This window comes from Bradyrhizobium sp. URHD0069 (assembly GCF_000701345.1).
GTDB lineage: Bacteria > Pseudomonadota > Alphaproteobacteria > Rhizobiales > Xanthobacteraceae > Bradyrhizobium.
The window spans coordinates 112033-167553 of sequence record NZ_JNIJ01000013.1; the positions used below are offsets into that span (position 1 = coordinate 112033).

Here is a 55521-nt window from a genome sequence, read left to right on the forward strand (position 1 = left end):
CCCGCCGGAACATTCCCTTCGTCAAGTTTGGCGGGCTGAAGTTCCTTGACGCCGCGCATATCAAGGACATGCTGGCACTGTTGCGCTTCGCCGAAAATCCCCGTGACCGCGTTGCCGGCTTCCGGCTGTTGCAACTGCTACCAGGCGTCGGGCCGACCTCAGCGCAGCGCGTGCTCGACTTCATAGCGGAGGCCGCCGACCCCCTCAGCGAGGTCGCTAATGCGCCGGTGCCGCCTCGGGTTGGCGGCGAAGATTGGAGAGCCTTTGTCACGACCATTTGGGATTTGCGTGCAGGTCGTGCCGGTTGGCCCGCCGAGTTGGAGCGCGCTCGGCTCTGGTACGAGCCGCATCTGGATCGCATTCATGAAGATGCCATGGTCCGCCGTGCGGATTTGATCCAGCTCGAACAGATCGCTTCCGGCTATCCCTCCCGCGAACGGTTTCTTACCGAGCTGACGCTTGATCCACCGGATGCCACCAGCGATCAGGCCGGCATACCCTTGCTCGACGAAGACTATCTAATCCTTTCGACGATTCATTCTGCCAAAGGCCAAGAATGGAAATCGGTGTTCGTGCTCAACGTGGTCGATGGCTGTCTGCCCTCCGACCTCGGCGCCGGGACGTCTGCCGAGATCGAAGAAGAGCGGCGACTTCTATATGTGGCCATGACGCGCGCCAAAGACGATCTACATCTGATTGTGCCGCAGCGGTTCTTTACCCTCGGCCAGAACGCGCAAGGCGATCGACACGTCTACGCCTCGCGAACCCGCTTCATCCCCGAAGGCTTGCTCGGCCTGTTCGATAGGACAAGTTGGCCACCTGTTGCGGTCGGCGCTCCGGCGCGTGCGGCGAGCCAAGGGGCGCGCATCAACGTCGCTGCCCGTATGCGCGGGATGTGGCGGTGAGTAACCTCACGGGGTCACGGCTCGCAACAACGTTACGATCGTTACGGGCGTAACGCGACTGAACTGGCCGCCGAAGGTGTCGAATGCACGGCGGCGCAGACGGCAGCGGCGCACCAAGCGGCAGCAGGAACCGCAACTACAAGCACGGTCGCTATACCGCGGAGGTGGCTGCCACCCGAAGGTGGCTACGCGAGGCTCCTCATACGCTCCGCGAGCTGAACAAGTGATCCGAATGAAAACCGAACCCAAAGGAAACATTCTAAAGTGACTGATACGACCTATAATCTCAACGGCGGCTTCAAACCACGATCAAGCGTTTTGCCGATCTCAACGGACCTGACTTCTTCCCGACACCGCCCTGGGCTATCCATGCCCTCATCGAAAACGAAAAATTCAGCGGCGAAATTTGGGAATGCGCCTGCGGTGACGGGACCATGTCGCGCGTTTTGGAGAAAACTGGCCAACCTGTTCGCAGTTCTGATCTCTACGACCGTGGTTTCGGCGAGATTGGAGTAGATTTTTTGACAACTCGGTCGCGGGCAGACAACATCGTGACCAATCCGCCTTACAATTGCGCCGAGGGTTTCGTCGCGAGCGGGCTTAACAATGCAAACCGCAAATTGGCGCTCTTGCTGCGATTGGCGTTTCTCGAGGGGGCCAATCGCGCGAGGACGATCTTCATGAAAACGCCGCCGTCGCGTGTCTGGATATTCAGCGAGCGCATTACATTTTATCCCATGGGCGTGAAGCCGAAAGGTAGCGGTACGACCGCGTATGCCTGGTATGTCTGGGACAAAGACGCGACGCCTAGCTCAACCGAAGTGAAATGGTTCGAGCCCGGCTACAAAGCAAGGTTCAGCTAACACCTACATACTCTTGAGGCGTGTTCGGCGAGCGTCCGTCATGCGGCACCATGCCCTGTCATGGCCGCTCGTCGCGCTCTTGTTTCTTTCCGCGGCACGCGCTGCGCTTAATGCCCAGCACGCCTTGTGCCACGACTACGATCTAACGACGGATTGACGCCCGGTACGGCTGCGGCGTTGAGGGCTTCTTGGCGTCGCAGGCTGTAGCTTCATGGCCTGTTGGCGACGTAATTGAGACATCCCGCAATATCCGTTTTCGGTCGCTCTCAGGAGAAAAGCGGACATCGCGCGGACAACCCATTCCGGTAGCGATTGACCCGGAGCGGAATTCGCGCTGCTCGCAAATCCTACCCCTGGCCGTTGCAACTGTCGGCGCCGCTTGGCTCAGCCCGATCAGCGCCACCACAACTCCTACCACGTAAATGATGGCACCGAGGTAAATCGGACCGAGGTGGCTCACCCAGTTATAGTTGAAGTGTCCCGTCCAATGCATTGGTAATGCCACGGCCAATCCCAAGACCGGCGAGATCACGGCCGTTATCGACGCCCACCACAAGCCGTCGCGGACACCGTACCAAGCCGGGCTCCCGGGCCGCGATTGCGGTGGCCGCGATGAACGCTAGGTGAAGGTGCGTGATGTAACCCGTGATCGCCGGATTGATTCCGTTCAATTGTTGCGTCGTAACGCCGTTCGGCGTCGCGACACCGATCTCGAACCCGCTGCTCGAGAAGGCCCAAGACGGGCCGGCATACGTCGGCTACCTATCGCGTCGTTTAGCTGCTGAGCAGCGGTCGGAGCGAAGCCGATATGTGCGCCAGGGTCGGCGGCCCGCTGGCTGACGCCCAGTCGGCCTATCGCGCCCTTCTTGGCTCGAACCTGTCGGCAAAGGCCATCCATTCCGGAACCGCCACACCGTCACGGTGTCGACCGCCGGCAACGGCCGCCGCCCAGGCGCTGACGGCTCCGAGCAAGGTGGCGACCGCTACTGAAAACGCCAGGATGATCGTACTGTGACGCGCGTGAGCGATCGCCGTCTTCGAACTCACGATCGCCTGATTGACCCGCCGCTCGGCGTCGCTAGGCGAAATGCCCGTCAGCGTCTGGACCTGCTGGATCAAATAGGTCCGGTCATCGCCGTTCACTCCACTGTGGCTCGACGAAGACATGAATATCCGCCCGGCCTCGGCGCGTTCGGCGCTCATATCGGCATTGGGAGGCCTGCGTGGCTGGCGGAGGAGCCGATCGAGTTCGTAGCTCAGCAGTGGTTCGGCTGAGGTGGTGTTTCCCATTGTAAGCGATGGAGACGAGCGGTTGACCGCGGCTGCGCCCACCATAGCCGTCAGTCCGGCCCCAATGAGAACCGCGAGCGCCCAGGCCGTCAGGCCATGAAGACCATCGCGTGTTTCCGTCTCCGAATTGCGCGCCGCATCAACGCCGCCCTGAGTCCGACCTGCAATGTAGCCGCCGAGTCCGAAACTGACGATCGCCTGCAAGATCAGATAAAGGCCTGACAGAAGCGATAGGGCGACGGAGGCATCTCGCCAGGTTGGCGAGGTCGAGCTGACACCGAGGCCGATCGTGACGCCAAAGGTCACTAGAATGAAGGCAAACGCCGCGGCGACGAACGCACCTGCGACCATAGGCGTCCACCGCAGATATCGGACTTCATCAGGAAGCGTCGACGCTTCGTCCTCGACGAGCGTGGGAGCTTCGATCGTCATGGTCAAATCCCTCAGCGCAGACCGAAAAACGAAAGGATGGCCATTATCACGACGATCAGGCCAACCAGATAGATCAGCTGGTTCATTTCAATCCTCCTCCACCGGCTGATAACTGCAGCTGGTTTGGAAGGTTCCTGTTGGAACGCGATGATGCGGCGCGCAACACGCCCTTGGCCCGAAATGGCTTTCGGAAGTATGACTTTCTGCGTGATGGCGCCATTCAATATTCGGCACTGCTGGCCAGCAGGCACCAAGGAACCATGAGATCAGCTCTTGGCCCCTTTGCAGAACAATTCCGGCGGTCGTCGCGTCGGTCGCCGGATTGTGTTGCAAAAGTCGTCTGCAATGGCAGAGCGAACTTTCTAATGGCCGCTGAAGCGTTCTTTTCCGGACGCGGGGGCCACGTCAACTTGGACAGATTCGACTGGCGGCCCTCCTAATCACTTTAAGGCGTCTGTAGCCGAAACTTGCGATGAACTCGCTTTCGCGAGAATTTTGCGAGGCAGCATTTTCGAGTTTTGCAACACAATCCGCACAATCCGCGCCGTAGACCGGACCCTGGCTTGTGTGGCCCCACTGCCGAGCTGACGCGCGCAGCGGAATGCCATTAGATACGACGGGCTGCCCGTGGCGCTCGTCCTTGTCGGCGACGATGTGGGCTGCATCGAGAAGAAGCGGCTCGGGCAATCCCGATAACGCGCAGCGGCCGTTATAAGCGGCGATAACGGCAACTCGGAATGACGCCTGATGGAGTCGTTGCTTGACGGCGCGCAGGGCGTAACGCCGTTCGAGCGCGTTCTCGGATGGCTCCAGTGTTTCCTGATCGGGCACACCGAATGCGACGCGCGCCTTCAATGCCGCGGCGTCCCAGCCGGAAATGAAAACGGGAAGCATGGCCTGGTAGCGACTAGGCGCTATACCCAAGAAATAAATGATTGGTACTCGGTTCTCAAATGCCTCGCGCAGCCAGCGATTGTCGGCGGCGTTCGGGTCCTGACCCATGAAGGCGTAATCGATCGTCTCGTCGCCCTCGAAAATCTGCCGGTGCACCTCGCGCTGGTCGTCATACCAGACTTTGCCGCCCGGGCCTCGCTCGCGAAATCCGGCAGCTTCAACGAGCGGGAATGTCGACCGCCTCAGCCGCCATAGCCATCCGCCGCTGCGCTCTGCTGCCCAAACTTGATGTTCGTCAACTTCTTGGCCGCAAACGCAACCATCTTACGTCGATCCTTCAGCCTAAGATTGTGATCGCTGGGGGTAAATCTACGAAAGAGTACAATGTTCAAGCGCGTTCCATTTACCCCGGGTGATCTAACCGACCATCAATGGGGCACCGACGACATTCTCACCGGCATAACGAACAGTACAACTATAACAATCACAAATACTTTGATCGGCGATGCTGGCGGCAGCATGTTCGAGTTTTGTAAGGGTGGCAACGACACCTTCTTTGGAGGATTTTTCAACGTCATCAACACTGTTTACGGTGACGCGGTCGGCAACATGTTGGGCCACAGTAAAGGCGGCGACGACACCTTCTGGGGGGGCGGCAGTCTACCCGGTGGAGGCCCAGGCCAGTCCCCCACTAACACCTTCTATGGTGACGCGGGCGGCAACATGTCCGACCACAGTAAAGGCGGCAACGATACCTTCACCGGTGGCGCCTTTGCCGGCAATATCTTCTTCGGTGACGCGGCTGGCAGCTTGTTCGATTTTGCGCAGGGCGGTGACGACACCTTCACGGCGTCCTTTGCTTTTGCCCAAAACACCTTCTACGGCGACACTGGCAACAACATGTCCGACCACAGTAAAGGCGGCAACGATGCCTTCACGGGGGGCTCGATTTCCGGCAACACCTTCTACGGCGACGCTGGCGGCAACATGTCCGACCACAGTGCAGGCGGCAACGACACCTTCACGGGGGATACCACCCTCATGGGGGGATTGCAAAACTCCGTCAACAAATTCTACGGCGACGCTGGCGGCAACATTTCCGACTATAGTAAAGGCGGCAACGATACCTTCACCGTCGTAGCCACTTCTGGCGTATTCAACACCTTCTACGGTGATGCGGGCGGCAACATGACCGGCCATGCTGAGGGCGGAAATGACAGTTTCACGGCCAGCGGATCGGGCTCCAATAACGTCGCCGGCGACGCCCTTACGATGTCGGATCACGCTGTTGGCGGCAATGATCATCTAACCTGCGGTAACACAGGCGGCAGTGGAGAGAACATTCTCCGGGGTGACGCGGACGCCATGTCCGGCTCCACTCACGGCGGCAACGATGTTCTCACCGGCGGCAACAACAGTGGCAGTGGTCAGCTCAATAACTTCCTCTACGGCGACGCGCTGTCTTTGTCCGGCTGCAGCAAGGGCGGCCAAGATGTCCTGTATGCGGGGACCGCGGCAGCCGGCGGTACTGTCAATAACGTGATGTGGGGTGACGGATTATTGGTAGGCGGCGCTAGGGGCGACCAAGATCAGTTCGTGTTCAAGGACGCCGGCTTGATGACAGTCGGGACCCAGAACACCATCGAAGACTTCAGCCAGGGCCAACATGATCAGATCGTGTTCATCGATGTGGCGGGCGTGCAGTCATTCAACGATCTCGTCATCACCCAAAGCGCAGCTGACACCGTCATTACCGCAGGAGAGGATCAAGTTACTTTGCACAACTTCGCGGTTTCGCTCACGGAAAAGGACTTCTTATTTGCCTGAAAACAAGAGCCGTTCGGTTAGACTCTGAGGGCGAAGCCCTGGCGTTATCGTCACGGCGATCGTGGCGTATGCCACCCGCGTCGCGAGTTTCTGTCTCAATACAGGCTTCAGCCAGGTACTAGCGGAAAACGCCAAATGCGAAAAGGAGTCCGATCGTGATCACTGCGGAAAGCAGCAAGGACCCCATGCAGCCGAGCCGATTTGAAAAAAAGAAAAACAACGTGGCTCCTTGTCTGTCTTCAGCGCGCGAACCGATCGCGTGAGCCGGGTCAGCGGCGAGAGAGCCACCAGCGCCAAACCGCCATGGCCTGCCGCACTTTCTTTAGCGGTCCAGCCCCTTCATCGTCCGGACCGTTGTGCCAGTGCTCAAGGGCCTGACTGAGATCGCGCATGTCGAACTCATGATGGCAGACCGGGCATTTCATGAAATGGTCTTGCTCGGTGGTCGGCGTCCAGCCGCTCGGTCGGCCCGATGAACTCACCATGGGCTAGGCGCGGCGTCCGCATCCGATTACGCCTTTCTCGCAGGCCGCCGCTGCGGCGGATCGAATTCGACAGACTTGATGTCGATTGCGGCGCCGTCCGGTCCGAAAGCGATGTACCTGCATGATCGCCCCGTGGCGTCGGTGGCCTCGATCACGACGGGAAAATTCATCTCATCATGTTCGGTCGTCTTGAACGTCCAGCCTTGGCCGTCCTGACTGACATCGCTCAGGCGTTCTTCCGACGGAAATTGCTCGTAATCGATAATCGCTTTCATCACAGGTCTTCTCTGATGCCTTTGAAGAACGGGTGCCGCACTTTCCCCTCGGCCGACTTCGCGCGGTATTCGATCTCCGCCAGCAATGACGGTTCGACCCAGATGCCGCGATGGGCGATCTTTTTGGCATAAGGCTGTGTCTTGCGGATCAGCGGCTTAAGCCGCGCTTGAAGGTCCTTGGTTGAGGCAGCATCAAAACACTGGTCGACCTTGCCGGCGTAAACAAGGTTCTTGCCCTTGTGTCGGCCGACATAAATCCCATCGAACTTGTTTTCCTTGATGGCAAAGCCTGCGATCGGCAATGTCTCGCGCTGGGAGCAGGTCGTTTTAACCCAATCATTGCCGCGGCCGGAATAATAGCGGCTGTTGCGGACCTTGGAGACAACGCCCTCCAGTCCGATCGAACAGGCGTGCTGGTACATCTGGCGGCCGGCCATCTCGAAACTTTCGCTGAATTGGATGGCGGTCTTGGCGATCAGTTTTGTTAGCTGTGCCTTGCGCTCCATCAACGGCAGCTTCCGCAGATCGCAACCATTGAGATAAAGCAGATCGAATGCGACCATTACGATCTTGCTGGACTTTCCCTTGAGTTCATTTTGCAGCACCGAAAAATCTGTGGTGCCGTCCGTCGCCGGCACCACGACTTCGCCATCGATGATGGCCGAGCCCGCGTTGATCAAGAAGGCGTCGTTGGCGATCTTCCGAAACCGCCTTGTCCAATCGTTGCCGCGGCGAGTGAAGACCTTGACGCCCTCGTTGACGACATGAAGCTGCACGCGATACCCGTCGAACTTGACCTCGTGGACCCAACGCTCGCCGTCGGGGACTCTCTCAATCGATGACGCTAATTCGGCTTCAATGAAGCCGGGTTAGGGGGCCTTCACTCCGATCGTGGCAGGCTGTTTGCGCTGGAATGCCATGGTTCAGACCAAGCGCATCGGCAGTGGAAGCTGGACGTCGCGATAACGGCCTTCGTATCGATCGACGAAATCCTGAAGGAAAAACGGGATGTCGCGCTGCTGGAGATCGCAGCGCCGGCGTAATTCCTGCGCGACGTCGGCCGAAACGTCCTGCGACCATCCCTCGACGGTGTTGAAGCCAATAACGCGGACCGGGTCCTTATATTGGCCGGTCAAAAGGTCGGCGATGATCGTTTCGAGATCGGTGGTTTCGGCATCAGCTTCTGGCCAGACACGGCCGTTCTGGCCCAGATCGTCTAATACGAGGTACACGTTGTGATCGCCCGAATTAGGAACGATCGACTGCGTCCAGCCTGTCCTACGCATCAAAGCAACTCCACGCCACAGAACCCGGACTCAATAAAACTTGCAATAAGTCGTTCCGGCAGACGTGCCCGCGATTTCGATCGCAGGTGGTTTGTGGCTTGGCGCGGGACCGCACCGCTAAACCTAGCGGGTTGCCTTATGTTCCCTGTAGAGCTGTGGGCGGAGGTCCCGCAGCCAGTCCGTAAGATCGTTGAACAGTATGTGGCGGCCCGCTTGCCGGCCGAAAACTAATGCGTTCCGCACTGGAACGAACGCGACGCCGCAATATTTGCCGTGTTTCTTACGCAAACGAAGGACAATGAGCATGAAACTTCCAACGATCGCATTAGCATTATTCTTCGCCCTCGGCTCAACATTGGCACTCGCCCAGGGCGGAGGTGGTGCGGGTGGAGGAGGCGGTGCCGCCGCAGGTGGTGGCGCTGCTGGCGGGACTGGCGCAGGCGCTGGTCGCGGAGCTGGTTCTGGGACTGGTGCTGGTGCCGCGAGTGGAACGCACGCTCCAGGAGCGCACGCTCCAGGGGGTGCAGGCAGCGCAATGTCAGGCCCCGCTGGCGAAGGTACCAACGCAGGAGTGGGCGGCGGAGGCCCCCCGAGCACCAGCACGACCAATCCCGGCGCAAGCTCAAATCCCAAAGAGCGCCGGTAGCAGCTTGGAATGGTGCACAAAGGCGCGCTGGTCGCGAGGGCCTTCCGCATGTTGGCTAATTTCGCGACCTGCGCCCCCGCGGCATTCCCATCGCTCTGACCCTGCGTTCTTCCATTTTGGGGGCGGCTTGGCCGTGCGAAATCTTTGCCGAGAACGGCTCAGTATAACGAGCTGGCAGCGTGCTGCGGCTCGGGCGGCGATTGGACAACTGCTACATTGGGGTTCTCGCGGCGATCGCCGCGACGCCGGTCAGAACGCAGGCTAGGATCGGCCCGCAGTCGCGGCAACTTCAGTTCAGCTTCATCGAGCCTGACCTTTAGCACGCGATGGCCGACCGCCCGCTGACATGTGTAGGGGCCATCGGTGGCGAGCCCTGGATGCGCGTCTGTCGCGACCATGCCGTTCACGGACCAGCGCGGTAGGGGAATGCCGATCTTCGCGAAGCGTCCGGCGCCCAAAATGTCCGGATAGATCAGCTTCTGGATGCCTTCAGGCAGAAAGACGATCAGCCCCACCTGAAGGCGTATCAGGATGTTCCAGCGCGATGCATCGTCCTTCCACGCTATCCGCCGCTTCTTCAGCGGTGAGCCGCCAGCGCCTGCTCACCGCATAGGCGAGGAAGGCTTGCCTGCCGCCGCTGGACCTGCTCAACGCCAGGCGCTTTCGTTCTTCTGTTCGTAGTCGCTGAACGCTTTCACCAGGCCGCCAATTACCTCGGCGGACGTCTCGAACATGGCCTTCAATTGCGGCTCGTCTACCTTCTGGATGTCTTCCCGGAGGTGATCCTTGATCTCTTGCAGAGCTTTTCGCATCTTTTGGGTGTGATGACGTGGATCACGATCTGCGGCGCTTGCCATCCTGCAATCTCCTGTCCAATGTTCCCAGCCGTTCCACGGTCGGAAGACCGTGCCGGCAGCCGGTGCGTTAACAGCCCGCCTAAAGCGGAGTTCCCAGACCGAAGCGCCCGCAGAACCGACGGGAACAGGGCGCCGGCATCAGCGATAGGTGATCAGACCTGCAAAACCTTCGTCCATGTGGTCTTGATGATGGCAGTGAAAGAACGTCGGCCCGGGATCGTTGGCAATGAAGTCGATCTCTGCGGTCGAATACCGCGGCATACTGATCGTGTCCTTGATGACACCCGACATTGGTTTGTCGCCGATCTTGGTGATCTCGAAGGAATGGCGGTGGAGATGCACCGGATGTTCGTCGCCGCTGTTGTTATTCAGCAGCAGACGATAACGCTTGCCGTTGGTCACCATGAACAGCGGGTTGGTGTCGGGCCAGGATTTGCCGTTGATGGTCCAGCGGTTGTAGCCGCCACGGCCGCCCGGGACCTTCTCAAATTTCAGACCAATTGTTTCGTCAGGCGCGTCGGTGGAGGCGGCGCCGCGACTGAAGACGGTGTAGTCCCACTTCGTGTCCGGCGGGGCGGACCACGTTGGACGCCGGTTCGGTTGGCGTACTCGCCGACCACTCCCATACCCATGTTGCGGTCTTCGCTATCGGTCGAACCGAAGACCCACACCCCCGGATTATTCATTTCCACGATAACATCGGCCCGCTCGGCTACGTCCAGTTTCAGCACGTCCACGGTCGCCTGGTGCGCGACCGGATTGCCGTCGAGCGCCAAAACCTTGAAATGATGGCCCGGCAACGCGAGGGAGATACCCATGTTGCCGCTCGCGTTGAGAAGGCGAAACAGTACGCGCTCGCCTTCACGCACCCGGATCGGTTCGCCGTGCCCCTAACATTCGATCGCCCAACGTGGCCGCGTCATACATGACCTCCAAGCCGTTGTCCGGCGGCGGGCCTTTCTTGATGTCTTGCAGGCTTACCCCGTGGCCTTGCCAATGATGGGCGGCGAGCAGCACCTCGCGATCGTATGCTCCCGGATAGCCGGCGGCCGGTTCGACGATCAGGAAGCCGAACTCGCCCGAATAGGTGCTCTTGTTGAGACCGGTCATCGCCATCGCATGACTGTGATACCAGCGTGTCCTGGACGGCTTCGGAACGTAAGAATAGGTCAACGATTTCCCCGGTTCGATCATCGGCGAGCCTTCTTCCGCCGCGCCATCCTGAAGCGACGGGATCATCAAGCCGTGCCAGTGGATCAGGTTCGGGTAACCAGAGTCGTTGGTGACATCGATCGTAACCGGCCGGCCTTCCTTCAGGCGCAGCACGGGACCCGGCACCGTGCCGTTGTAAGCGGTCCTCTTGATGACTTTTCCCGGCGCGATTTCGAGCGAGTTCGGTGCGATCCTGATCGAATAATCGGCCTTTGCCGGCGAGGGCGCTTGAGCGCCGGCACGCCGGGCCGACTGCAAGGGTAGCAGCGACATCGCACCGGCTTGTGCGGTCTTCAGGAAAGTTCGCCGGCTCGGGAGCGATCGTCCCCCCCCCAAGCGCACTCGACCAAAATCGCGGTCCGTCATAGCTAACTCCGACCTGATGATCAGCGCCGTAAGACCCACGATGGTCGCGCGCGAGGCAAGACGCCCTAGCGCCGGAACACAAGGACTTGATGCTTGACTTTCGGCTTCTGTCCGGATGGAAGCCGATGCAGCAGGGCAGGGAAGCTGCTCATCAGTTGAGGGTGTCAAAACGGAGAGTTGGATGTCCGAACAACCACTGCCCCGAAGTGCCGAACCGCGGGCCGGCGCCGGATCTGCGGCCGAGGTGCTGCTGGTCTTTCTGCGCCTCGGTCTGACATGCTTCGGCGGGCCGATAGCCCATATCGGGTATTTCCGAGACGAATTCGTCGTGCGCCGCAAGTGGATCGGCGAGCGGGCCTACGCCGACCTCGTCGGTCTCTGCCAGTTCCTCCCCGGGCCGGCGAGCAGCCAGGTCGGTTTCTCGATCGGGCTGATGCGTGCAGGCTATCTCGGCGCCTTGGCGGCCTGGACCGGCTTCACCTTGCCGTCCGCGATAGCGATGATCTTGTTCGCGTATGGGGCGACAGGGCTGCACGGACCGGCCGGACAAGGATTGCTGCATGGCCTCAAACTCACGGCCGTGGCCATCGTGGCGCAAGCCGTTTGGGGCATGGCACGTTCGCTCTGTCCGGACCGCGAACGAGCCTCGATCGCGCTTGTCGCCGCGCTCATCATCCTGTTCAGCACCTCGTCGCTGGCGCAGATCGCAGCCATCGCTCTCGGCGGAGTCGCCGGCATGTGGCTCTGCCGCGGCGAGCCGTTCACGGGCTTCGGCCCGGTCACCATGCCGGTGTCGAAAACCGCGGGCGTTATCGCTTTGGCGGCTTTCTTTGTCCTTCTGGTCGGACTGCCCGCCCTGCGTATTCTGACTGGCTCCTTCGGGATCGCACTTTTCGAGGCGTTCTACCGCTCAGGCGCGCTGGTCTTCGGCGGCGGACACGTCGTGCTTCCGCTGCTGCGAGAGGCGTTCGTGACGCCCGGATGGGTGAGCGACGACGCCTTTCTGGCAGGCTACGGAGCCGCCCAGGCGGTGCCGGGACCCTTGTTCACGTTTGGCGCCTACTTGGGAGCCGTCTCCTCTCCGGAGCACAAATTGGCGGGAGCGGCGCTCGGGCTCGTCAGCATCTTCTTGCCGGGCATTCTAATACTGCTCGGGACTCTGCCGTTCTGGGCATCGTTACGTAGGCGCGCTGGCGCTCAGGCCATGATGCGAGGAGTTAACGCGGCCGTGGTCGGACTATTGGGCGCGGCGCTGTATGATCCGCTATGGACGACCACCGTCACCGATCGTTTTGATTTTGCCGTCGCTCTTGCGGGCTTCGTGCTATTCACGGTCTGGCGCGCACCACCACTGATCGTCGTCGCGATGAGCGCGGCATCCGGAGTGTTGGCAGGCATTCTGGCTGCCGGCTGAAAATCGGCCCTTCCTCCAAGGACCGTTGCGGCGACGGCGACAAACATCGCGTCCCGAGGAGTCCGCAGTCTCGCAAACCGCCCGTAAGACTGGTCCTTCGCGCGTGCCCACGCTCAATAGGCTGCGCCTGGCCGTTGTCGGCGCGGTGATGGCGCTGTCATCCGAGCCTGAGGTGAGGGCAAGCGAAGATGGACGACGAGACCTGACGCTATTGCGTCCGTATGGTCCCGTTCGAGTTGAAGTCCTTCTTCTTATCGTACCCGGAGTCGCGTAGATTTCGCATATGCATGTCGCGGTCGCTGCTGCTCACACCGCCCGGCCCGACGAACGGAGACGGACCCACACCACCAAATGCGTTTGGGTTCATCGGACGGGCAGATGGGTTTGGGTTCATCGCGGCGGCAGATACGTTTGGCTTCGTCGCGCGGCTATGATGAGTCCGTTGCGCGGCCAAAGCGACAGAAGTGGAGAGAGTGAGGATAGCAAGGCTAACAAGGATTTTGTTCATGCTCAGCTCCTCTGAACTGGAAAGAAGCGCCAGCCCCTGCCTTGAACTATAACTATTTCAGAGAGTTTTTCGTTCCAACGATGGCTTGGATGCTGAGGGCTGTTGTCGAAGGGCAACGACTGGACCCGCTGGTATCCGTGGATCGTCGAGACGGCGCGGAAGATCCGGAAAACCCAGTTCATCCTGGACGGCGAAGCAGTCGTGCTTGGCCGTCGACGGTATGGATGTCCGGAACCTTTGCCGACAACGGCTCAGTGATGACGAGCTGGCAGCGTGCTGCGGCTTGGGCGGCGATTGGGACAACTGCTACATCGGGGTGCTCGCCGCGATCGCCGCGACGCCGGTCAGAACTCAGGCGTCGATCGGCCCGCAACCGCGGCAACTCCAGTTCAGTTTCATCGCGCCCGAACTTTAGCTCAACGGCAGCGGTGCCGCTGGCATTGGGCCCCGAACAGGCGGGTTTCGGCAATGCCTTTCCGTTGCACCTACAATGTTGGGAATAGCCTGTCCCTTATATAGCGCGAGGTAGGGGTAAGTCGAATGCCGCGCGGCTTGCGCCAGACCGCCTTGTCGATCTCGTTCTTATCGCCAATTGTCAGGCGGCCGGACGCTTTCCTCGCAACAAAAATTGCATCGCTCATTTTTCTGCCTGAGCGACGATTTTTGGACGTCACTTCTTTCCAGAGCCGGATACGCCCAACCTTGAGCTTCGGTAGCTCCTCCTTGATCTCCCTGCGCAGGCAGGCCCTTGCGCTTTCGCGTGCGCGCTTCCGCCCACCAGGAAACATCCACAGCCGGTCCCGCTTGCGTCTTACCAAAAGAACCTTGCCGCGCTTTACCGCTATCAGTTTTGAGGACTTCGCCTTTCAGTGTGGTTCGTTACGAGCTACATTCCCCATCTTCATAATAGCTCCATTCTAAAGATGACATTAAGTCCATCGCAGTCCTTTTTCGTAGCTGTACGCCGGCGTGGCCGATGAATAAACGTTAGATCGTAAGCGACGAGCGGGCACGCCTCACGGCTCGTCGAGCTACATGGCGGCGCAGCGCAGGCGGAAGACGCGCCGCTGACCACGGCCACCGCGGAAATGAAATGGCTGAACGGCTTCTTGGTCGCCACCTTCGAGGGCGAGTTCTCCGACGTCACCGAAAGTTACACCGGCAAGGGCATCGTGCGCTACGCCTGGTAGTCGTCGATTTCTGCCGTTCGCACATCTCGCCGTTCAGGGGCGACGCTTTCGCGCGGGCGTGTTAGTGGCAACAACTGCGGCCGCTGACACCAGGAAATCGACGATCGCCCCGCGACTACAAGATTGCCCGCCATGTGTGGCAGACACCTAGTGCTATGGCGCCGCCAGTGCTGGGTATCAAACCTCAATCGGCCGCATAGAACGCTTCACGGATGGGGTTCGAGAGCGGGCCGGAGCCAATAATCGCCGTCTGGGTCATGACCAGGCCGACAACACGGTTTGTCGGATCGATCCAAAACTGCGTGCCATAGATGCCGCCCCACCCATAGCTGCCGGCCGGAAGACGGCTCTTGGCTGCGGCTGGATCGGTCACGATCCCAAAACCCAGCGTGAAGCCCCAACCCGGCCCGCGGAGCGTCGGCATGTTGCCGGTCGCGTTCTGCGTCATCTGCCGGACTGTCTCAGCGCGGAGCACCCGCACGCCGTCGAGTTCGCCCTCGTTTAGCAGCATCTGCAAGAACCGCGCGTAGTCACCGATGGTGCCACTCATGCCGGCGCCGCCAGAGTTATAGGCGGTCGGAGAGAAGGCGCGGTTCGGATCGAGACTGGCAGTGCCCTTGGTGGGTGGGAACGGCACTGCCTCAGGTCCCATCACAGGAACGTAGCCCGTACCGAGTGGGCCCGTGACCTGTGCGGGCCGCGTCACCTGCACGAAGCGTGAGCGGATGGTCTCGGGTACGTTGAACACAAAGCCCTGGATGCGCAGGGGCTTTGCGATGCGCTCGGTTACAAAAGCTTCCAGGCTGGCTCCCGTCGCCTTCCCGAGCACGTCAGTGGCGAGCGAGTATTCCCAGCCCGTACCAGGCTGATAGCCAAGCGGAACGGAGGCAAGACGCTGCATCGCTTCAGCCGTGGTTACCTCGGGTTGGTCTAGCCCGTCGGTCACGCGCGCTTCGCGGTATGCATCAATGAGCCGGGGATTATTGATGAAGTTATAGGAGAACCCGGCGGTATGGGTCATCAGTTCGCGGATCGTCGGGGGCCTGCTCGCAGGACCCTCGGTGCCGTCGGGCCCACGCGCCCGCAGCGTGGCGAACTCGGGCAGGAAACGGCTGACCGGATCGTCCAGGCTGATCTTGCCCTGCTCGATAAGGATCATCGCTGCGACCGCGGTGACGGCCTTCGTCATTGAGGCAAGGCGGAACATATCGTTCTCGCCGATCAGCGCGGTACTCCCGACCTCGCGAACGCCGACGCTGCGGCTGTAGACCGGGCGGCCGTTCTGGAGGATCAGCACCACAATCCCCGGGGTGCTGCGGCCTTCGACCAATCCCCGAAGGGTTTCATCGAGCTTCGCGTTGCGCGCCTCGGGCGAAAAGGCCAGCGTCACAGGGGTGGGACTGAGCGCGAACGCTACTACTGCCGCCCCAAACAGTTGGATGAAACGACGACGTGAGATGATGATGTCCCTCCCGTAGCCCGTTCTAACTGCCCATTCTCCAGCGACGCCAGATCGGAGTCAACGAGCCTAAACGGCGCGACGAAGGTAACGCTGGCTCTGGCCGATGATGGCGCGTTGAGCCGGCTGTCGATGTCGGTGTCAGAGCGGAGCGCACGCTCACCGAGTCCGGCCTTGGCATTTTCGTCGTTGTTGGACGGCTGTCGTTCGCAAACGGGCGCCTATACCAAAATCCCTTCGCCGGTACGTCTAAATACGCCAGCAAAATCAGAGCCAACATTTTCGCTTCCGAATATACGTAAAACACTTGATTTTGGTATAGGTCCATGACACAGATGGTCTTCGGCAGGGAGATCAGCATGAAGCGCGTTGCACTCTACATTCGTGTCAGCACGTCGAAGCAAGACACGGAAAATCAGCGCCGAGAATTGGAAGCGGTAGCTGATCGCTCTGGCTGGAAGATCGTCAAAGTTTACGAGGATGCTGGGATCAGCGGCGCCAAGGGCAGGGATCAACGTCCTGGGCTTGACGCCATGATGAAAGCGGTGAACGCGAAAGAGTTCGACATGGTCGCGACATGGTCAGTGGATCGGCTGGGTCGATCGCTCACCGACCTGCTCGGTATACTCCAGGGCCTCCATGAAAAGGGAGTCGGCCTGTTCCTTCACCAGCAAGGACTCGATACGACGACAAGCGCGGGCAAGGCGATGTTTCAGATGTTGGGCGTGTTTGCTGAGTTCGAGCGGGGAATTATTCGAGAGAGGGTCAATGCCGGTTTAGCGCGCGCCAGGGCGAAAGGAACGAAACTCGGCCGGCGTCGGGTTGAGCCCGCTGTTGAGGCACGAATTCGTGAACTGAAGGCCGCGGGCGACGGCATCCTCAAGATCGGCCGAAAGCTGGGCATCGGAACAAGCGTAGTACAGCGGGTTTTTAAGCAAGTTGCGTCGGAACCTGCGAACTTCCGCTGAGGAGCATCGGCCGGCGTATTTTGAAGTCGCGGTCCGGCTATGCACATTCCTCAGCGGCCGGTACGAAGCGTCGGTCTCGAGCTTCGGAACGCGTGCCATTGACGGAATGGAACGAGGCCCAAAGCCCGCGCGGGAAAGAGCTTCGACCTACGATCAGGAGAAGAAATCCTGAAAGGTGATGGGTGGATCGGCGGACCACCTCAGCGATGCTCGTAAGATCGTCGGGGGACGGCTTCGGCGTGTCCTCCGGGTGTGTGTGCCAGTCGCCGACGTAATCCAGTCCTCGAGCATGATGATCGAAGATTTCGTCCTGCTCGGACGCGCGATGCGGCCAGAAAGAAAGCCGGCCTCGTCGATCTCCTGCGCGCGGTCCGGTCGCGGTGATTATCTCCCAGTCGTTCCCCCGAACCCGCGCGAAAAGCTGACCGCCAGCTTCGCGATGAAAGAACCGTCGTTGCCGATGTGCATCGAACGTCTTGAGCGGCTGCGATCGGATGCGGACAGAGATCGTCCCGACGGAGAACGCAAAGTCCAGCCCGCTCACAGGAATGTCCAGTTGCTGCTGAAGAAGCCGCCCATCTCGCCCGGTTGTCCTCGACTTGCCACCCAGCCGGAGGCGATTGTCGCATCCGCTTCCCGAAAAGCTGCGGCATCCGAGAGCCACGAACGCCAACCCGACTTTATTTCGATGCCACGCAAGGCGTCAACCGCCAACCTGGCGACGAGAGCCTGGGCGTTGGAAAGCTCGATCGCGCCGAACGGGGTGGACGCCCCGCCGCATTCGGGCGGCGGTGGTCTACCACCCGTGACCGCGGGCAGCCGGAATTCTCCGTGCTCGTCGAAGCCGTCCGATAGTCTCGGACCGGAGGTTCGGATGAGGACGGCATGAGCGGCGAGGGCGTGCGCCTCCATCCAGCCGTACACGGCCGATGCCTTGTTCCCGGGCTGCGTCAGGGCGTGCTCGACCGACGCATCGGCCACCCAGTCGCCGGTGCAACTCACGACCAGGTCCGCCTGCTTCAACGCGTCGGGATGTTCGCGCGCGAAGGTCGCGAACGTCATCCGGTGATCCTGCACGAACCCGATCATCGGCAGGTCGGCGCGGATGGTGCTGGCCAACGCCTGCGCCTTTCCGTGGCCTACGACGCGCGCCCCAAGTTCGTGACGGCGGATGTTCTCCCATCCGAGATTTTCGGGATCGACCAAGCGGAGGTGCTCGACGCCTGCCTGCGCCAGCAGGCGGGCCACGCTTGATCCCAGGGCGCCGCAGCCCACTATGACGACCTTGGCCGCCGACATCTCCTGCTGAACGCCCTGAGGCAGGCGCGTCGACGACGCATCCAATCGGTTGGTAGCGAGACGTTCGATCAGGAAACGTTCAAAGAGCGCCTTAGCCGGCTTTTCTGCACTCTCGATACCTTCGCGCATGGCGCGCCGTTTCACCGGCTGCCCCGAAGCGTCGAGCGGCCGGTGGATCCGAACGGCGCCGTAATGTTCGCGGCCCGACAGGGCCGTACCGGCGAGGATAACGAACGCTTCCATGGGATCGTTGGCCATCAGTTGCGCCAACAGATCCGCGCCGCCTTCCGACCGCGATTGAACAAGCGTCCAGAGGTCCCCCGCGGAATCCGGATAGCGGTCTGGGGCGGGAAGGGGATCGATGGAGATGACCGCCGTCGTCTTGAGTCGCAACGGTGGTGCGCCCGTCAGGTTGGTCCAGAATCTTCCGGCATCGACCTTGTTCGCGAAGACGAAAGCCTGACCGTCCGTCCGCACCGTGCGGGCCAGCGTCGTTTTGCGCGCTCCTCCGGAGCCCGGCAGGACCTGGACGCCGAGGTTCGCTCCGTTGATCCAGGTCAGCCAATAAGCGCCGAAATCCTCCCGGAAATCGTCGTCATGTTGCTTGGTTTCGTTCTCGGTGAGGAGTTGAAATGCCTCCGCGAGCGCCGTCCGGACGGTGCGCACCGCGTCGCCCTGCACAGGCTTTGCTCCGAGACAGAGCTTGCCTCCCTTCTCCACGTGCGGCTGCGCCTGTGCCCGCGTGTAGCCGACGAGGTAGATCCGCGCGGCGCTGAAGGGAAAGTCCGCGTCGACCTGGACCTCAAGCTCCCGTCCGCGCCATCTCAACCGCCAGCCCTCGGACATGCCGGGCCGCAGCGCGTCCTTCGACACGCGACCGACAAAGTCGTCTCCGAGTTTGATGAACCAGGCATCCAGCCCCAGGCTTGCGGAGTCGGCTACGGCCGTCGCTTGAAGCGGGAGGCTCACGCGTGACGACGCTCCTTCGCGTAGCGGGTCTCGCCCTGCTTGATCACGGCGGGCCCGCTGGCCTTCTCGACCTGTGATTTCTTGGAAGGGTCGGGCTGCTTGGAGAACCAGTCGGTGAAGAACAGGCTATCCCAAGCCTTCATCGCCTCGTCGTGCGTGCAGTCAAGCTTGTCGAGCACGTCGAGATGCTTCAGGTTCTCGTCGATCTTCTCCTTGAGGAATTTCGTCTTGTCGTCGCCGGATTCCGCGATGTTTTCGTCCAGCACCGGATGCCGGATGGAATCGTTCCAGGCCAGCCGGGCGCTGATGTTCTTCATCGTTTGTCGGAACGCGTAGTCCTCGCGTCGGTCGGATTGGACGAAGTGGTCCGAGACGAGCTTCGAGATCGCGAACCCACTGGTGATCTTGCTCGACCAGCCGTAACGGCTGCGGGCGAACGCCTTGACGAGGCGGACGAGCCGTACAAACTGACCGTCGTTGCCGTTGGCCGTGGCGTCCGGCGACTTGTTCTTGTTCTCGTCCTTGAACCATGTCGTGTTGGCGAGAGGATCGGAAGTCCTCCATTTGTCGCCGGCAGCGATCTCGTACGATTTCGTCTCAGTGCCGGTGAACGGGTTCGTGGTCCGGTTCTCGCGGTAGACTGGGACGTCGACGTGGTAGCCCTCGTTCTTGTAGTAGACCCGTACACAGTTATTCCGCACGTCCGGCTGATCCGCGAAACGCTCGTCCTGCAGGGCCGCGCACACCATCTTCCTGGCGTCCGAAGCGGACTTTTCCTCGCCTTGCTCGTTCTTCAGGCTGTCGCGCGTGAAATAGATGCCGTCGTCGACGTCGTAGTCGCCACGGTCGTTTTGGATCATAGTCCGCATCGCGTAGGAGCCCTGCGTGCGCGACCCGATGGACTTCGGACTGCCGTTGCGCTCCAGACCTGACTTGAGCCGCTTGCGGTTGGCCTTCGCCTTGCTGTAGATGTCGGCGCGATCGTCGTCGGACATCCGCACTTCCACGCGCTCGAAGCCGGCTACCTGGTCATTGCAGTTTTTCACGTCGTCGCCTCCCTCTTTACGCCGGTCTTCGGCATCGCGGGAAGGCTCATCATCAAAGCCTTCACCATCTGTCCTTCCTGATTGTTCGGGTCGTCGCAGGCGCTCTTCGCGAGGTCCGCGTCGTTGCTCGCCTGCTGGATGAGCCGTTGCATGGCTATCGGGCGGGCGTCGTCGAGCGCCAGAAACTTCATCATCTGGGCAGGGACGTCTTTGTTGGGAAAACGCAACGTCCGGACCGGCCGTCCCAGTTCGGTGAATTTGTTGCCGAGGAAGCGAGCCATGTTGTCGAACGCGAATTCCTGAGCGGTGATGCTGAGGGCTGCGGCTTCGGCACCCATCTTCCAGCGCAGGATCGAGCGATGCACCTTCGACGCCAGAATGAGTTCGCCTTCCGGACGCGAACAGGTACCCAGCGAGAAGATCTCGATCGGCGCGTCCCTCGGAGCGCATGTCAAGGCGTCGATCAGCCCGACCATGATGGGGTTATTCGCCCAGAGACCGCCGTCAGCGAACACCTGGATAATGCCGTGATCGCCGTTGGGATCTTTCACGGCCGCCAACGATCGGAAGATCGGAGCGGCGCTCGAGGCCATGCACACGTCGACCAGCGGGTAGTGGTCGTCGCGCACGCCGCTCGCTGGGGTCTTCTTAAAGACCCAGGAGCGATGGCTGCTCATCGCGACTGCGGGAATGGAGAGCGAGATGCCTCGCTTGTTGAAGACGTCGAGCATCGTCGCGCCCTTCAATACGTCTGTGAGGGCCGCGCGAAGCACGGCGTCTCCCTGGCGGACGTAGCAGCCTCCGACGAACATGCGCCAGATCGCACTGAGCGTACCTTTGATCCGGTGTGGGAATATTTCGCGACCGTGATCGCGATAGAGTTTGACGATCGCGCCCATGGGGCGGCCGACTGCAAGTGCGCTGGCGACGATCGCGCCGGTGCTTGTCCCGGTGATAAGGTCGAATCCCTTGCCGAGGTCGAGGCTTTCCGCGCCGCGCGTGCGGGCGAACTGAACGACGAGGCGGTCAAGGAACGCCGCGGTGTAGATGCCGCGCATACCGCCGCCGTCCAGACTCAGCACTCGGTAGGGTTTGACGGCAGCAGGTGCCGCCGGTCCATCCTTTTCGGTATCTGCAACCACGCTTGTCACCGCGTCTTAGAGTTGATTGCAGTTGAGGATGATTTGCACGTTGCTCATTGTGATCAGCGAGCGGTCGCCGTTTCCGATTGCGAAATTATTAAAGCGCGGATCCATTGCATCTTCTCGAATCTTAAATGATTAAATAAAACTGTCGGTTGAGTAGGTGGCGGCATTGGTTCACCGCCGCAAGGGCTGGGCCAGCCGATTTTTCCGTTCGCAAATACCAGTTTTCAATTGACTCTCGACCGGCTTGACAGCTTGACGCTGATTCTGCCCTTCGCGGCGTGGGGCCGGCCCTTCCAGAACTTCAATCTCACCGTCGTGGATGTGCTCGACGACCTGGGCGAGATCGCGCATGTCGAACCATTGCCCGCACGCCGGGCATTTCATGTGGTGGTCGGCGTCGGTCCTAGCGATGCCGTTGACGTCCTGACCCGGTTTCGTCATCTACAACGCCGATGACCTCGTACTCAAAGACGACGCCTTCAGGATCGTTCACCACGAACCACTCATCGGCAAGGTCCGAGTTTGCAAACACCTTGAGATGGTCACGGTCGCCGACCTGTTTCCTTGTATCGACGTAAATCCAGACTGTTTTCATCGATCTCGCGCCAGCTTGCGGCGTCCCCAGCGGGGTTCCTTGCGAGATGGGTTAAACTCCCGAGCGTGGCCCCGGTTCAATGCTTTCATGACGCCGATCCGGGAAAACATCGTCGGGCCTCCCAATTTGACCACCAACATCAACGCCTGATCGCGGCCTGCCATTCCGGCTCTGCGGCTTCATTTTTCGGTAGCCCAGTGATGTAGGTTGCCGCGTCATGCAATGTGACAAGCGTTCGGCCGTCGGGTAACTGATCGGGTCGTCGAAAGCGCGCTGCCAGCCGCGATCGGTCACGCGGCGGCGGCCTTATCTTCTTTGTCGGCGCCGCGCGCCACGATCTTCAACGCATCATCCGGCAGCGGCCGCTGCAACGCCTTCGCCTCGTCCCACGGCGCGCGCGTGTTCGGTCACACTTCAACACCTGGGCCTCGATCGGGCCGCCGATGTTGAAACGACCCCCCGGCCTTCGAAAAGACCCACACCCAAGTTTGGAGGTCAGGCGGCGCGCTGCTGCGCGTGGCCGCGCTGAAGCCGCTCTGCAAAAGCTGTCGGCCCGATCGAGCTTAACGGGCCTCGGACGGAGCACGGCCCCGCGGACTCGGGGGCACGAGGCAGGGCCGTGCGGCCCCCATGGCGTAGGAGCGAGCCAAGCCGAGGAGACGAGCGGCGCATACCGCGCGCCACCAGCGACAGGCGCGGCGGCATGGTGTCGCGCGACGCGATGGACGAGCGCCTCGCGCTATCGGAAAGACCTACACCACTCGCAGATGTAGAGAGCTGGCCGCCCAGCTCGTAGCATTCGGCCTGGTCGTGCTTCACCAGCTCGGGCGCGGCGACTGAGCCGAGCCGCGAGCCGCAGCCTACACCAGGCGCTCAATTTCTTTCGTTGGGTGAAGAGATTCCCGGAATTGCTTCCATTCCTCTGCTTCTGCCAGCCAGTAATCCGTTTCTGCCTGCCAGCGTTCCATATTCATTTTGGCAAGCGTAGCCCGCTGATTGCACATAATTTCAAACGCAACAAATTGACTGTTCGAATACATTGAGTTTCCCCAATAGCTGCCCAGCCGAACCGTCTTATGAACACCACATGAATGTAGCGCAACTTGAAACTGAGATGTTGTGACGCAACTTGCAAACCTTCGTGATGATGCTTCCGAACATTGCTATGTGGGGCGACGTGTCCATGGCCGGCGAGGGCTTCGCCCTGGAGAGTCTAACCGAGGCGGTGGCCGGCGCGGTCACGGGAAAATTGTGGTCCGCGAAAGGCGCGGGTCGAGATCGAGGCGACGACGGTGCCGCGCTGAATGTCGTGTTCGATTTGACCGGCGCAACGCTGCCGCGCCCGCTTCGTGGCAGGCGCGGCCTGACTGCGGTCATTGCCTTGACGGCATCATCGCGTTGATCAGTGCATCGGTACCAGTTCGACGATGTCGCCAGTAGGTTCAGGTTCGTGAGGGGCGAGACGGGTGAGGGTCTCGTCGCTCCAGTTCGCGAGATTGACGACGCGTGCCGCCTGAACGTGTCCCCGAGGGTTCGCATCGTCCGGTTCCAGAATGTTTAGGCCGTTGCTGTCGAGCAGGAAGGTGTGTTCCCCGAACAATTCCTTGAGTTGCGGGACGGCCGGGTGGCTGTCGGGAAGGGCCTGGACTTCGAATTGATTGGTGGTTCGCGTGACTTGTTCGGAAGTCAGTTTCATTGCTCAATCCTTTCGGTTGGATCCTTGGTGCTATCCGCCACCCCGCAGGTGGTCGAGAAATGGCCCCAGCTTGGTTGCTGGAGCTGGGCCATCCCCGGTGTGCCACGGAAGTCTCTTTGCGCGGCACGGCCCGTCAATGCGAACCCCCCCGCAAACGTTTCCTGCAAATGCGCATGACAGAATCCCGCTCACGGGCTGGACAGGCGCGGGCGCTGCGCGCCAGAGACAAACGAGAAACCATGCATGTGGGCGAACCCGTTCGGCAGCACTTCGGTGACGATCACCGACATCAACCCGAACCCTTAGTGGTTCTAGTTTGATTTTGGCAGTGGCCTAATTTGATTTAGGAAAGAGTTTATCCCTGATGTAGCGCGACGTTGGCGTCAGACGAATGCCACGCGGCTTGCGCCAAGTTGCCTTATCGATTTCATGTTTGTCGCCGATTGGTAATCCACCGGTACTTAGCAGTTGGAGGATTAGGAATGTTGAAAAGAATGCGCAAGTTTGCCTTCGGCGTCGCAGCGGCAACTGCTCTTTTTGTAATTCCGATCTCGGCCTTTTCCCAATCTTTTGAGGTTGGACCGGGAGGCGTCCGAGTATACGACGGCCGTGGCAGAGGGGGCGGGCAATGCGAGCAATTGCGGCGTGCCTGCGAAAACAAGGACGCGCTAGGGGAGCGGGGCGAAGGAAATTGCCGCACATACCGCGAGACCTGCCAAAGACCAGTTCGGAGGGATGTGTGTGGCGAACTGAGACAAGCCTGCCTCAACAAGGACCAGTTGGGCGAACAAGGCGAAGGAAATTGCCGTAGGTATCGCCAGACTTGTCGAGGGGGCTAATTTTCAGTGTTGCGGGGTGTCCGGCATCGCTCGGCACCGCCCCGCGCACCCGTCATCGCCAAGGCCGCCTCATTTGGCGGCCTTTTCATCACCTACCTGTAATCCGCGCGGAAACCAAAAGCGGAAACCAAAAGAAGACCGAGTTGTTAGGGTTACACCCTAACCGGAGCAAAATCTCATGCGTGTTGTTGTCATCGCCACTATCTTGCTCGCGTCGTCAAGTCTCTGCCCCTCATTCGCCCAAGAGCAGGACAAACCTCCGGTCACAGCGCCGCAAACAGTTCCGGCCCAGCCTGACCAGAATTCCCAGCAACAGCGAGATCAACGGACCGATCGCGACCAACCAAGGGCCGACGATCGTGAGATGGGTCGCGACTGGCGGATGCGTCGCGGCGACGACGACCGTCAGGGCCGCGAAGACCGCGAAATGGGTCCAGACCGGCGAATGCACCGCGACCGTGATGATGATCGCGATCGCGACAAGGATCGCGGACGATATGGAGACCGGGGCGATCGAGGCTGGGACCGCGCGGACCGAGATAGGGACAGCAGACGCTACTTCGATGACGATCGGCCCCGCCGTCGCGTGAAGGTCTGCGTCGAGTACGAAAACGGTGACGAATATTGCCGCTACAAGGAGCAGCGCCGCTGATCGAAAGGTCGTTTGTTCCTTCGACATGCGCAAGGCGATTGCGACTTAAAAGCGCGTCGGGCGTCAAATGTCAGCGCCCGGGCAGACCATTCTTTAAAACCGAAATATGGTCACCCCATCCGCCGGGGATTTTCGGGTGGCAGAATATCGCGCTTATGCTGTAGGCCATGACGGGCGATTGGTTGGTTCCCGAGCGTTCGTTTGCGACAGTGACGCGGATGCTACTGTATGGGCAAAGCAGCTTGTCGATGGGCACGACATTGAGCTTTGGAGCGGCGATCGCTTGGTGATCCGCCTCGAACACAAGCCCGAGTAACTTCGATCGCTCTGCGGAATTTAGTCGCTTTCTCGACATTCACGGCGCATGGTCCCGAAATCACCGCCCGCCATCGGCTTTCATCGGTGACAGAGAGTGTTGTGCTCCCGCCTGAAGCAAGGTGGAATGCAATGACAGATTACCCAGCCGCAATCCGACTGTCCGCAATTGAGCAACTCCGCTGCCCAAAATGCCGAGCGCGCATGAAGCTTGCGCGCGTCTCGTCGGGGCCTATCGGATTTGAACTTCGCACGTTCGACTGCTCCAAATGCGTTCACGTCGAACAAATTGCCATTCCGTTGGATGATCGGATGAAATCCGACGCTGTTGGCTGGTTCACTGGTGAACTACGTCCGCCGAAGTAAGGCCACCTCACTGGGCTAAGCTTATGGACCACGCGATGCAACTGGCGCACCTTGACCATTTCCATTTGCAGCCGATGGTGAGGATCACGCTGTAATGCTTGCCACGATATTCCATCGGTCACCGTCACCCTATCTTCCATGTCGGCGCCGCGTGAGACCATGTTGAGCGCGTCATCGGGCTCAGGCAGGAAGGCATCCTAGTACTTGCGTAGCACCACACCCGTGACGATTAACGATCCCATGTATAGCAGGAAAACATTGAAAGCGACTTGCCACGCAAACATCACCGGATCGACCTGCCACGAGACCTGAAGGTCGCCGTAGACGCGGCTGTGGATTGGAAGCTGACCAGTTTCAAGCCAGACCCGGAAGTTCGCGATGCACACGGCAAGCAAAGCCAAGCCCAGCATCAACATTCCGGTTGTTTTTAGAAATCTCACCATGTCACGCGAACATCTCGGCACCCGCAGGCGTGAACTTCACATACGTTCCAGACTCATGCTTGGCAACCGCGCAGGCGAGGCCGGCGCTGTACTCCGCGGGCGTGCCGCCTTCCTTGAACAAGAACTGGCCGTTGATCGTCTCTATGAAGATGCGGCCGTCCTGCACCGCCTCGGTCGCGTTGGCGATCTCCAGCAGCTTGCGGGCGGCCTTTTCAGGATCAGCAAGCGGTCGGGGCTCGGCGTACTTTATGCTGCGGCCTTGTCTTCCTTGTCCGCACCGCGCGCAACAATCTTCATGGCATCGTCAGGCAAGGGCCGCTGCAACGCTTTTGCCTCATCCCATGGCGCGCGCATCCAGACGTCACGCTCCTCGTCCGTGGTCAGGATCACCGGCATCGCTTTGGGGTGGATCGGCTCGACCACCGCGTTCGGCGCGGTAGTCACGGCACCGGAGTCGAGACCGGCGTCACCGTCAGCGGCGCCACCACCACAGTCACCGGCGACATTAATGGCATCTTTCTCTACGATGCGACGGTGACCAACCATGCCGGCGCCAGCATCACGGGCGGCTTTTTCGTGATCGCCAAACCGCCCGCCGCCATTTTGCCGAGGACTGGTCGCAAATTGTTCACGAAGTGCGAGGCAAAATACGCAAAGCGGTTGCTGGCCGGATGTACGCCAAGCAATGTTAATGGGCCTCGGAGCGATCCGGGGCCTTCCTTCTTTGGCGTCCGGTGTTGTGCTCCGCCTCAGCGCATCCGATACGCATCAAATGCGTGAGCCAGGAAAACGACGATGCTCAAAAAGACGAGTAGCGCCGTGGCTGCCTCAATCATCGCCTTGCCCAGTCGCTTGTCGAGCCCGCGATAGCGGCCTTGAGAAATTGCCGGTAAATCGTGTCCAGGATGAGGGTCAAAATGATCGAACCCCGCTGCTTGATTGCGTGATGGTAAGCCGACTGCGTTTCGGGACCATTTCACGGCCAACCGAAAATGGTTTCGCCAACGCGCGCGCCGTCGGTTCCAGCGATCAGTCCGCTGGTGCCCGCGCCCCGACTGGTCATTTAATTTCGAGGAGCAGTCGATCGATACTCCGGCGGCTGTACGCCCGGCCGATCCAGAAGCGGACGTCGTCGTTCTGGATCGGTCCCATGTAGCTCACCAGCAGTTTCTCCTGCCTCCTCGGTGGCACAGTGGATGCGCTGGCGACCTTTCTCTCGCCGATCGTGATCCGGGGATGGTCCTGGCCTTCAGTTCTCTAAAGCGCGGTAGACGGACGCACGCCCGATCTTGAGAGTCTTGGCGATGGCGGACGGTCCCATGCCCTCCGCCTTGAGTGCCTTGACCTTCCCAGGGTCGATGGACGCCTTGCTGCCTCGATAGACACCCCGCGCAGGGCGCTCCACAGCCAGCGGACCTGAAAAAAACAGCAGATAGCTTGGATCATAGGTCTTAGTTTCATGACGGGCACGTCGGCGCAGCGGTGGTCAGAGACAGTGCAAACTATGCGCGGCTGAAGTTGCTGTCGTTGACCATGGTCATGCGCAGTGGCCCCTTTTTATTCTCAGTAGAGCTACGGAGCGTTTTCGGGTGGCTGGCATGTCCGTAGCCCGTACAGAAAAACCAAGCGACCAGTGTTAGATTATCAGTTCTCAAGTCGCGCGAGATCGGCAAACGCCAAACGACCTCGCCTTGCTGCAAAAGACGAGGCCGCCGGCGGCATGGTGCGCTGATGCACACTGGGATGCTGGAATTCCCGCCGCAAATAGGTAACTTTTGGCGGCCTCTTTCATTCCAGCTCACCACACAAATATTTTGATGCCGGGCCGCCTCAGTTGGCGGCCTCTTTCATTCTGGACGCTGCAAGCGTTTCTTTTTCGGCGCCAGCGCCTTGTCGATCGCGCGCTCCGCCAGCTTGACGCCGGACGGGCGGCTGACCGCCATGCCTGATCGGTACTGCCCCTCAATTTCGGCCGAGCATTTCCATTTGCCGCCGATGGATCACCGCGCCGGCGGCAACCGCCGCCATCGAGGCGTTCACGCCGAAACGGATTGCGCCACCTCCGATCAGGCCCCAGCGTTTCTAAGGCACCGCGCCTGAAAATCTCAAAACCCGCCCTGACCGGCGGGTTTTTTCTTTCTCGGTCGCGGCTGCGCGGCGGGATCGGATCACCAGTGATTTCAAGTTGCCATCAGCTTTCACGCGAACATCTCGGCACCGACAGGGTGAACTTCAAGTATGTTCCGAACTCATGCTTCCACAGGCAGCCAAGACGCACCTCCGTGCAGCGAACATCGCGACGTTCTCGTATTGGTCCATGGCCATGATATTGGATGGGGTGGTACTGGCCTGTTTCCGCGGCATATTTGGATTTCGGAACAAACGGGGGACGTGGATTGCGGTGGAAAAGTCCCAATTTTGCCGCCATCCGTTCTCCCGTAGTTCTCCGGATATTGTTCCTTGACGAGACAAGGAACCGGAGCGACACTTCTGCATGGGCCAAGCGAAATGACCGAGTTGCCCCAGTTGCGGGGCGTATCTGGTTCTGGCGCTGCCTCTTGGCGGCAAGGGCCACGCACATTCCAATGTTTTAAGTGCAATGACGGCCTCGATCCTCTGAAAACGGAAACGACTACTGGCTGGCTTAAGAGTGAGCTACAGCCACCGAAATAAGGCATCCCGCCCATGCGTGACCGCCTCTATTTCTCCTTCCCGCTTATCTGGCTTGCCGGCATTGTCGGCATCATGATCGTTGGCTTTCTTGTGCAATGAGGCCGCCTCAGTTGGCGGCCTCTTTCATTCTGGACGCTGCAAGCGTTTCTTTTTCGGCGCCAGCGCCTTGTCGATCGCGCGCTCGGCGCCTTGACGCCGGCCGCGTGGCTCGTTGCTTTGCCGGCAGCCCCCGATCATCGAACCACCATCCTTGAGGCGGCCAGCGCGCCGAGCTCGTAGACGAGAGCCAGCCTCGCCGGCCGGCGCGATCCGATGTAAGGTCCGGTTTCCGGAACCGGGCCGATGGCAGTTCGCGGACCCATTGCAGACCTCGACGGGATCTGACGGCGGTTTCGCGACCGTCGGTTCGTGGGCCGGGCTCAATCCGCCGCGGCGAAATGCGCCATCTGGTCGTTGTATGCCTTCACGAAGGCCGGTCGGGCCGTGGCGCGCGCGACGTAGGCGCGGCAAGCAGGGAATTTTGCGAGCCCATCGAACCGATCGACGAGGCGCAGCACATCCGCCATGAGAATGTCGGCTACGGAAAAGGTCCCGACCAGCCATTCGCTTCCGTCCAGGACCGTTTCCATGTGCTTGAGCCGGGCCTCAAGGAAGGAGTCAAAAAACTTTCGCATTGGCGTTTCGTCGGTGTCACCTGAGAACATGAAGAAGGACCAGGGCTGGCTCGCGGCCTCGACAGAAGCGAGCGCTGCGAACAGCCATTCCTTGGCGTCGCTGCGGCCGCGCCGATCCGCGGGCATCAGCTTGTCGCTCAGCTCGCCGAGGTGGAGCAGGATCGCGCCGCTCTCGAAGATCGAGAGGTCTCCATCGGTCAGCCATGGCGCCTGGCCGAAGGGTTGGTGCGCGAAGTGCTCGGCCGTCCGCTCACGGAAAGGCGTGCTTTCGACGCGATAGGGCAGGCCGGCTTCTTCGAGCGCCCAACGCACGCGCAGGTCGCGCACATAGCCGCGCGGCGTTTCGGGAACCCAGTCGAAGGTGGTGAGGACCAGGTCAACCATTCGCGATCTCCATTTTGCGTGCTTCCTGAGCCAAGGACGCACCGGCCACGCCCCAGCCGACATTAATCATTGGCCGACGTCGTCTTTCCACCCCGAACCGCCCTTGGCAAGGTCCGCTCCCGGTCATCGCGGGCTATTCAACAGAGGGCAATACGGCGGCGTCACGGCGGTGACGATCTCCGACACCGAGCAGACCGAGCCGGCGCGGTGGCAGTCGGCACCACGGCGGTAACCAGCGTCGCGGTGATATGATAAATGCGACGATGATGACGGCGCCGACGGCGACGATCACTGTCACCAACCCGACCGGAGCCACGGCGGCGACCAGCGTCATGTTGGTGAACGCCGCGACGACACGGCGGAAGGGCATCAACCCGACCTCGGGAACGACGACCGTGCCACGGCGGTGACGATCTCCGACACCAAGCAGACCGTGGCGGGGCGGTGACGCTGTCGGCGCCACGGCGGCGACCAGCGTCATGGTGATGAACGCGACGGCGATGACAGCGACGACACCAGCGCGCGTCGCCGGAACGGCGAATGTGCTAGTGACGACACCTGGCGGCACCAATATGGCCAACACGCTGTACACCCATGTGACGCCGGCGCCGACGGTGTGACGCGCATGTCCGGCATCGGCAACCCCGCTTGGCGGCACTTCGGTGACGATCACCGACATCAACCCGACCGGAGCCAAGGCGGCGACGGCGCCACGACCGCGACCAATGATACAGTTAGCGGGCTGCGCGGCGGGATTGCATCACCAGTGATTTCAAGTTGCCATCAGCTTTCGCGAACATCTCGGCACCGATAGGCGTGACCGGGCTCATGCTTTCACAGCCAGCCAAGACGCACCTCCATGCAGCGAACACCGCGACGTTCTCGTATTAATCCATGGCCATGATACGTTCCCATGGGTGGGGCGGTACTGGCCTGTTTTGACCCTCAGTGGCCTAATTTGATTTTGGCGGTGGCCTAATTTGCTAACGAGCCGTAAATCCGCCGCCGTTCGTTCTACGTAGAAATACTGAATTGCAGCGTCACCAAGTGGTGGAACATTTTTTCGGAATTTGCTTTTTTAGGCCAGCATTCCCGAGCGGTCCTTGAGGGATGGATGTCTGTTCCGGGGTTGTCAGGGACCCGGGCAAACCCTCTCCGGGTCCCGCCCGGTTTTGCTGGGCTGAATTTTAATCGACTCCCTTCCCCAACCGGAATTTACTGGCCTGGCCTGCCAGCGCCGGGATCGCGTGGGGGAGGATTGGCCATGGACAGCGCAGAACATTGCCGGGCTCAATTGGCAGAATGCAGCAGGTTGATGCCTTTGGCGGAGAGTGCAGCCGAAGCCACTGTCCTCAAAAATCTTATTCGCAGTCGGAAGATGATTGCCAATCAAATGGCTCTGTACGAAGCGCTCCTCCAGGATAGGGAGTAAGGCCGCTTCAGTTGGCGGCCCCTTTCATTCTGGACGCTGCAAGCGTTTCTTTTTCGGCGCCAGCGCCTTGTCAATCGCGCGCTCCGCCAGCTTGACGCCGGCCGGGCGGCTGATCGCCATGCCTGATCGGTACTGCCCTTCAATTTCGGCGGACCATTTCCATTTGCCGCCGATGGTGAGGATCACGCTGTATTCTTTGCCACGATATTCCATCGGTCACGCCGCCGCCTTATCTTCCTTGTCTTCTCCGCGCGCGACGATCTTGAGTGCATCGTCTGGCAAGGGCCGCTGCAACGCCTTCGCCTCGTCCCACGGCGCGCGCATCCAGACGTCGCGCTCCTCGTCCGTGGTCAGGATCACGGGCATCGCCTTCGGGTGGATCGGCTCGACCGCCGCGTTCGGCGCGGTCGTCAAGAACCCGTAGACGAGGTGAGGGCCGGGGACTGGCTTCGACTTCGTGCCACGGTCGCTACCGCGCCGGCCGGTGCGATCACTGGCTGAAGGTCAAGAACCGGAAGCACCCCGCCTTCACCCGGCGTCGCCGATCAGTTCTGAACCCATCAGGGCGGCCCTCGCTACCCACGGCCAGCCGCCCCCGGGAACTCTGATTAAATCAAAAAATCCCCGGAACGATCAGCCGGAAAATGCGTCACAGAGCAAGGTGACGCGATGACCGTCGTTACCTAGTAGCGGCCCCAGCCGCACATCGACAGATCCTGCCCAGGCTGGGGTCGCGCTACGGCCGAGCGCGGCGTGTCGGTGTTGAGAGAAAAGGCCCCAGCCGGGGACGGGGCCGGGACCTTTTCAGTTGCCGGGCGGGCAATACAAACCCGGCGCCAATGTAACTTTGAAGGTGAGGTCTCGGGTCCGCTCCGTCGATTGCCCCCGGTGGAACGCTGGGCGTTTGTGCCCGTTGCACCTCTAAATCAAGCCAAGGAGGACTCCCAGATGGTGAAGATCACTCCTGCCGTGGCGGCAGCCGCAGCGATGCTGACGACTGCCCCGCTCGTCACTCCGGCCAAGGCCCAAGGCGTCAAGATTGCCCAAGGGGTTGATGTTCAAGTCGGGCGGGACCGCGATTACGACAGGGACCGCGACTACGATAGGGACCGTGGCCGGCGGTACGACACCGACACCACAGTTGGCATCGGTCCCGGTGGTGTCACCGTCGGCCCACGACAGCGCTGCCGCACGGTAACTACCCAGGTTGAACGAGACGACGGCCGCATGATTACGCGCAGGGAGCGCCGCTGCGACTAACGGCCGGAGCCGAAACAGTGCGCTTCGCGCTACGGACTATTCTGCTGGCAGCCCAACGCCCGGAGAGAGTCGCTGGCATGATGCTTTCCGAACTCATGACCTTGAAGGGCATGGATACTTTCGGCCTGACCGATCCCATCACCCGCGGCCAAGTCGTCCAGGCGCGTTGCTCGCGATGTTCGGCGAAATCGGCATCGATGCAGCCGAGCAGGTAGACTTGCCACGCTTCCTCAAATTTGGCGAGCGCCAGGACGAACGTAGGGGCGGTGCCCTCGGCAATTTTGAGGCGCTGCGAATTGAAGCCGCAGATCCAGCCCCATTGGTCGACGTCGTTCGGCACGCCGCTGCGCATGGTGCCGACCTGCACATCGCCGTAATAGACGTGCCAGACATCCACTTTACTGTCCTTCACGCGGCGGCGAGTTAGTTCGGTCATGGGCCATATTGAAGCGTGGAAGCGTCAGCAGAACGCCATCTGATTGGGGTTGCGACCCAATCCCGGCACCAGCGGCCGCAGAAGGTAGGGGACCACGAGCGGGACGCTGCGCCTGTAGCCAGCGCGGCCCGTCAGCTCGCTGGCCCGGCTCCGGACCTATACCCGGTGCCGGGTAGTCCGGAAACAAGCCGGGCATTGGTGGCAGGTTGCCGACGTAGCGGTTCATGACACGAAACAGCGCGATGATAGCGGCTTGGTTTGTGGTGATCGAGTAGAGATTGCACACGGGTCGGTTACCGCGCCAACTGTTTCGGAAGAACCAGTACGATACCGATTTCGTGCTTCAGAATGTCCGTTGCGAAAATAGAAATGTGAAGGGAAAAACGGTCCTCCATTTCGGCCGCAGCCTCCTCGTCCCTGGCGAAAACATAGAGCATATCGCCGTCAACCTCATGAAATTGCACACCGGCGAACAACCGATCGAACGTAGTGGCGCCTACGACGAGGGCCATGCGGGCGGCGATTGCCTGGTCCTGGACCGGAGAGAGCTTCATTTTTTCAGCGTTCCCCTGGCCACCAAGTGGATGGTGGGTCATTGGCAGATATTTTCGTCGGCCGCAGCGCCACCAGGTGGCTGCGCTTATACGGGTAGCCCCGGACCTGCGAGCAATCCTTGCATCGCATGTAACGCTCCAGTTCGTGGATGGGCGTCGTCTTCGGCCGACGGACAATATTCAGCGCCACCGTCTGGTGCGTATCGCAGCCGAGGCACCGGACTTCGAGATAGCAGTAGCCTGCGTTGAGTGCGTCACCTAACGCCGGCGAAGGTTGGGCTGGTCCCTTGTAACCAAGCATCCGCTGGTTCCAGGCAAGGCAGGCAAGCCGGTCGGCCTCCTTGCGCGCTTCCTGCGCGCGCTCCGCCGAGGCGCGGATTGAACTGCCATAGATCGACTCCCGGGACTTAGTACCCATCAGGCATCTGCTCCGGTCGTCCGTCCGGTGCACCGAACGGTTGCTCGTCCGCAGCCATCTCAGAGCGACGTTGCATCCCAGTCTGCTCGACCACGCGGGCAAAGTCCGCGATTGTCTTCTCGTTGATGATCGACGGCTCAAGTGCTTTGTCCTGCCGAATTCTCGGTAAGTCGCGGCCGGTCAGGATCGTCATGAAGCGTGGTGCCATCAGCGCATTAGAGCGGAGCCGACGCCGGCTTGCAAACCGCCCTATACATTGGGATCGGAACTGCGCGCAGACACTCCTGATCGCGGGTGTTGATAAGTCGGGTGCCAAGGAGGTGGGGGGAGTCTGCCGGCGTGGTTTTAGAACCGTAGGCTCGGCGGGGCGGCTGCGCGTGTCGATGTGACGGACTTCAACCTCGCCTCGGAGATGACGCCCGGCGCCACGGCGGTGACGATCACCGGGACCAACCAGACCGAACGAGGGCGATGACAGTCGGCGCCGCGGCCGCGACCAGCGTCGTGGTGGTGAACGCGACGACGATCACGACAGTGACGCCGGAGCATTCCGCGCGCGCGGTCGATGTCACCGTGACCACGGCCGGCGGCTCCGGCACTCCCTGATTACTGCTTCATGGGTGGTCAGCGTCAGTGCAGCCACCTGCCGTTCGAGCATGATCTCGCGCTCGAACTGGGCCATCGCGGCGAACATGTTCAGCATCAGCCTTACGGTGGCGCTCCGGTCAGGCTTCAGACATGCAGAACTTAGCCCATTCGTGCATCAGTCGCCGCCGCTTGGCGAGGGCATCTGAACGGCGGTACGCCGCTTCGGTTTCGTCTTCGATAACGTGCGCAAGAGCCTGCTCGCAGAGCTCGCGCGGAAAGTTCGTCATGTCGCCAGCCCAATCGCGGAACGTCGACCGAAAACCGTGCGTGGTCGCCTTAACGTCGGTATGCCGCGCAATCGCTTTTGCCAGCGATACGTCGCTGATCGGCCTGCCTCGCCTCATGCCAGGGAAGATCAGACTGTTGCTTCCGTGGCGTTCGCGGGCCAGCTCCAACACTTTCAGTGCGGCGGCGGTCAGCGGGACGACATGTGGCCGGTCAGGCCGGTCGCCCTTCATTCTGACGCCTGGGATCGCCCAAAGGTCTTGCTTGCCGTCTATTTCGATCCAATCGGCAAATGCCCCTTCGTTATAGCGTGCAGCCGTCAGGATGATGAATTGCAGTAGCGATGCTGAGTCAGATTGGTCCGCGCACAAGGACGCCATGAATTTCGGGAGTAGGCGATAGGGCAGTGCCGCGAAATGTTGGACCTTGCGGACCTTTCGCTTGCTCGGGAGCAACGGCTTGATGCGCTCGCGCCATGCAGCCGGATTGTCGCCGGTGCGCAGCCCTTCAGCCTTACCGGCTGTCAGGATCATCTCGATACGACCGCGCACCCGCGATGCCGTCTCAGGCTTGCTGTTCCAGATCGGGGTGAGGACCTTCATTATATCGGGGGTATCGATGTCAGCGACAGCGGTTTGGCCGATCAGCGGGAAGGCATAGGTCTTGAGCGAATTGATCCATTGCTGGCGGTGCTTGGGGTTTTTCCAGCCCGCTTCCATGCGAGTGATGTAGCCTTCCGCATATTGTCGAAACGTCACCGAACGCGCCGCCTCGGCCTTAACGGCGGCTCGCTGATTGTTCCTATGCTCGATGGGGTCGATCCCCTTGCGGGTCAGTCTGCGGGCTTCCTCTGCCGCTTCGCGGGCCTGCGCTAGGCTAACATCGGAGGCAGGTCCCAGCCCCATGTACCGCTCTTTCCCGGTGACCGGGCTCTTGAACCGGAAAACCCACGATCGCCCACCACGAGCGTCTATGTCCAGCCTAAGACCGCCACCGTCGGTGAGCTTGTCGCCCGGCTTCGCATTCTTGACCTGTAAGGCGGTGAGCGCCACTGGAAACTGTCCTCCAAATTCCACGTTCTAACCCACGTCAAACCCGTGGATGTAGTCGGACTTCGGAGGACATCCTTAGACGGAAATTGTCAGTTAGTCACTGCAATTACAGTGTTTATGCTTCAGAAAGAGACGTGGGTGGACATGGCTGGACATGTTGCTGGCGGAAGGGGTGGGATTCGAACCCACGGTACCCTTGCAGGCACGCCGGTTTTCAAGACCGGTGCCTTAAACCACTCGGCCACCCTTCCAACCGTTGAAACCGCTGGGTTTTCCAAGTTGCGCAGAGAACAAAGATGGACTCTGCACCGCTTTGCTACCTAACGTCTTCGGCGTGCTTGTTTATGGCTGCCCGAAGCGCCTCGTCAACCGTCGCGGCGGCACCTTCCTGCATATTCGGCATCAGATGCGAATAGATGTCGTAATCGCCATACCGGAATGGCCGAGGCGTGCCTGCACAATCTTGGGGTGAACCCGCGCGGCAAGCATGTGGCTGGCGCGGCTATGCCGCAACTTTGGGCAGCGTCACGCCCCGTTCTTTCAGGAAATCCGAAACGGCGTGCGTTAGACTTCCTCGTGAGCTACAAAGATACCAGCGCTAAACAAACCTGGAAATGCCGCGACTGCTGTTGCGACCAGAAAGGACGGCATCGAGCTTCACTGCGCAAACTTGCCTGGCGCGGAATAGCTCGTGTCAGTCACTCGTCCAGTCTCCATGACCTCCTTCAGCCTATGAAGATTTGAACGTACTTCTTCGGCCGGGAATTTTCCGATCAGAGCAAGTGCGGCGCGTCCTAGTCGCCCGAGAGGAGCTTTCATCACTTCGCGAACTTCCGTTTCACCAGCGTCGGTGCCACAGGCGAAATGAATTTCCCAGTAGGTCCTTAGTCCAGGTAAAGCGACCGTTTCGTAGCGGATCAGTTCGTTTGTGCGCTCCTCGGTCACTCTGACCGTCCAATTCGCGCGAACTCCCAGGGGACCCTGTATCGTCCATCGAAACGTTGCTGGACCGATTTGCTCAACGGCCATGACGTCGCCCAGGAAGCTAGGAAGGTTTTTGAAGTCCCGATAAAACCTGAACACTTTCTCTATCGCGCATTGGATCGTCACACCTTCTTCGATCGCGCCTTCGACCCGTCGCAACATCGACGTTTATTTCATCCTCTCTGCCCTTCCGCCGTGCGTGAAGCATCGAGCTTCGGCGGCAATGGTCCGCGCCGAAGACCCCAAAGGACAAGCAACGCGGAGGCGACGATCACAACGCTGACGCTTTGGAATCCAGCGGTGACAAGAATCTCTTGCCACGGTTTGCCACTATGGCCTGCTGCTGAGATTGGAGACAAAGCCGCCGTACCGAAAACCGCAGCGAGCGTCGTAACCAGCCAGTTCGCGTAGGTGCCGTAGAGCGCGGTCCAGTATGCTGTCGCCTTTGCTCGTGGCGGAAGTTTCACCTCGGTCCAGATGGCACCCAGCGCGACCAGGAGCATGCCATTCATCACGCCCTCCAGGTGTGCGGCGAGCCCCATGCGGACATTGGCGAAACGTTGCTCGAGGAGGCCGGTGGCCAGGCAGAGCAGGAATAGGAACATGCCATGCCACATCAAGTGTCGGTTGGTGGTTTCCACGTCATTTTCCTCTCGAATACCGGGTTCCGGGCTCTCCTGCGAAACGCATTGCGCCATGTTGTTGTGAGGGTTTTTCTTGCCGCTCAAATGCTGACGGCACCGCGCTGCGAACGGCGCTGGCAACCGCAAAATCCTGCTAAGTCAGCCAGCGCCTGCAGCACCTTCGGCACCGAACCGATCGAGCCGCGAGGCAGTTCCGGCGGAGTCAATGCCGGGTTCTGTCGGTCCCGCATCAGATTGCGCGGCCCGGGGTCGGTGCCGCCGCGACCTGGCCGGTAAGGTTGAGGGACGGCGTCCCCGGATTGCGCGTGTGCGATAGCATTTGTTGTTAGGAGGATTCCGGCAGCGGTCGCTGCCAGCATTCGGCGACGGGAATGGAATCCATGATTTGTGTCCAGTCGTTCGAAGCAAATAAACTGTTGCTGCCGGCGACGTGTGCGCCTGAGATCGTCAGAGCTTCATCCGGCGGTAGCGGCGACTGCAGACTGTGCATGCAGGCCCGATGGGCCGCCGCGGGCAAACGCCGCGGTGGTTGAAACGCCATGCTCGATCTGCGCGAAGCTGATTAAGGTTCGCAATCCGCCGACACCATTAAATTGAATTCTATTCTGTGCGTTTTGACAGGCACACGAGCCAAGCGGCATCAAGAGTATTTGACGGATCGTGAAGCCGCTACAGGTTGGGGCCGTGCCCGCCCGTGCGCACATAATCAGCGCGGCATCCACGATGGCTGAACAATACGATGCGGTCTGTTTTGGTCATAGGCCTATTGATTACTTTGTGTGCTTCTGCCAACGCCGCGCCGATGCATCGCCCCAAGCCGCCCCGGGTCCACTTACGCACGCACAAACGTGTTACCATCCGTCCCGCCCAACATATTACCGCTCCCGCGCGCTTCGCGGTTCCCGGTTGGACCGACGAACAGACCCAATACTGGCTGGACAACGCCACCGTCGCCGCCGGTTTGGGCTGATGGAAGGCAACTTGCGCCCCGGGCTCTCGGTGGCACAGTCGTGCGTCTTCGTGTCCGGCCCGCACTTTTTCATGATCGCGGGTAATCTTATGGGCGTCCCGTCGCTCCCCACACGGGAGCGCGGATGGAGAACGTTATTGCGCGCGTAGCGATTGGCACCGCAATGGCATCGGCATCTCGAGGCAATCGCCATCGAGCATGACTGCCACCGTTATAAAATCGGGACCAGCTACACATAAAGATGACATATCCGTGGACGCTCACCCATGGCGCACCGACGGAATCCTCAGAAAAAGCCAAGCGACCAATCAAGCGGTCGCAGGATCAGGGCGACGAGCGAGGATCGCGATCGGCGTGAAGGTGTATACCGCTTCGCCTCGCTGGTTGTAGGCCGTCCATTTGACCTTCGCGAGCCCTTGCGGCTTGGTTCGGGATGGAATTAGCTCCACCACTTCGCCTTCGACATGAAGAATATCGCCAGGGCGCACCGGCATCATCCAGCGTAAGTCGTCGACGCCAAGACCCATGAGCGGCTGGGGCCCAAATGGCCGGGCTTCGACGCAAAGGCGCATCGACATGGCCGCAGTGTGCCAACCGGATGCTGCAAGCCCTTTGAATACGGTTTTCTCGGCGGCGGCTTCATCCAAATGAAACGGCTGCGGATCGAACTCCGCCGCAAACCGCTGTATATCTTCCGTGGTGACCGTAACCTCGCTGGTTTTGAAACGCATCCCCAGCGCCAGGTCGTCGAACCACTCGATCATTTTTGCTTCGCCTCTGTTTCACTTCTGGATTCTGCTGTCTCTGTTCTGGTCGTGCGACACCGGCGGGTTCTTTCGATACTCGGCTTCCATTGCGGCCAGTTCGCGTTCCTGCTCGTCGTCCTCGTCCCGTTCCTCCGGCAGCAGCGCGAACGCGCGGAGCGCGACTTCCCTTGCTTCCTGTTAGTTGTACCCCGCCTTCATCAGCCGGTCGATCTCTCCCTGGGCCAAGCTCGCCTCGGGCGACATCCCGGCTTTGTCTAGATACCGGATCAGCCCTCGGACCACTCCGCTATGTCGGCCGCATGGCGAAATGGGCCGCGCCGGCCTTGAATAAGGGGCAGTGCACGTTGATAAGTCGCGTCGCCGGCGAGCGGCGGCTCCGACTGGACGGTTTTGGCTTTCTTCGCCGCCGATCGAGCCAGCTTCCGGTGCACTTTGGCGAATTCAATCAGGTGCTTCTTCGCCTTGGAATCGGTCGCCGCCGTCCATCGTCTGACGGCTGTCGTTGTAGCGCCTGTGCCTCATCAGGAAGTGGAAGCTCAAGCATCGCGCTGTTGCCTATAGCCGCGCATGTCGTCGCTGGGCTTGACGTCCTGCGAGCGGCTGTAGATGGCCAATGCAGTATTGGTCAGCTCTCTTCGCCGCGTGGGCCTAAGCGTCGACCGCGTGAGCTACAAAGATGCCAGTGCTAAAACAGACCCAGAAATGCCGCGACCGCTTCAATCACTTTGACGCTCAAGTTGATCAGTGGCGACGCCCCAGCCCAGAGGCATCAGCATCCCCGGCAGATCGATCCTATCATCTTGTCGACCTTCGATTCTTCACGGTCGATAGCGGGATCGGTGCCAAGCGGTGGGCCTTTCATGGGACGTTCCGTGCCGGATGACGGGAGCGCCGTGCCTAACGAGTTGGTGCCGGGTGCGGCGGCGGTGGTACCCAAGGCGCCGCCCGTCATGGGCATACCCGTCACGGACATGTGAGACGATCCCATGCCATGCCCTCCCATACCGCCGCGAGCAAACGCCGCGGTGGTTGAAACGCCAACGCAAAGGACGAAGCAAAGAACGGAAAGGGTTTTCATGCCGAGCCTCCCTCGTTAGCCCCAGCGGCGGGCGGCTCTGAGGGAATTTCGATTGCGCCGGCCCTCGACACCGCCGCGGCCGTGGTCATCCTCGCGTCGCCGCTACCCTGTGAGTTGTTGCCTGGGCCCAAGTTGTTAAGGAGGATACCAGCCGTACCCACGACTGCGACGATTACAGTTACCATCATGGGTATCAAGTCATCGCGTGGGTCTTTTCTTTGAGCGAGGGTCTTCATGTTCTTCCCAATTCGTTGCTCGATGTGCGTCAAGGTGATGTAGGTTCGCAATCCGCCGACACCATTAAATTGAATTTTATTCCGTGCGTTTTGACAGACACACGAGCCAGGCGGCATCAAAAGTATTTGACGGATCGTGAAGCCGCTACAGCTTGGGCCTTGGCCGCCTGTGCGCAGATGATCAGCTTGACCGACACGGCCGAGATCTGAGCCGATGTTGGGTCCATGATAGCCCATGCGCGATGATCCTTTCGAGGCAGCGGCTCAGTCGGTAGACTGAATGGAGCAAATAGGATGCGATCTGTTTTGGCCTTAGGCCTATTGATTACTTTGTGTGCTTTTGCCAACGCCGCGCCGGTGCATCGCTCCAAACGGCCCGTGGGCCACTTGGGCCCGGTCCAACCTGTTACTGTCCCCAAGGGCTACGCTGTTCCGGGTTGGACCGAAGAACAGACTCGATCCTGGCTGGATAGCGCCTCAGGGCCAAAAGGCTGAACCAACCGCCGCTGGCTTAGGTTGACTGGCGTTCCGGCCGGATGTCGGCACCGTGCCGCCGGTGCACATGATCAAGCAGACCGAGACTCGCGAGATCACGCCTTGCAGGTGGGTGCACCCGGACGAGGAGAGGTGAGGGGCGTGACGTCAGGTATCGCTCCAACGAGGTTGCCTTGCGCATCAGTTCCTCAAGCTCTTCTTTTGTGAGGTGCACCGGCTTCGAATAATCCAAGGCACTAATCGGCCATTTTTTTTGCCGCCCCTGTTGGGGTCTAGGACCGAGGAACATCGGCTAATTTAACCCGTTCTCCAAGGCATGGGTGCGGGTTTCACAACGCTAAGGAGCAGTCATGAAGTACTTACTGATTATAGTAGGAGCGGCGAGCCTATGCGCCGCAATGCCCGCAGGCGCCGAAGAAGTCGGCATCGGTGTCGGAGTAACGCCGGGGGGCGGAGCCGGAGTGACGGTGGGTTCGGACCAACGCGACCGGATTCGCGAGCAGGAAAGAACAACCGTAATCAAGGAGCGCGAGCCCCAAGACACAACTATCGTCAAGGAGCGTGAGAGGGAACCTGATCGTAAGGTGATCATCGAGCGCGACCGCAATTAAAAGCCGATCAACTCCTTCATACTCTTGGCGTCAGGCGCGGACCCGCTCGATGATCTCCATCGGGCGGGTTTTCGCTTGGTCAGTGCGCCGCACCCAGCGAGCCAGTCTAGGGATTAAACGGAACTTGCAGCGTTAGTTCTTGTATAGCATCAAGGATTCCGAAAAGCTCAGCAACGCTGGAACGGCTCTCAAGCGACCGCGTTTGTTTGCGAGAAATGCACCTGTGCTCACCACGTCGCACAGGCATCCGAAATCACCAGTCAAACATCGAGGAGGCAGTTAAGATGGCAAATCCACGCCAAGAGGATAAGTCTAGCCAAAGCGCCGAGCAAACAATTCGACAGGCCAGCGAGAGGACTGCTGAGCAGACTAAGCGCGTCGGAGAAACTGCGGTTGAGGCCAGTCAGGAGGTGGCTCGGGTCGGTGCCGACCTGCTCCAGCAAAATGCCGAGGCGCTGAAGAACGCCTTGCGGTTCGGATTGGAGATGACGACAGCAGTAATGGGTCGTTCTACCGACCAGGTCAGTCGCACGCTCGGCTTGTCGGGGAACGAAGTGCAAGAAGCAACTGAACGGTCAGCCCGCAACGCCGCAACGACTCTGCAGTCTACCAGCGCGCTTGCTAAAGGAATGACTGGAATGTCGCGAGAGTATTTCGCGTTCGTTCGGCACCAAATGGAGTGTTCGATGAACCGCATGAACGAATTGTGGAGTTGTCGAACTCCTCAGGAGATTGCAGCCGTGCAGAGTGATTTTGTTCGTGAAACCCTGGAGGGTGCCGTGGAGAGCAGCCGTCGGATGGCCGACATGTCGCTCAAGGCTGCCGACGATGCCGCAAAGCAGATGGCTCAAAATATCGAACGGCGTGCCGCTTAGTCCGGCTTTTAGCCTTGGTGATCACGGAAGCAAAAGAGCGGCTGATGTCTCAGCCGCTCCTGTCTCACGAGATCGCGACCAGGAAACGCGGGGTGAAGGACGGCCGCTGCTGCCCTCATTGTCCCAGCACGGCCTTTGGCCCGTGAACCGCCCACACACCGGACGAAAGCTTCTGCCACGCAGGCACGCATCTATCGTGCTCGCTCTTAGCCCCGATATCGGCGCGCTGCGATTTCGGGTACCAGCGGACGGACTAGCCGAACGCGATGGCGAGTAAACTGGAGCACAACAGCACCAAGCCGCTCGCGGTCAGCGCAAGAAATCCGTCGGACACAAGGTCATGGTCTCGCATCATACACCTGCCGCTCCCGATGCTCGTCCGAATCCAATAAACGTCTCGGAATCAGCCTATTTCGAAAGGGCTGCAGCGTGGCTTCGCAGAGGGTCAGGCCCTCGAGCGTAAACCGTCAAATGCATGGGCCAGGAAAATGCCGATGCTAACCAGGCCCAGAAACGCTGTAACCGTCTCAATCATCGTACGTCCTTTTTGCACCCCGGCCCGACAGAACGACATGACCCGTCGCACAGTCAAAAGGATTCGCTGTCCGCATCGAAGATCGAAGCCGACTGATGATTTCGCGCAACAGTTTGTCCGCGAGGGAGCGCGCGTGGAAGCGACGCCTCAAGCCCGGCCGTTCCGTAAATCGACGGGCCGCTATCGCAACCATTCATTCACCACCCCGATGGTCTCCCCATTTCCGCCGTGTTCGCGATGCGATATCTTCACATCTTGGTGCGGAGGTGGGCTGCATCGGGGGCGTGTCACGGCCGGGTGCCTCGAAGTAGGCGCGGGGCCGGCAGGGTGGTAGTTGGGGCGGATGGGGATTCGACGATCATTTCCGGTTGTGCTGATGGCGCGCAGCGCTGTCGCCGTGGCAGCATGCCTCGTCCTTGCCAACTGCGCCTCATCGGGCAAATTCGCCAGCCGTGTCGATCCCAAATATGGCGTTTCCAGTAGCCCCCGCGTAGTTGCTTTCGGCGAACCCGTGCCGAAGGGTGGCGGTACCTACCGAGTCGGCAAGCCCTACACGGTGGCGGGCCGGGTTTACGTGCCGGAGGAAGACACCGGCTATCGCGCCGAGGGTATGGCCTCCTGGTACGGCGATGATTTCCACGGCCGGCTGACCGCCAATGGCGAAGTGTTCGACATGGCGTCGCTAACCGCCGCGCATCCGACGCTTCCGATGCCGTGTTATGCGCGTGTGACCAACATGAGCAACGGCAAATCGCTGATCGTCCGCGTTAACGACCGCGGACCCTATCATGGAAACCGGCTCATAGATGTCTCGAACAAAACCGCCGAACTGCTTGAATTTAAAGGCAATGGTGTCGCGCGCGTACGGGTCGAATATGTCGGCCGGGCACCGCTCGAGGGTTCTGACGATCGTCAGCTTTTAGCAACATTGCGCACCGGCGTTCCGGCGCCATCGCCGTCCATGGTCCGGGTGGCGTCGGCCGGGGCATTCGTTCCGGAAATTCCGTCATCGGCCCGCCCAATCCGCGGCGAGGTTCCGATGCCGGAGGGACGGCCATATAGCCTCGGCAATACCTCGGCAGACCTCGCCTCAATCAACGCAACGTCGGAGATGTCCGCCTCCAGCCGCACCCGTTCGGGCAACCGTCACATCGAAAATCTGCGCGCCGTGTCGTACGAAAACGACAACCGTTATGCCCCTCCCGCCAGTCCTGTCTCCGCCTATGCACCGGTCGATCCGCGCGGACCGAGCGAGTTGCTGGCCGGACGCGGGCTCTATTGAGCCGCGCGCGCTGATCCCTGCGCTTTGAGAAAAGCAATCAACGCCGCGTTGACGTCGTCGGCGCGCTCCTGCTGGACCCAGTGACCGGCGCCCTCGATGATGAGCTTTTGTGCCAGGTTCGGCACAACCCGCACCATGTCGGCGACACGCTTGGCGCCGATCAACCCGGTGATGACCGAGTCCTTCGAGCCCGCAATGAACAGCGACGGCTGATGGATCTGCGCGCCTTGCCACGGCGCGGTCAGTTCCCAGTTGCGGTCGATGTTGCGGTACCAATTGAGCCCGCCGCGGAAACCGGATTTTTGGTAGGCCTCGCTGAAATAAGACAGGTCGGCTTCGCTGAGCCAGTCCGGCAGCGGGCGATCGGGCCTGACATCGCCGAGAAATCCCTTGCTGTCTTCAATGAACAGCGAGGCGGCCGGATCGGAAAATCCGCGTCCGAGCAGGCTTCTCATCGTCAGGCAAACATCGCGTTCGAACTCGCGTTCGGCGACGCCAGGCGGCTGAAAATATTGCCAATAGAAATTGGTGATGCCGCTTTCGCGCAGCGTATCCAGCGGCCGCCTGCGCCCTCGTGAGGGCGGAGGGACGCTCAGGCCGGCGACGGCCGTAAAAATATCGGGACGGAACAGCGCGGCGTGCCAGGCGACCGCCGCGCCCCAGTCGTGACCAACGATCACGGCCTGATTTTCGCCGAGCGCAGCAACCAGCGCGACCATGTCGCCGACGTTATCGAAGATGCTGTACGCACCGATATCCGGGGGTGCGCTGGTTCGCCCGAACCCGCGCATATCCGGCGCCACGACGCGAAAGCCTGCCGCGGCAATCGCCGGGATTTGATGGCGCCAAGAATAGGACAGTTCCGGCCAGCCGTGGCAAAGCAGCACCAGCGGACCTTCGCCCTGTTCGTGCAGAAATATCTCGATTCCGTTGGCGGAAACAGTGCGCGAGGACGGCATGGCTTTTCCGCGTTGTTTCGTAGATTTTGCCGGGTATGTGCAAGGCGACAGGATAGGGTTGTTTGACCTGCATCGCAATTGGATCGGCTCCGCGGCATCAGCAAAAACCCGTGTTGTTTGCGGTACTTCCAGCTGTTAGAACGCCGGGCTCAGGACATCGCCGATGGCAGCCCAAAACTCACCGTCCCGCACACCTAAGTCCGCGACATCACGTTCGTGGCGCAGCCTGGTTGCCGCCGTGGTCGCCATCGCAGTCGGCTGCGGCGGCGTGGTGTATGCCGCCAACAACAGCGTGCAGGGCGCCAAGAAGGAGGAGGGCGGTTTTGACGGCGATGCGCCGACCGCGATCCTGATCGAAGCCTCGAGCGGCAGCGTGCTGTTCGAGAAGAACCCGGACGAACTGCGGGCGCCTTCCAGCATGATGAAGCTGATGACCGCTGAGGTGGTCTTCAACGCCGTCAAGCGGGGCGAAATAAAACTTACGGATGAATATCGCGTCAGCGAGAACGCCTGGCGCAAGGGCGGCGCGCCGGCGGGCGGTTCGACGATGTTCGCGGCCATTCACAGCAAGATCTCCGTGGACGATCTGTTGCACGGCGCCATCATTCAAAGCGGCAACGACGCGTGCATGGTCCTGGCGGAGGCGATGGCTGGCAATGAACGTACCTTTGCGGAAACGATGACTAAGCGCGCGCGTGAACTCGGACTGACGCAGTCGACTTTTGCCAATTCGAATGGTCTGCCCGATCCCGGCAACAGGATGACCGTGCGCGAACTGGCAAAGCTGGCGCTTCATATCATCCGGACCTATCCCGATTTCTATAAGTTGTTCGGCGAGCGCGAATTCACCTGGAACAAGATCCGGCAGCAAAATCGTAATCCGCTGTTGACGTCGCTCGAAGGTGCCGACGGGTTGAAGACCGGATATACCAAGGAGGGCGGCTACGGTATGGTCGCCTCGGCGGTGCAGAACGGCATGCGGCTGATCGTTGCCGTCAACGGCCTCGACGATCCCGACGATCGTGCGTCGGAAGCGAAAAAGATGCTCGAATGGGGATTTCGCAATTTCGAAGCGCGGACGCTGTTCGCGCCACAGCAGCCGGTCGGCTACGCCAAGGTATTCGGCGGCGACAGCCGCTCGGTGAAGCTCGCAAGCCCCGAACCGATCAAGGTGATGGTGCAGAAACACGGCGGCGATAAATTGATCGCCCGCATCGTCTATAACGGGCCGGTACGCGCGCCGGTCGAATCCGGCCAACGGGTGGGAATCGTCAGGGTCTGGCGGGGACGCAACATCGCCATGGAGGCGCCGGTTTACGCTGCGGAACCGGTCGGCCAGGGGTCGACGATGCGGCGCGCGATCGATGGTATGAGCGAGCTCGTCATCGGAATGTTTCGCGCCGGCGCCGAGAAACTTTGACGATGGCCGAACCAGCGGTCAAAAGAACTCCCGGGCGCGGACGATTCATCACCTTTGAGGGTGGCGAGGGATCCGGAAAATCCACGCACATCAAGATACTCGCGGACCGTCTGAACGCCGCAAAGTTGCGTGCCATTATCACGCGCGAGCCCGGCGGATCACCGGGAGCCGAAATCATCAGGCATCTGCTGTTGTCCGGAATGGGCAAGCTATTGGGCCCGGATGCGGAGACGCTGTTGTTCGCAGCCGCGCGAGACGATCACGTGCAGACGGTCATCAAGCCGGCGCTGAATCAGGGAATCTGGGTGCTGTGCGACCGGTTTTCCGATTCGACCCGCGCCTATCAAGGCAGGCTTGGGAAGGTGGCGCCCGCGGTCCTGAATGCAATGGAGCGCGTAACAATCGGCGATCTTAAACCCGATTTGACGATCATTCTCGATGTCCCGGTGGAGGTCGGCATGCAGCGAGCGGCCAAGCGCCGCGGCACCGGCGAACCCGACAGGTTCGAAGCCGAAGATCTCGCATTTCATCAGGAATTGCGCGACGCGTACCGGCAGATCGCCGCTGCCGAACCGCAGCGATGCGTGTTGATCGATGCAACCGCAGACCCCAGCACGGTTGCCGCGAACGTTTGGACGGCATTGCGCGACCGTTTCTTCACAACCGGCGCCAACATGGCCAATCACGCATGAGCGCCCGTCAGGTCGAACAGCAATTTGCAGCCGTTCATCCGCGCGAAACTGGCGCGCTGTTCGGGCATCGCGAAGCCGAGATGGCGTTGCTCAATGCCTATCGCAGCGGGCGTATTCCGCACGCCTGGCTGATCGGAGGTCCGCAGGGCATCGGCAAGGCGACGCTGGCCTATCGAATGGCGCGGTTCGTGCTCGCACATCGCAATCCGTTGGCGCCGGATGTGCAACGCGCGGAGACGCTCGCGGTCGATCCATCCGATGCGGTGGCGCGCCATGTCGCGGCCGGCGCCCATGGCGGACTGCTCACGCTTGAACGGACCCTCAACGACAAGGGCGTGATGCGAACCGTGATCACGGTCGACGAGACCCGGGAGACGATTTCGTTCTTCGGTTCGACCGCCGCCGTGGAGGGTTGGCGGGTCTGCATCGTCGACACCGTCGATGAACTCAATCCCAACGCGGCCAACGCGTTGCTCAAAATTCTCGAAGAGCCGCCGCATCAATCGCTCTTCCTTCTCGTCAGCCATGCGCCCGCGCGGGTCCTGCCGACGATCCAGTCGCGTTGCCGCAAATTGCCGTTGCGCCCGCTCGCGATCGAGGACGTGATCCGCGCCGCGGCACAGGCCGCAAACATCGCGATCGACGATCCTGCCCTCACTGAGGCGGCAGAAGCCGCGGAAGGGAGTGTCGCGCGCGCGCTGACATTGCTGGGAGGCGACGCCCTAAAACTCCACCAGCGCACCGCGGCCCTGCTGGCTACCCTGCCGCGGGTCGATGCGCGCGAGCTTCATGCCCTGGGTGATGCGCTCGGCGGCAGCGACCGGGTGGCACTGGCGGCCTTCATCGACAGCGTCGATCGCTGGGTAAGCGAACGCTTGCGTGCTGACGATGCCAATGCCAACGCGAACCTGCCCCGCCTTGCACGGCTGGCGGAGGTGTGGGAAAAGATCAATCTCGCCGCGCGCGACACTGCAGAATACAATCTCGAGCGAAAACCGCTGGTTTTCTCGGTGTTCGGGCTGCTTGCGGAAGCAACGCGGTAGACGCTCCGCTGATTCTCAATCCCGACAATCCCTATTTGAACGATTAAAGGAATTCGTGGTGGCCTCTAAGAAAAAACCTTCGAAGAAGAAAAAGGCGAAGAAGGTATCGTCACGCGCCGCCAAGGCCGCGGCGCCAAAAAAGCGCGCGAAGAAGGGCAAGGCTGCCGCTAAGAAGGCAAAAAAGACGGCGAAGAAATCTGCAAAGAAATCGACCGCGAAAAAGGCTTCCAAGAAGTCCGTCAGAAAGCCCGCGAAGAAAGCGAAATCGAAGAAGCCCGTTTCGGCGCCGAAGCCAACCCGTGCCGTCAAGAAGCCGGCCGCGAAGCCGAAACCCAAGACCACGAAAGAGAAGGCGGTTTCCATCGCACAGCCCGCGCCGGCCGTGGCCCCGCGCAACACCTATTACATCACCACGGCGATCGCCTATCCGAACGGCGTGCCGCATATCGGCCATGCCTACGAGGCGATCGCGACTGATGCGTTGGCGCGCTTTCAGCGGCTTGACGGCAAGGATGTGTATTTTCTCACCGGGACCGACGAGCACGGCCTGAAGATGGTCCAGACGGCTGAGATTGAAAAGCTGCCGACGCTGGAAGTCGCGACGCGCAATGCGCTGCGGTTCAAGGAAATGGATCAGCGCCTCAACGTCTCGTTCGACCGGTTTATCCGCACCACGGAAGAACAACATCATCGCTCCAGTCAGGCGATCTGGCAGCGAATGGCCGACAATGGCGATATCTATCTCGATAGCTATGCCGGCTGGTACTCCGTGCGTGAGGAAGCCTATTACGCCGAAGAGGAAACCGTGCTCGGCGAGGATAACGTGCGGCGCGGGCCGCAGGGCACGCCGGTCGAGTGGGTCGAGGAGGAGAGCTATTTCTTCAGATTGTCCTCCTATCAGGACAAATTGCTCGCGCTCTATGCTGCGCAGCCGGATTTCATCGGCCCCGACTCACGCAAGAACGAAGTGATCAGCTTCGTCAAAAGCGGATTGAGAGATCTGTCGATCTCGCGAACCACATTCGATTGGGGCGTTAAGGTGCCCGGCGACCCCGAGCACGTCATGTACGTGTGGGTCGATGCCCTGACCAACTATATCACTGGCGTTGGATTCCCAGACGAGAACGATGCCAACTGGCACTACTGGCCCGCGGACGTTCATATCATCGGCAAGGACATTATCCGCTTTCACGCGGTGTACTGGCCGGCGTTCCTGATGTCGGCCGGCATCCCCGTGCAAAAACGCGTCTATGCGCACGGCTTTCTGTTCAGTCGCGGCGAAAAAATGTCGAAGTCTGTCGGCAACGTGGTGGACCCATTTAATCTTGCCGATCAGTACGGCGTCGACCAGGTCCGCTACTTTTTCCTGCGCGAGGTGCCGTTCGGCCAGGACGGCAACTATAATCACGAGGCGATTGTCGCGCGCATCAATGCCGACCTCGCCAATGATCTCGGCAATCTGGCGCAGCGCTCGTTGTCGATGATAGCAAAGCAGTATCAGGGCGTGCTGCCCGAGCCGGGCGCCCTTAGCGACAACGACAAGGCGATCCTCGCAGGGGCCGACCGCATGATCGGATTGGCGCGCAATGCGATGGCGACCCAGCAAATTCATCAGGCACTCAACGCCGTCTGGGCCGTGGTGGCGGAAGCCAATCGCTATTTCGCGGGCGAGGCGCCGTGGGCGCTGGCGAAGACAGATCCGCCGCGTCAACAAACGGTGTTGTACGTGACCGCCGAAGTCATCCGGCAGATCGCCATCCTAGCGCAACCCGTGATGCCGGAATCCTCGGCGAAGTTGCTGGATAGTCTCGGCATACCCAAAGACGCGCGCGATTTCGCTGCGCTCGGCGGCGCAAAGCGGATCAAGGCGGGCACCGTATTGCCGGCGCCGGCACCGGTGTTTCCGCGTTATGTCGAACCGTCGGAGGCTTGAACGGTCAGCCCATGCTTGTCGACAGCCATTGTCATCTCGATTTTCCGGATTTCGCCGATGATCTCGACGCAATCGTGGCGCGGGCAGACGCCGCAGGCATTGGGCGCATCGTCAGCATCTCGACTCGGGTGAGGCGCCTTGCCTCGCTGCTGGCGATATCAGAGCGATTCCGAAACGTCTATTGCTCGGTCGGCACCCATCCGCATCACGCCGACGAAGAAGACGGCATTACTGCAGGCGAATTGATCGACCTGACGCAGCACCCCAGGGTCGTGGCGCTGGGCGAGGCGGGGCTTGATAATTTTTACCAGAACGGCTCACCCGAAGCACAGGAGCGCGGCTTTCGCGCGCATATCGCCGCCGCCCGCGCGACCGGCCTGCCGCTTGTGATCCATACCCGTGAGGCCGACGACGACTGCGGCCGCATCCTCGAAGATGAAATGGCCAAGGGATCGTTTCGCGCGGTGCTGCATTGTTATACCGGCGGGCGGGAGCTGGCGATGAAGGCGATCTCTTTGGGACTTTCGATTTCGTTCACGGGAATTCTGACCTTCAAGAAATCGCAGGCTTTGCGCGACCTTGCCGCCGAGCTTCCGGCCGATCGCATCATGGTCGAGACCGACGCGCCGTATCTCGCGCCCGGTAAATTTCGGGGCAAACGCAACGAGCCTTCCTACGTGGTTGAAGTTGCCAAGGTGCTGGCGGAAGCGCGTGGGGTTTCGCTTGAGGAAATTTCACGTCAGACCACGGCGAACTTTTTTCGTCTGTTCTCCAAAGTGCCGGCCGCATGACGCTGAGCTTGACTATTCTCGGTTGCGGATCCTCGGCCGGCGTTCCGCGTCCCGCCCTCGGCTGGGGTGCGTGCGATCCCAAGAACCCGAAAAACCGCCGCCGCCGCTGCTCGCTGCTTGCCGAGCGGACAGGGGATCATGGCGTGACGCGGATCGTGATCGACACCTCGCCCGATCTGCGCGAGCAGCTGATCGACGCCAATGTCGATCACATCGACGCGGTGTTTCTGACGCATCAGCACGCCGATCAGACTCACGGCATGGACGATCTGCGTTCGGTCGTGATGCATCAGCGCAAGCGTATTCCGGTCTATCTGAACCAGTCGACCGCGCAGGACATCATGCTGCGGTTTTCTTACTGCTTCGTGTCACCGCCGGGCAGCGACTATCCGCCGATCCTTAACCGTCAGTCGATCGAGGCCGGCGAGCGCAGCACCATCGAAGGGAAGGGCGGTCCGCTGACGCTTTCCGCATTCATCCTGCAGCACGGCAATATTCCGGCGCTCGGATATCGGATCGGCGATGCCGTCTACACGCCCGATGTCAATGACATCCCGCGCGAGAGCTGGCCTCATCTCGAAAACCTCGATCTCTGGATCATCGACGGGCTGCGTTATACCGGGCATCCCAGCCATTTCAGCATCAACGACGCGCTGTCGTGGATCGACCGATTCAAGCCGCGCCGGGCCGTCATCACCAACATGCATTCCGACCTGGATTACGAGGTGCTGCGCCTCAGCCTGCCGCCCAACGTGGTCCCGGCCCATGACGGCATGCGGCTGATACCGGATCAGGCGGGCTGAACGCTTGGCGTCCGGTGAAGGCCACCTTTGCGCCGAGCGTGCACAAGTAGCTGTTACTCCGCTCAGGCAGAAATCGCCTTTGCCGAAGCGACCTGATTGCGCAGCATGAATTTCTGAATCTTGCCCGTCGATGTTTTGGGAATAGGACCAAACACCACGGCCTTCGGCGTCTTGAAGCCTGACATCTGGGCGCGGCAGAACGCGATGATCTCAGCCTCGGTCGCGCGCGCATTCTCTTTCAATTCGATGAATGCACAGGGCACCTCGCCCCATTTTGTATCGGGCTTCGCAACCACGGCGGCGAACAGCACCGCCGGATGCTTGTAGAGCACATCCTCGACCTCGACCGAGCTGATGTTTTCGCCGCCGGAGATGATGATGTCCTTGGAGCGATCCTTGATGATGATATAGCCGTGCTCGTCGAGTACGCCGAGATCGCCGGTGTGAAACCAGCCGCCCGCAAAGGCTTCTTTGGTGGCCTTTTCGTTCTTGAGATAGCCCTTCATCACGATATTGCCGCGAAACATCACCTCACCGACGGTCTCGCCGTCGCGCGGCACAAGCTGCATGGTTTCGGGGTCGAGCACCGTGACAGCTTCCTCCAGCGGGTAAGGCACGCCCTGCCGGCGCTTGAGTTGCGCGCGCTGATCGGCAGGCAGCTCGTCCCAGCCCGGCTGTTCCGCGCACACCGACGCTGGGCCATAGACTTCGGTCAGGCCATAGACATGCGTGAGCTTGATCCCGATGCTTTCGGCGCCCTCGAGCACGGCAACCGGCGGCGCGGCGCCGGCAATCAATCCGACCACGGGCCGGGCGGCTTTGCCTTTCGGCGCATCGGGCGCATTGATCAGCGTGTTGTAGACGATCGGCGCGCCGCACATGTGGGTGACGCCGTGCTTCTTGATCAGCTCGAAAATCTTGGCGGGATCGACCTTGCGCAGGCAAACGTTGATGCCCGCCGCTGCCGCGACGGTCCATGGGAAGCACCAGCCGTTGCAGTGGAACATCGGCAGCGTCCAGAGATAGACCGGATGCTGGCCGAGATTGCCCGCGAGGATATTGCTGACGGCGTTCAGGTAGGCGCCGCGATGGTGGGTCACCACGCCTTTCGGATTGCCCGTTGTGCCAGAGGTATAACTGAGCGCGATGGCGTCCCATTCGTCTTCCGGCAGCCGTGCGACGAAGCCGGGATCCCCTTGGGATAGCGCGCCCTCATATTCGACCTCGCCGATGCGTTTGCCGCCCGCGAACGACGCATCGTCGACGTCGATGACGAACGGTTTCGGTCCCGTCATCAGCTTCAGCGCGTCTGAGATCACGCCGATAAATTCTGGATCGACCAGGATAATCTTGGCGCCGCCGTGATCGAGCTGAAACGCGATCGAGGGGGCGTCGAGCCGGATGTTGAGCGCGTTGAGCACGGCGCCGGCCATCGGTACCGCGAAATGCACCTCATTCATCGCCGGGATGTTCGGCAGCATCGCCGCGACGGTGTCGCCGCGGCCGATGCCTCGGCCGGAGAGGTAGGACGCGAAGCGCCGGCAGCGCGCATGGGTCTCTGCCCAGGTGGTGACGCGACCCTCGTAGACGGCGCAGATATGGTCGGGGTAGACGGCGGCGGTGCGCGCCAGGAAGCTCAATGGCGTCAGCGGCACGAAATTGGCGGGCGTCTTGTCCAAACCGATATCGTATTGGCTTTGCTTCCCACTCATCGGCCACCTCCCATTTACGCTTATAAGAACCCGATCGATATCCACGGGAATATCGCCACGATGATCAGTCCGACCAGCAGCGCCAGCAGGTAGCCCCAGATCGGCCTGATCCCCTCGGCAGGGTCCACGCGCCCAATGGCGCAGGCGGCATAATAGCCTACTCCAAACGGCGGCGCGAACAGTCCGATGCCCATCGCGAGGATGACGATCATCGCATAATGGACCTCGTGGACGCCCACCGCCCGCGCGATCGGAAACAGCAGCGGGCCGAACAGCACGATCGCCGGAATGCCCTCGAGCACGCTGCCCAGGATCATGAACGCGACGATCGATACCGCAATAAAGGCCGCCGAGCCGCCAGGCAGGCCGGTCATGGCGGCCGCGAGTGAGCGCGAAAATCCGGATTGCGTCAGGCCCCAGGCCATGCCGGTGGCGGTGCCGATGATCAAGAGGATCGCACCCGACAGGCAGGCCGTCTCCACCAGCATCGGCACCAGCCGCCGCCAGTCGAAGTGGCGATAGACCAGAAGGCCGGCCACAAGACCATAGACGATCCCGATCGTGGAAACTTCCGTTGCGGTGGCCACGCCCTCGACCACGGCGGCGCGGATCACGAACGGCAATGCCAGCGCGGGCAGGGCGATGACGAAAGACCTGACGATCTCGCCGACCGTTGCTCTCTTGACCTGGCTGAGGTCCTCATGGCGATAGCGCCACCACACCAGCGCCGACAGCGTGATAGCGAGCACCACGCCCGGCAACAGGCCACCGGTAAACAGCGCCGCAATCGAAACGCCTGTCACGGAGCCGATGGTGATTAGGACCAGGCTTGGCGGAATGGTTTCGGTCTGCGCCCCGGTGGCCGCGAGCAGGGCGACGAGATCGCCGGGTCTGGCACCCCGCGCTTTCATTTCCGGGAACAACACCGGCGCCACCGCCGCCATGTCGGCGGCCTTCGAGCCTGAAATGCCGGAGACCAGATACATCGCGCCGACCAGCACGTAATGCAGGCCGCCGCGCACGTGGCCGAGTAGGCTTGCCAAGAACGCCACCATGGCGCGGGCCATGCCGGTCATCTCGATTAAAAGGCCGAGGAACACGAACAGCGGCACCGAAAGCAGGATGAGATGGCTCATGCCCTCGTCCATGCGGCCGACCAGCACCATCAGCGGCGTATGCGTCGTCAGCGCGAGATAGCCGAAGATTGCCAGTCCAAAGCCGAAAGCGATAGGCACGCCGGCGAGGACGCAAAAGCCAGCCACGCCGACAAAGAAGATGATCAGGTTGATATTGCCGAGCGGACGCAGCCACGGCTGCGCCAGCCAGAAAACTCCAATCAGCAAGGCAACCGATAACACCGCGCCTAGCATAAGCCGGATATCGCTGGTCCGGGCTAGCCGCAGCAATGCAAACAGCGCCATCAGGCCGATACCGACCGGCAGCGCGGCAGCGCGCCAGACGTTGGGAATCTGCAGCGCCGGCGTGGTGATAAAGCTTTCCTCGTAGGCGTATTCATAAGCCGGCCACGCGATCAGCAGCAGAAAAGCCAGCGCCGCGCAGGTCGCCACGACATCGAGGTAGGCCCGCATCGCTGGCTTCGCGTTGGCAACGACGGCGGTCATTCGCATGTGCTCGGAACGGCGAAACGCCACCGCCGCGCCCAGCATGGCCAACCAGAGGAACAGGATCG

Annotated in this window: 61 protein-coding genes, 1 tRNA gene and 6 pseudogenes (2 of these 68 cut by a window edge); 18 read left to right on the forward strand and 50 right to left on the reverse strand. The window is 60.7% G+C overall.

All coding sequences use genetic code 11. The features are described from left to right. Together N554_RS0108215 and N554_RS41845 are read left to right on the forward strand one after the other, a co-directional pair. Positions 1–905 carry the end of an ATP-dependent helicase gene (locus tag N554_RS0108215; RefSeq protein WP_029583033.1) on the forward strand. The gene continues 1174 nt to the left of window position 1, outside the view, so only the last 905 of its 2079 coding nucleotides appear in the window; its start codon lies beyond the left edge, outside the window; the stop codon is at positions 903–905. Positions 906–1456: 551 nt separating this feature from the next. Then, on the forward strand, positions 1457–1768 hold the full coding sequence (locus N554_RS41845) for a hypothetical protein (protein WP_245283551.1): 312 nt from the start codon (positions 1457–1459) through the stop codon (positions 1766–1768). 852 nt (positions 1769–2620) lie between these two features. Here N554_RS41845 and N554_RS0108225 read toward each other — a convergent pair. The 3 genes from N554_RS0108225 to N554_RS35575 form a co-directional block, all read right to left on the reverse strand. After that, complete coding sequence (locus N554_RS0108225) at positions 2621–3490, reverse strand: hypothetical protein (RefSeq protein WP_029583035.1); 870 nt, start codon at positions 3488–3490, stop codon at positions 2621–2623. A gap of 11 nt (positions 3491–3501) precedes the next feature. Further along, a complete protein-coding gene (locus N554_RS0108230; RefSeq protein WP_029583036.1) occupies positions 3502–3714 on the reverse strand; it encodes a hypothetical protein in 213 nt (70 codons plus the stop codon). 181 nt (positions 3715–3895) lie between these two features. Next, a complete protein-coding gene (locus N554_RS35575; RefSeq protein ID WP_197033486.1) occupies positions 3896–4540 on the reverse strand; it encodes an HNH endonuclease in 645 nt (214 codons plus the stop codon). Between the two features lie 228 nt (positions 4541–4768). On the opposite strand from N554_RS35575, the gene N554_RS0108245 reads away from it, so the two are divergent. Continuing rightward, positions 4769–6211 carry a hypothetical protein gene (locus N554_RS0108245; protein WP_029583038.1) on the forward strand — a complete coding sequence of 481 codons (1443 nt, stop codon included), beginning with the start codon at positions 4769–4771 and terminating at the stop codon, positions 6209–6211. Positions 6212–6480: 269 nt separating this feature from the next. Here the strand turns inward: N554_RS0108245 and N554_RS40875 are convergent, their stop codons facing one another. From N554_RS40875 to N554_RS40895, 9 genes are all read right to left on the reverse strand, one after another. Then, complete coding sequence (locus N554_RS40875) at positions 6481–6696, reverse strand: hypothetical protein (RefSeq protein ID WP_029583039.1); 216 nt, start codon at positions 6694–6696, stop codon at positions 6481–6483. 26 nt (positions 6697–6722) lie between these two features. Beyond that, a complete protein-coding gene (locus N554_RS0108260; protein WP_029583040.1) occupies positions 6723–6971 on the reverse strand; it encodes a hypothetical protein in 249 nt (82 codons plus the stop codon). Further along, entirely contained in the window at positions 6971–7831 is an 861-nt protein-coding gene (ligD, locus tag N554_RS35580; protein ID WP_245283555.1) for a non-homologous end-joining DNA ligase, read from the reverse strand. The genes N554_RS0108260 and ligD overlap by 1 nt, the downstream gene beginning before the upstream one ends. Before the next feature lie 63 nt (positions 7832–7894). After that, complete coding sequence (locus N554_RS0108270) at positions 7895–8257, reverse strand: hypothetical protein (RefSeq protein ID WP_029583041.1); 363 nt, start codon at positions 8255–8257, stop codon at positions 7895–7897. Positions 8258–9061: 804 nt separating this feature from the next. Beyond that, entirely contained in the window at positions 9062–9418 is a 357-nt protein-coding gene (locus N554_RS40880; protein WP_029583043.1) for a hypothetical protein, read from the reverse strand. 132 nt (positions 9419–9550) lie between these two features. Then, positions 9551–9760, reverse strand: coding sequence for a hypothetical protein (locus N554_RS0108285; protein ID WP_029583044.1), 210 nt, complete (start codon positions 9758–9760; stop codon positions 9551–9553). A gap of 138 nt (positions 9761–9898) precedes the next feature. Next, on the reverse strand, positions 9899–10261 hold the full coding sequence (locus N554_RS40885) for a multicopper oxidase domain-containing protein (protein WP_197033498.1): 363 nt from the start codon (positions 10259–10261) through the stop codon (positions 9899–9901). After that, the gene (locus N554_RS40890; RefSeq protein ID WP_245283552.1) at positions 10252–10578 is read right to left on the reverse strand and encodes a cupredoxin domain-containing protein; all 327 of its coding nucleotides are present in this window, start codon (positions 10576–10578) and stop codon (positions 10252–10254) included. The genes N554_RS40885 and N554_RS40890 overlap by 10 nt, the downstream gene beginning before the upstream one ends. Before the next feature lie 43 nt (positions 10579–10621). Next, the gene (locus N554_RS40895) at positions 10622–11245 is read right to left on the reverse strand and encodes a multicopper oxidase domain-containing protein (protein ID WP_051677391.1); all 624 of its coding nucleotides are present in this window, start codon (positions 11243–11245) and stop codon (positions 10622–10624) included. Between the two features lie 274 nt (positions 11246–11519). On the opposite strand from N554_RS40895, the gene chrA reads away from it, so the two are divergent. Beyond that, positions 11520–12752 (forward strand): chromate efflux transporter, encoded by a 1233-nt coding sequence (chrA, locus tag N554_RS0108295; RefSeq protein WP_029583045.1) that lies wholly within the window; start codon positions 11520–11522, stop codon positions 12750–12752. Between the two features lie 208 nt (positions 12753–12960). Here chrA and N554_RS41465 read toward each other — a convergent pair whose 3' ends face one another. Next, positions 12961–13260 carry a hypothetical protein gene (locus N554_RS41465; protein ID WP_210165373.1) on the reverse strand — a complete coding sequence of 100 codons (300 nt, stop codon included), beginning with the start codon at positions 13258–13260 and terminating at the stop codon, positions 12961–12963. A 205-nt stretch (positions 13261–13465) separates the two neighbouring features. On the opposite strand from N554_RS41465, the gene N554_RS42915 reads away from it, so the two are divergent. Next, positions 13466–13675: a hypothetical protein gene (locus N554_RS42915; protein ID WP_029583046.1), complete on the forward strand. Its 210-nt coding sequence runs from the start codon at positions 13466–13468 to the stop codon at positions 13673–13675. Between the two features lie 70 nt (positions 13676–13745). Here N554_RS42915 and N554_RS0108305 read toward each other — a convergent pair whose 3' ends face one another. Both N554_RS0108305 and N554_RS0108315 read right to left on the reverse strand, forming a co-directional pair. Further along, positions 13746–14108 (reverse strand): NUDIX hydrolase, encoded by a 363-nt coding sequence (locus N554_RS0108305; RefSeq protein WP_029583047.1) that lies wholly within the window; start codon positions 14106–14108, stop codon positions 13746–13748. A gap of 526 nt (positions 14109–14634) precedes the next feature. Further along, a complete protein-coding gene (locus tag N554_RS0108315; protein ID WP_051677392.1) occupies positions 14635–15840 on the reverse strand; it encodes a serine hydrolase domain-containing protein in 1206 nt (401 codons plus the stop codon). Positions 15841–16268: 428 nt separating this feature from the next. On the opposite strand from N554_RS0108315, the gene N554_RS0108320 reads away from it, so the two are divergent. Then, positions 16269–16877, forward strand: coding sequence for a recombinase family protein (locus tag N554_RS0108320; protein ID WP_029583049.1), 609 nt, complete (start codon positions 16269–16271; stop codon positions 16875–16877). 37 nt (positions 16878–16914) lie between these two features. On the opposite strand, the gene N554_RS42920 is transcribed toward N554_RS0108320, so the two are convergent. The 8 genes and pseudogenes from N554_RS42920 to N554_RS0108365 form a co-directional block, all read right to left on the reverse strand. Then, positions 16915–17421, reverse strand: coding sequence for a Mov34/MPN/PAD-1 family protein (locus N554_RS42920; RefSeq protein ID WP_051677393.1), 507 nt, complete (start codon positions 17419–17421; stop codon positions 16915–16917). Continuing rightward, positions 17418–19022 (reverse strand): ThiF family adenylyltransferase, encoded by a 1605-nt coding sequence (locus tag N554_RS37265; RefSeq protein ID WP_156041851.1) that lies wholly within the window; start codon positions 19020–19022, stop codon positions 17418–17420. Before N554_RS37265 ends, N554_RS42920 begins: the two co-directional genes overlap by 4 nt. A gap of 119 nt (positions 19023–19141) precedes the next feature. Further along, positions 19142–20191, reverse strand: a complete 1050-nt coding sequence (locus tag N554_RS0108335; RefSeq protein WP_051677395.1) for a nucleotidyltransferase domain-containing protein — start codon at positions 20189–20191, stop codon at positions 19142–19144. Beyond that, a complete protein-coding gene (locus tag N554_RS0108340) occupies positions 20188–21333 on the reverse strand; it encodes a patatin-like phospholipase family protein (protein ID WP_245283553.1) in 1146 nt (381 codons plus the stop codon). Before N554_RS0108340 ends, N554_RS0108335 begins: the two co-directional genes overlap by 4 nt. 177 nt (positions 21334–21510) lie before the next feature. Then, positions 21511–21780: a hypothetical protein gene (locus N554_RS38065; protein ID WP_156041852.1), complete on the reverse strand. Its 270-nt coding sequence runs from the start codon at positions 21778–21780 to the stop codon at positions 21511–21513. Then, on the reverse strand, positions 21743–21934 hold the full coding sequence (locus N554_RS40905) for a hypothetical protein (RefSeq protein ID WP_081851177.1): 192 nt from the start codon (positions 21932–21934) through the stop codon (positions 21743–21745). Before N554_RS40905 ends, N554_RS38065 begins: the two co-directional genes overlap by 38 nt. Positions 21935–22224: 290 nt before the next feature. Continuing rightward, a pseudogene (locus N554_RS41855) lies at positions 22225–22332 on the reverse strand (SOS response-associated peptidase); the annotation flags it as partial. Between the two features lie 462 nt (positions 22333–22794). Next, a complete protein-coding gene (locus N554_RS0108365; protein ID WP_029583055.1) occupies positions 22795–22974 on the reverse strand; it encodes a hypothetical protein in 180 nt (59 codons plus the stop codon). A 104-nt stretch (positions 22975–23078) separates the two neighbouring features. Here N554_RS0108365 and N554_RS0108370 point away from each other — a divergent pair, with 104 nt between their 5' ends. Continuing rightward, entirely contained in the window at positions 23079–23336 is a 258-nt protein-coding gene (locus tag N554_RS0108370) for a hypothetical protein (protein ID WP_029583056.1), read from the forward strand. On the opposite strand, the gene N554_RS0108375 is transcribed toward N554_RS0108370, so the two are convergent. The 12 genes and pseudogenes from N554_RS0108375 to N554_RS0108485 all read right to left on the reverse strand — a co-directional run. After that, the gene (locus tag N554_RS0108375) at positions 23337–23630 is read right to left on the reverse strand and encodes a hypothetical protein (protein WP_029583057.1); all 294 of its coding nucleotides are present in this window, start codon (positions 23628–23630) and stop codon (positions 23337–23339) included. A gap of 333 nt (positions 23631–23963) precedes the next feature. Then, positions 23964–24086: pseudogene (locus N554_RS41860) on the reverse strand (NUDIX hydrolase); the annotation flags it as partial. 615 nt (positions 24087–24701) lie between these two features. After that, a complete protein-coding gene (locus N554_RS0108390) occupies positions 24702–25148 on the reverse strand; it encodes a hypothetical protein (protein WP_029583058.1) in 447 nt (148 codons plus the stop codon). An 851-nt stretch (positions 25149–25999) separates the two neighbouring features. Continuing rightward, a complete protein-coding gene (locus N554_RS0108405; RefSeq protein ID WP_156041853.1) occupies positions 26000–26212 on the reverse strand; it encodes a hypothetical protein in 213 nt (70 codons plus the stop codon). Between the two features lie 34 nt (positions 26213–26246). After that, positions 26247–26411 (reverse strand): hypothetical protein, encoded by a 165-nt coding sequence (locus N554_RS0108410; protein WP_371259468.1) that lies wholly within the window; start codon positions 26409–26411, stop codon positions 26247–26249. An 80-nt stretch (positions 26412–26491) separates the two neighbouring features. Beyond that, positions 26492–26695, reverse strand: a pseudogene (locus N554_RS0108415) (SOS response-associated peptidase); the annotation flags it as partial. 299 nt (positions 26696–26994) lie between these two features. Further along, entirely contained in the window at positions 26995–27231 is a 237-nt protein-coding gene (locus N554_RS0108425) for a hypothetical protein (RefSeq protein ID WP_029583064.1), read from the reverse strand. 263 nt (positions 27232–27494) lie between these two features. Then, positions 27495–27638: pseudogene (locus tag N554_RS38090) on the reverse strand (helix-turn-helix domain-containing protein); the annotation flags it as partial. 1699 nt (positions 27639–29337) lie between these two features. Next, positions 29338–29976: a glutathione S-transferase family protein gene (locus tag N554_RS0108465; protein ID WP_029583065.1), complete on the reverse strand. Its 639-nt coding sequence runs from the start codon at positions 29974–29976 to the stop codon at positions 29338–29340. 133 nt (positions 29977–30109) lie between these two features. Further along, the gene (locus tag N554_RS0108470) at positions 30110–30655 is read right to left on the reverse strand and encodes a hypothetical protein (protein ID WP_029583066.1); all 546 of its coding nucleotides are present in this window, start codon (positions 30653–30655) and stop codon (positions 30110–30112) included. A 777-nt stretch (positions 30656–31432) separates the two neighbouring features. Further along, complete coding sequence (locus N554_RS0108480; protein ID WP_156041854.1) at positions 31433–31594, reverse strand: hypothetical protein; 162 nt, start codon at positions 31592–31594, stop codon at positions 31433–31435. Between the two features lie 30 nt (positions 31595–31624). Continuing rightward, positions 31625–31876, reverse strand: a pseudogene (locus tag N554_RS0108485) (SOS response-associated peptidase); the annotation flags it as partial. A 483-nt stretch (positions 31877–32359) separates the two neighbouring features. On the opposite strand from N554_RS0108485, the gene N554_RS0108490 reads away from it, so the two are divergent. Next, positions 32360–32668: a hypothetical protein gene (locus N554_RS0108490; RefSeq protein ID WP_156041855.1), complete on the forward strand. Its 309-nt coding sequence runs from the start codon at positions 32360–32362 to the stop codon at positions 32666–32668. Here the strand turns inward: N554_RS0108490 and N554_RS0108495 are convergent. The 5 genes and pseudogenes from N554_RS0108495 to N554_RS0108505 all read right to left on the reverse strand — a co-directional run bounded on the left by N554_RS0108495 (position 32640) and on the right by N554_RS0108505 (position 34269). Next, positions 32640–33104 (reverse strand): hypothetical protein, encoded by a 465-nt coding sequence (locus N554_RS0108495; RefSeq protein WP_029583070.1) that lies wholly within the window; start codon positions 33102–33104, stop codon positions 32640–32642. The two genes, N554_RS0108490 and N554_RS0108495, sit on opposite strands and share 29 nt — an antisense overlap. 118 nt (positions 33105–33222) lie before the next feature. Then, positions 33223–33390: pseudogene (locus tag N554_RS41865) on the reverse strand (SOS response-associated peptidase); the annotation flags it as partial. A 7-nt stretch (positions 33391–33397) separates the two neighbouring features. Beyond that, entirely contained in the window at positions 33398–33658 is a 261-nt protein-coding gene (locus N554_RS0108500; RefSeq protein ID WP_029583071.1) for a hypothetical protein, read from the reverse strand. Positions 33659–33662: 4 nt separating this feature from the next. Continuing rightward, positions 33663–34076, reverse strand: a complete 414-nt coding sequence (locus N554_RS38100) for a hypothetical protein (RefSeq protein ID WP_081851179.1) — start codon at positions 34074–34076, stop codon at positions 33663–33665. Next, a complete protein-coding gene (locus tag N554_RS0108505; RefSeq protein ID WP_156041856.1) occupies positions 34066–34269 on the reverse strand; it encodes a hypothetical protein in 204 nt (67 codons plus the stop codon). The genes N554_RS38100 and N554_RS0108505 overlap by 11 nt, the downstream gene beginning before the upstream one ends. A 278-nt stretch (positions 34270–34547) precedes the next feature. Between N554_RS0108505 and N554_RS42665 the strand changes: the two genes are divergently transcribed. Further along, positions 34548–34682, forward strand: coding sequence for a hypothetical protein (locus tag N554_RS42665; RefSeq protein ID WP_256378725.1), 135 nt, complete (start codon positions 34548–34550; stop codon positions 34680–34682). Between the two features lie 119 nt (positions 34683–34801). Here N554_RS42665 and N554_RS0108515 read toward each other — a convergent pair whose 3' ends face one another. The 6 genes from N554_RS0108515 to N554_RS0108560 form a co-directional block, all read right to left on the reverse strand. Continuing rightward, positions 34802–36001: a tyrosine-type recombinase/integrase gene (locus N554_RS0108515; protein WP_036052686.1), complete on the reverse strand. Its 1200-nt coding sequence runs from the start codon at positions 35999–36001 to the stop codon at positions 34802–34804. Between the two features lie 161 nt (positions 36002–36162). Then, positions 36163–36252 (reverse strand) — tRNA-Ser (locus tag N554_RS0108520). A 406-nt stretch (positions 36253–36658) separates the two neighbouring features. Beyond that, positions 36659–37147 (reverse strand): SRPBCC family protein, encoded by a 489-nt coding sequence (locus tag N554_RS0108530; protein ID WP_029583074.1) that lies wholly within the window; start codon positions 37145–37147, stop codon positions 36659–36661. 11 nt (positions 37148–37158) lie between these two features. Continuing rightward, positions 37159–37713 (reverse strand): hydrogenase, encoded by a 555-nt coding sequence (locus N554_RS0108535; RefSeq protein ID WP_245283554.1) that lies wholly within the window; start codon positions 37711–37713, stop codon positions 37159–37161. 1194 nt (positions 37714–38907) lie between these two features. Continuing rightward, a complete protein-coding gene (locus tag N554_RS0108550) occupies positions 38908–39363 on the reverse strand; it encodes a MaoC family dehydratase (RefSeq protein ID WP_029583077.1) in 456 nt (151 codons plus the stop codon). A 772-nt stretch (positions 39364–40135) separates the two neighbouring features. After that, positions 40136–40444 (reverse strand): hypothetical protein, encoded by a 309-nt coding sequence (locus N554_RS0108560; RefSeq protein ID WP_029583078.1) that lies wholly within the window; start codon positions 40442–40444, stop codon positions 40136–40138. A gap of 1081 nt (positions 40445–41525) precedes the next feature. Between N554_RS0108560 and N554_RS0108570 the strand changes: the two genes are divergently transcribed. The 3 genes from N554_RS0108570 (at position 41526) to N554_RS0108595 (ending at position 44478) form a co-directional block, all read left to right on the forward strand. Beyond that, positions 41526–41786 (forward strand): hypothetical protein, encoded by a 261-nt coding sequence (locus N554_RS0108570; RefSeq protein ID WP_051677396.1) that lies wholly within the window; start codon positions 41526–41528, stop codon positions 41784–41786. Between the two features lie 284 nt (positions 41787–42070). Beyond that, positions 42071–42661, forward strand: a complete 591-nt coding sequence (locus tag N554_RS0108575; protein WP_029583081.1) for a phasin family protein — start codon at positions 42071–42073, stop codon at positions 42659–42661. An 878-nt stretch (positions 42662–43539) separates the two neighbouring features. Further along, positions 43540–44478, forward strand: coding sequence for a septal ring lytic transglycosylase RlpA family protein (locus N554_RS0108595; protein WP_081851183.1), 939 nt, complete (start codon positions 43540–43542; stop codon positions 44476–44478). Here the strand turns inward: N554_RS0108595 and N554_RS0108600 are convergent. After that, on the reverse strand, positions 44472–45437 hold the full coding sequence (locus N554_RS0108600) for an alpha/beta fold hydrolase (protein ID WP_029583083.1): 966 nt from the start codon (positions 45435–45437) through the stop codon (positions 44472–44474). The two genes, N554_RS0108595 and N554_RS0108600, sit on opposite strands and share 7 nt — an antisense overlap. A 268-nt stretch (positions 45438–45705) precedes the next feature. Between N554_RS0108600 and N554_RS0108605 the strand changes: the two genes are divergently transcribed. From N554_RS0108605 to N554_RS0108615, 3 genes are read left to right on the forward strand one after another with little or no spacing between them, the layout of a single operon-like run. Further along, positions 45706–46857, forward strand: a complete 1152-nt coding sequence (locus tag N554_RS0108605) for a D-alanyl-D-alanine carboxypeptidase family protein (protein ID WP_245283556.1) — start codon at positions 45706–45708, stop codon at positions 46855–46857. 2 nt (positions 46858–46859) lie between these two features. Continuing rightward, positions 46860–47549 (forward strand): dTMP kinase, encoded by a 690-nt coding sequence (gene tmk / locus N554_RS0108610; protein WP_029583085.1) that lies wholly within the window; start codon positions 46860–46862, stop codon positions 47547–47549. Next, complete coding sequence (locus N554_RS0108615) at positions 47546–48592, forward strand: DNA polymerase III subunit delta' (RefSeq protein WP_029583086.1); 1047 nt, start codon at positions 47546–47548, stop codon at positions 48590–48592. Before tmk ends, N554_RS0108615 begins: the two co-directional genes overlap by 4 nt. Before the next feature lie 15 nt (positions 48593–48607). On the opposite strand, the gene N554_RS42925 is transcribed toward N554_RS0108615, so the two are convergent. Further along, the gene (locus tag N554_RS42925) at positions 48608–48955 is read right to left on the reverse strand and encodes a hypothetical protein (RefSeq protein ID WP_371259469.1); all 348 of its coding nucleotides are present in this window, start codon (positions 48953–48955) and stop codon (positions 48608–48610) included. Between the two features lie 19 nt (positions 48956–48974). On the opposite strand from N554_RS42925, the gene metG reads away from it, so the two are divergent. The 3 genes from metG to N554_RS0108630 are packed head-to-tail and all read left to right on the forward strand — an operon-like array spanning position 48975 to position 52119. Further along, positions 48975–50525 (forward strand): methionine--tRNA ligase, encoded by a 1551-nt coding sequence (metG, locus tag N554_RS0108620; protein ID WP_029583087.1) that lies wholly within the window; start codon positions 48975–48977, stop codon positions 50523–50525. Between the two features lie 11 nt (positions 50526–50536). Then, positions 50537–51316, forward strand: coding sequence for a TatD family hydrolase (locus N554_RS0108625; protein ID WP_029583088.1), 780 nt, complete (start codon positions 50537–50539; stop codon positions 51314–51316). Continuing rightward, complete coding sequence (locus N554_RS0108630) at positions 51313–52119, forward strand: MBL fold metallo-hydrolase (protein WP_029583089.1); 807 nt, start codon at positions 51313–51315, stop codon at positions 52117–52119. The genes N554_RS0108625 and N554_RS0108630 overlap by 4 nt, the downstream gene beginning before the upstream one ends. A 62-nt stretch (positions 52120–52181) precedes the next feature. Here the strand turns inward: N554_RS0108630 and N554_RS0108635 are convergent, their stop codons facing one another. Both N554_RS0108635 and N554_RS0108640 read right to left on the reverse strand, forming a co-directional pair. Beyond that, entirely contained in the window at positions 52182–53831 is a 1650-nt protein-coding gene (locus tag N554_RS0108635) for an acyl-CoA synthetase (RefSeq protein ID WP_029583090.1), read from the reverse strand. Positions 53832–53851: 20 nt separating this feature from the next. Next, positions 53852–55521: the 3' portion of a TRAP transporter large permease gene (locus N554_RS0108640; protein ID WP_029583091.1), read on the reverse strand. It continues 211 nt past the right edge of the window; the window shows 1670 of its 1881 coding nt (coding positions 212–1881); the start codon falls outside the window, past its right edge — the gene reads right to left on this strand; the stop codon is at positions 53852–53854.

Excerpts from the sequence above, each read along its gene's own strand:
- N554_RS0108225 (WP_029583035.1), bottom strand. The coding sequence starts at position 3,490 with ATGACGATCGAAGCTCCCACGCTCGTCGAGGACGAAGCGTCGACGCTT.
- N554_RS0108245 (WP_029583038.1), top strand. The coding sequence starts at position 4,769 with ATGTTCAAGCGCGTTCCATTTACCCCGGGTGATCTAACCGACCATCAA.
- N554_RS40875 (WP_029583039.1), bottom strand. The coding sequence starts at position 6,696 with ATGGTGAGTTCATCGGGCCGACCGAGCGGCTGGACGCCGACCACCGAG.
- N554_RS0108260 (WP_029583040.1), bottom strand. The coding sequence starts at position 6,971 with ATGAAAGCGATTATCGATTACGAGCAATTTCCGTCGGAAGAACGCCTG.
- N554_RS0108270 (WP_029583041.1), bottom strand. The coding sequence starts at position 8,257 with ATGCGTAGGACAGGCTGGACGCAGTCGATCGTTCCTAATTCGGGCGAT.
- N554_RS0108285 (WP_029583044.1), bottom strand. The coding sequence starts at position 9,760 with ATGGCAAGCGCCGCAGATCGTGATCCACGTCATCACACCCAAAAGATG.
- N554_RS40890 (WP_245283552.1), bottom strand. The coding sequence starts at position 10,578 with ATGGGTATCTCCCTCGCGTTGCCGGGCCATCATTTCAAGGTTTTGGCG.
- N554_RS40895 (WP_051677391.1), bottom strand. The coding sequence starts at position 11,245 with ATGTCGCTGCTACCCTTGCAGTCGGCCCGGCGTGCCGGCGCTCAAGCG.
- chrA (WP_029583045.1), top strand. The coding sequence starts at position 11,520 with ATGTCCGAACAACCACTGCCCCGAAGTGCCGAACCGCGGGCCGGCGCC.
- N554_RS41465 (WP_210165373.1), bottom strand. The coding sequence starts at position 13,260 with ATGAACAAAATCCTTGTTAGCCTTGCTATCCTCACTCTCTCCACTTCT.
- N554_RS0108320 (WP_029583049.1), top strand. The coding sequence starts at position 16,269 with ATGAAGCGCGTTGCACTCTACATTCGTGTCAGCACGTCGAAGCAAGAC.
- N554_RS37265 (WP_156041851.1), bottom strand. The coding sequence starts at position 19,022 with ATGTCCGAGGGCTGGCGGTTGAGATGGCGCGGACGGGAGCTTGAGGTC.
- N554_RS38065 (WP_156041852.1), bottom strand. The coding sequence starts at position 21,780 with ATGACGAAACCGGGTCAGGACGTCAACGGCATCGCTAGGACCGACGCC.
- N554_RS40905 (WP_081851177.1), bottom strand. The coding sequence starts at position 21,934 with ATGAAAACAGTCTGGATTTACGTCGATACAAGGAAACAGGTCGGCGAC.
- N554_RS0108365 (WP_029583055.1), bottom strand. The coding sequence starts at position 22,974 with ATGTATTCGAACAGTCAATTTGTTGCGTTTGAAATTATGTGCAATCAG.
- N554_RS0108370 (WP_029583056.1), top strand. The coding sequence starts at position 23,079 with ATGATGCTTCCGAACATTGCTATGTGGGGCGACGTGTCCATGGCCGGC.
- N554_RS0108375 (WP_029583057.1), bottom strand. The coding sequence starts at position 23,630 with ATGAAACTGACTTCCGAACAAGTCACGCGAACCACCAATCAATTCGAA.
- N554_RS0108390 (WP_029583058.1), bottom strand. The coding sequence starts at position 25,148 with ATGTCGAAGGAACAAACGACCTTTCGATCAGCGGCGCTGCTCCTTGTA.
- N554_RS0108405 (WP_156041853.1), bottom strand. The coding sequence starts at position 26,212 with ATGCTGGGCTTGGCTTTGCTTGCCGTGTGCATCGCGAACTTCCGGGTC.
- N554_RS0108465 (WP_029583065.1), bottom strand. The coding sequence starts at position 29,976 with ATGGTTGACCTGGTCCTCACCACCTTCGACTGGGTTCCCGAAACGCCG.
- N554_RS0108470 (WP_029583066.1), bottom strand. The coding sequence starts at position 30,655 with ATGTCGGTGATCGTCACCGAAGTGCCGCCAAGCGGGGTTGCCGATGCC.
- N554_RS0108495 (WP_029583070.1), bottom strand. The coding sequence starts at position 33,104 with ATGACCGAACTAACTCGCCGCCGCGTGAAGGACAGTAAAGTGGATGTC.
- N554_RS0108500 (WP_029583071.1), bottom strand. The coding sequence starts at position 33,658 with ATGAAGCTCTCTCCGGTCCAGGACCAGGCAATCGCCGCCCGCATGGCC.
- N554_RS38100 (WP_081851179.1), bottom strand. The coding sequence starts at position 34,076 with ATGGGTACTAAGTCCCGGGAGTCGATCTATGGCAGTTCAATCCGCGCC.
- N554_RS0108505 (WP_156041856.1), bottom strand. The coding sequence starts at position 34,269 with ATGACGATCCTGACCGGCCGCGACTTACCGAGAATTCGGCAGGACAAA.
- N554_RS42665 (WP_256378725.1), top strand. The coding sequence starts at position 34,548 with ATGACAGTCGGCGCCGCGGCCGCGACCAGCGTCGTGGTGGTGAACGCG.
- N554_RS0108530 (WP_029583074.1), bottom strand. The coding sequence starts at position 37,147 with ATGTTGCGACGGGTCGAAGGCGCGATCGAAGAAGGTGTGACGATCCAA.
- N554_RS0108550 (WP_029583077.1), bottom strand. The coding sequence starts at position 39,363 with ATGATCGAGTGGTTCGACGACCTGGCGCTGGGGATGCGTTTCAAAACC.
- N554_RS0108560 (WP_029583078.1), bottom strand. The coding sequence starts at position 40,444 with ATGAAAACCCTTTCCGTTCTTTGCTTCGTCCTTTGCGTTGGCGTTTCA.
- N554_RS0108570 (WP_051677396.1), top strand. The coding sequence starts at position 41,526 with ATGAAGTACTTACTGATTATAGTAGGAGCGGCGAGCCTATGCGCCGCA.
- N554_RS0108575 (WP_029583081.1), top strand. The coding sequence starts at position 42,071 with ATGGCAAATCCACGCCAAGAGGATAAGTCTAGCCAAAGCGCCGAGCAA.
- N554_RS0108595 (WP_081851183.1), top strand. The coding sequence starts at position 43,540 with ATGGGGATTCGACGATCATTTCCGGTTGTGCTGATGGCGCGCAGCGCT.
- N554_RS0108600 (WP_029583083.1), bottom strand. The coding sequence starts at position 45,437 with ATGCCGTCCTCGCGCACTGTTTCCGCCAACGGAATCGAGATATTTCTG.
- tmk (WP_029583085.1), top strand. The coding sequence starts at position 46,860 with ATGGCCGAACCAGCGGTCAAAAGAACTCCCGGGCGCGGACGATTCATC.
- N554_RS0108615 (WP_029583086.1), top strand. The coding sequence starts at position 47,546 with ATGAGCGCCCGTCAGGTCGAACAGCAATTTGCAGCCGTTCATCCGCGC.
- N554_RS42925 (WP_371259469.1), bottom strand. The coding sequence starts at position 48,955 with ATGGAAACCGCCTTCTCTTTCGTGGTCTTGGGTTTCGGCTTCGCGGCC.
- N554_RS0108625 (WP_029583088.1), top strand. The coding sequence starts at position 50,537 with ATGCTTGTCGACAGCCATTGTCATCTCGATTTTCCGGATTTCGCCGAT.
- N554_RS0108630 (WP_029583089.1), top strand. The coding sequence starts at position 51,313 with ATGACGCTGAGCTTGACTATTCTCGGTTGCGGATCCTCGGCCGGCGTT.
- N554_RS0108635 (WP_029583090.1), bottom strand. The coding sequence starts at position 53,831 with ATGAGTGGGAAGCAAAGCCAATACGATATCGGTTTGGACAAGACGCCC.